Origin of the sequence: Pelomonas sp. KK5, assembly GCF_001984095.1 — a bacterium.
GTDB lineage: Bacteria > Pseudomonadota > Gammaproteobacteria > Burkholderiales > Burkholderiaceae_C > KK5.
Genome location: NZ_LYVQ01000021.1, coordinates 1 through 45,462, shown reverse-complemented (window position 1 = coordinate 45,462; position 45,462 = coordinate 1). Strand labels below are relative to the sequence as shown.

Below are 45,462 nucleotides of genomic sequence, written 5' to 3'. Positions count from 1 at the left end.
TCGCCGCGCTGCCCGCCGAAGGCCGTGACCTGGTGCTGCTGAACGTGGCCCGCCTGTCCGAGGTGGACGGCGAACTGCTGGGCGAGCTGGAAGAGCTGGTCGAACGCTGCCTGGCCGGTCTCGGCGCGCAGAGCGCCAGCGTCGAAGGCGTCAAGCAGGCGGCCGAGATCATCAACCGCCTGCCTCGCGACCGCGCGCAGATGGTGGAGCTGCTGCGCGCGCACGACGCCGAGGTGGTCAGCGAAATCGAGGTCAGCATGTACGACTTCTTCCTGCTGTCGCGCCAGCCGGAGTCCGCGCTGATCCGCATCATCGAGGAGGTGCCGCTGGAGACCTGGGCGATCGCGCTGAAGGGCGCCGAGCCCGCCGTGCGCGACGCCATCCTGGCCGCGATGCCGCGCCGCCAGGCGCAGAGCTTCGAGGACCTGATCCGCCGCAGCGGCCCGGTGCCGCTGAGCCGCGTCGAGCAGGCCCGCGCCGAGGTGATGGCCCGCGTCAAGACGCTGGCCGATGCCGGCGAGATCCAGGTGCAGCTGTTCGCCGAGGCGACGGTCGAGTGATGATGCGAGCCCATCGCTTCCCTCCGCTGGCGCAGGTCAGGCTGGCATCGGACGGCAATGCCGCCGCCGATGTGCAGGCCGCCGTCGCCGCCGGCTTCCAGCAGGGCCTGGACAAGGGCTATGCGGAAGGCCATGCCGAGGGCGTCGCCGCCGGCAGCGAAGCCGCTCGCATCACGGGTCATGCCGACGGCATGGCCGCCGGCCGCCGCGAGGTGCAGCAGCGCTTCGAGCACATCGGCCGGCCCATCGACGCGCTGTTCGCCGAGCTCCAGCAACTGAAGGCCGACTACCAGGCCGCCCAGCGCCGGGAAGTGGTGGACCTGGTCGCCCGCGTGGCCCGCCAGGTGATCCGCTGCGAGCTGACGCTGCAGCCGACGCAGCTGCTGGCCCTGGTCGACGAGACGCTGGCCGCGATGCCGCCGGCGCGTGACGGCCAGGTCGAGGTGCACCTGAATCCCGAAGACCTGCAACGCATCCAGGAGCTGGCGCCCGAGCGCGCGGCCCAGTGGACCCTGCTGGCCGACGCGCGACTGGACAGCGGCGAATGCCGCGTCAAGGCCGGCGAGCGCGAGGCCGATGCCGGCTGCCGCCAGCGCCTGGCTGCCTGCATGGAGCAGGTCGCCGAGCAACTGAACGCCACGCCCGCGGAGATCGCCCCGTGATTGCCGAAGCGCTGCGCCGCCTGTCGCTGGACGAGGTGCCGGTGGCCACGCCGACCGGCCGGCTCGTCGGCGTCTCCGGCCTGCTGCTGGAGAGCACCGGCTGCGCGCTGCGCACGGGGCAGCGCTGCATGGTCGAGATGGGCGAGGGCCAGCCCTGGATGGCGGCGCAGGTGGTGGGCTTCAGGAACGAGGTCTCCTACCTGATGCCCTTCAAGAAGCCCGAGGGCCTGCTGACCGGCGCCCGCGTGCTGCCGGCGCCCGAGCGCGCCGCGCCGATGATCGGCCCGCAGTGGCTGGGCCGCATCGTCAACGGCCTGGGCGAGCCGGTGGACGGCCTGGGCCGCCTGGTCGGCGACACGCCGCTGCCGAGCGCCCCGCCCAAGATCAACCCGCTGCGCAAGAAGCCGGTCACCGAGCCGCTGGACGTCGGCGTGCGCGCGATCAACAGCATGCTGACGATCGGCCGCGGCCAGCGTGTGGGCCTGATGGCCGGCTCCGGCGTGGGCAAGAGCGTGCTGCTGGGCCTGATCACGCGGCAGACGGTGGCCGATGTGGTCGTCGTCGGCCTGATCGGCGAGCGCGGCCGCGAGGTGCGCGAGTTCATCGACATGAGCCTGGGCCCGGCGGGCCTGGCGCGCTCGGTCGTCGTGCTGGCCCCGGCCGACGAATCGCCGCTGATGCGGCTGATGGCCACCGAGCTGTGCCACACGATCGCCGCCCACTACCGCGACCAGGGGCTGAACGTGTTGCTGCTGGTCGACTCGCTGACCCGCTATGCGATGGCGCGCCGCGAGGTGGCGCTGTCGCTGGGCGAGCCGCCGGCGACGCGCGGCTACCCGCCCAGCGTGTTCTCGCTGCTGCCGGAGCTGGTCGAATCGGCTGGCAACGGCGAGCACGAGCGGGGCTCGATGAGCGCCATCTACACGGTGCTGGCCGAGGGCGACGACCAGCAGGATCCGGTGGTCGACACCGCCCGCGCGATCCTCGACGGCCACATCGTGCTGAGCCGCGCGTTGGCCGAGCGCGGCCACTATCCGGCCATCGACGTGGCCCAGTCGATCAGCCGCTGCATGGCGCTGGTGGCGAGCAAGCCGCACCTCGCGGCGGCCAGCCAGGTCAAGCAGCTGATGTCCCGTTACGAGCAGGTGCGCGAGCTGCTGCCGCTGGGCGCCTACGTGCCCGGCGCCGATCCGCTGACCGACCGCGCGGTGGCGTTGATCCCGCGCATCGAGGCCTTCCTGCAGCAGGGCACGCGCGAGGCGGCGCCGCTGGCGGATGTGGTGCGGCAGCTGGAGGAGTTGCTGGCATGAGCCGCGCAGCGCCGGGCCGTCCCAAGCAAGCGGCTGCCCCCATGGGGGGCCGGCCACCGTACCCGGTGGACGGGGGGCTCACATGAGCGTCCTCATCGAGAAGAGCCTGGACACGCTGATCGAGCTGCGCGGGCGCGACCTCGAAGCGCGGCAGGCGGACCTGGCAGGCAAGCAGGTCGTGTGCGCCCGCATCGAGGCGAACATCGAGCGGCTGCATGCGCTGATGGACGGCGTCAGCACCGCTCAGGCGCCCTCGCTGGCCGAGAACACCGCGGCCTACAAGACCTCCCTGCTGGAGCTGGCCGAAGGCCAGCGCCGCGAGCTGGAACAGCGCCGCCAGCACGTCGAGCAGGCCCGCGAGGCGGTGCTCGACGCGGCGCGCCGCAAGCAGGTGCTGGAGCAGCTGCTGCAGCAGAGCCGGGCGCGTGCGCAGTTCGCCCGCCAGCGGCAGCAGCAGAAACAACAAGACGAGTTGGCCACCCAGATGTGGTCGCGGAGGCCCGCATGACGGCCCCGTTTAAGCACGGCCGTCCCGCGGTCGCCTTCCTCCCGGGTAGATCCGTCGCCCCAACCAGGAGGAACACGCCATGACCAGCAGCATCAGCGCCAGCTCGCTCGATCCCGCGACCACTGCCACGCAGCTCGCCACCGCCTACACGCAGCAGACTCAAGTGCTGCTGGACACGCAGACGCAGGCGGCCAAGGCCACCTCGACCGGCCTCTCGCAGCTCAGCTCGGCGCTGAGCACCTTCAGCAGCGCGCTGTCGGGCCTGTCGTCCAAGAGCTCGCTGAGCCAGATGTCGGCCAGCCTGTCCAACAGCGCCATCGGCAGCGCCACGGCCACGTCCAGCGCCCAGGCCGGCAGCTACCAGGTCTATGTGCAACAGCTGGCGACCAAGAACCAGGTCGCCTTCCAGGACCTGCCGGCGATTCCGGTCTCGTCCGGCGGCTCGCTGGGCGTCTCGCTGGCCAACGGCACCAGCTTCAACGTGAACCTGTCGACCGCCGACACCGACGGCGACGGCACCCTCTCGCAGACCGAGATCGCCCGCGCGATCAACCAGGCGCCGGGCAATGCCGGCTCGATGACGGCGATGATCGTCAGCGCCGGCGGCACCACGCAGCTGATGCTGTCCTCCGGCGTCAGCGGCGCCGGCGGCGCCATCACGCTGGACGCGTCCGCGCTGCCCGCCAGCGCGCTGAAGACCACGCTCTCCGGCACGCCCAATACCCTGGTGGCCGCGCAGGACGCCATCGTCTGGCTGGGCGCCAAGGGCACCGGCATCGAGATCCAGCAGGGCAGCAACACGCTGACCGCGATCGCCGGCGTCACCGTCAACCTGACCCAGGCGCAAGGCGCGAGCGATGCGCCGCTGACGCTGACCGTCGCCAAGGACGACAGCGGCACGACGTCCAATGTGCAGAAGTTCGTCGACGCCTACAACGCGCTGCAGAAGTCGCTGACTGGCCTCACCGCCAACGCGGACCCGAAGAACAACACGGCGGCCGCCGCTTTCGCCAGCGATTCCGGCGTGCAGTCGCTGGTCGACCGGCTGGGCAACCTGGTGCGCAACACCTATGGCGGCGTGTCGCTGCGCAACCTCGGCATCAGCATCGACCGCAACGGCCAGATGTCGCTGGACTCGACCAAGCTCTCCAGCTACCTCGCCACCAAGCCGGACGCGCTGGACAGCTTCTTCGGCACCGCCGGCAGCGTGGCCTCGGGCACCGGCACCGGCGCCCTGGGCGACCTGAACAAGCTGGCCGACCAGTGGACCAACAGCACCACCGGCCAGATCAAGCAGCGCCAGGACTCGGTGCAGACGCTGCAGAAGTCCATCTCCGACCGCCAGACGCGGCTCGATGCCCAGTACGACGCCGCCTACAAGCGCTACCTCGCCCAGTTCACCGCGCTGCAGACCCTGTCCGCGCAGCTGGACCAGACGAGCTCGATGCTGGCCGGTCTCAGCACCTCTTCCTAGAACCCATCGCCATGAGCTACGACGCCTATCAAAGCTACCAGACCGTGAACTTGAATGCACAGACCGCGCAGGCCTCGCCGGTGCAGCTGGTCATCGTGCTGATGGACGGGCTGCTCGACGAGCTGGCCCGCGCCCGCGGGCACGTCGAGGCGCGGCGTTATGAGCTCAAGGCGAAGAGCCTGGACAAGTGCGTGGCCATCCTCAACGGCCTGTCCAGCGCGCTGGAAGTGGACAGCGGCGGCGAGGTGGTGCAGAACCTCTCGCGCCTGTACGACTACTGCGCCGAGCGCCTGTACCGCGCCGGCGTGGACCTGAACACCGCGCTGATCGACGAGGTCAGCAAACTGGTCGCCACGCTGCGCGCCGGCTGGGTCTCGGTGCAGGAGCAGGGCCGTGGCTGATCTCCCGGTTCGCCTGAACCAGCTCGTGCTGCGCCTGCAGCAGGCGCTGGCGCGCCGCGAGTGGGCAGCCGTCAAACGGCTGGACGGCGAGGTCGCCGCGCTGCTGGCCGGTGTGCCCGTCGATGCGGCCTGGAGCGCCGAGGCGCTGCAGGCGCTGGTGCGGCTGAAGGCCGTGCACGCGACGGTCGTGCGCCAGTGCGACGCCGAGCTCGCCACGCTGGGCCACACCCTCGCCCGCATCAACAGCCAGCACGGCCGCTGGCAGGCCTATTCGCAGAGCAGTGGCTGGGGAGACAGCACACAATGATCACGACGACGAAGCTGCAACAGGCCGACGCGGCCCCGGTCGCCGCCGCCCAGCCAGGCGTGCAGGTGAGCGTGCAGCCGGGCGCGCAGGACGCCGCCGGCCAGCCGCGCTTTCCCGCGCAGCTGCTGGTGGCGCAGCCGCAGCCCGAGCTGCCGCTGCCGCAGGAGGCAGCCGAGCCGGCCCTGCCGACGACGGCCGCACCCGAGGCGCAGGACCTGCCGCAGGCCCTCGCGCTGGCCCTGCAGCAACTGCAGGCGCTGATGCCCGCCGCGGCGAAGCCCGACGAGGAGCGCGAGAAGACCGACGCGGCCGTGCTGCCGGCGACGCCTGCTCCGTTGCCGCAGCTGGCCGCCGTGCCGCAACTGCCCGAGGCCGCCGCCCAGCCGCTGCCGACTGCGGCGCCGGAGGTCGCCGCGCCAGCCGCCGTGCGCACCGCGCCGGCTGCTCAAGACCTGACCCCGGTCACGACCGTCAAGGCAGCCGAGGCCGACACCCCCGATCTCGCCGCTTTCGCACCGGGCCTTGCCGCTGCGCTGTCGTCTCCGCAGGATGTCAAGTCCGCGACGACGGTGCATCTCCCCCAGGGCGAGCCCCAGCAATGGCAGTCGCCGCTGCTGCAGGCGCTGGGCGACCGCATCCAGCTGCAGCTCGCCGCGCGCAGCGAGACCGCCACGATCCGCCTGGAACCGCCGCAGATGGGCCGGGTGGACATCGCCATCCGCCAGCTCGACGGCGGCGCGCTGCAGGTGCAGCTGAGCGCCACCCATGGCGAGGTGCGCCACCAGCTGCAGCAGATCAGCGAAGGCATGCGCTGGAACCTGGTGCAGCAGCGCCAGGGCGGCGAGGTCAGCGTGCAGGTCGCGTCGGAGGCTTCTTCGTCGGCGAGCGGCTCGCGTGGCGATGGCTCGCGCTCGTCCTCGCAGGGCCAGGCCGAGCAGCACCAGCAGCGCCGCCCGGGCCGCGCCTGGGACACCACCACCGACGCGGCCGACACCCCGTTCGCCCTGAGCTAAGAAGCCCATGAGCAAGACCAAGACCCTTCTTCTCGTCGCCATCGTCAGCCTGCTGCTGGCCGGTGCCACCGGCGCCGCCGTCTGGTGGGCGCTGAAGCCCAAGGCCAAGCCCGAGGAAGCGCAGCAGGTCGAGGCGCCGAAGCCCGGCCCCGACTACCGCTACGTCAGCCTGGACAAGGTGCTGATCATGCTGCGCAACCAGCGTGGCGAGGCGGTCACGCACTACATGGCGATCGACCTCGTGTTCAAGGCCCTGCCCGAGCACGAGAAGCGCACCAAGGACCACCTGCCGCTGCTGCGCACGGTGGCGGTGAAGGCGCTGTCGAACTACACGGTCGAGGCCGCCACGGCGATGACGGTGGAGCAGTTCGCCGACGAGCTGAACAAGGCCTACGGCGAGGCCTATGCGGCCGAGCACCGCGAGGCGCCGTTCGCCGAAGCGCTGATCGGCAAGCTGATCATCGAGTGAACATGGCCCACCCCCTACGCGCTTCGCGCGCCCCCTCAAGGGGGCACCGCCAGCCGACCGGCAGAGCCGGATCGGCGGCGGTCGCTCGGCTGGATCGCGCGGTCGCGTCGAATCTGCTGCACGGCGGGACTGGAGCCTGAGATGCTGATGCAGACCTCCTATGCTGTCGCCGCCCCCGCGGCCAGCGCGCACGACGAGAGCCAGGTGCTCGCCGCCTATGCGCCGCTGGTCAAGCGGGTCGTGCGCCAGCTGAAGAGCCAGGTCAGCGCGATCATGGACCGCGAGGACATGGAGCAGGTGGGCCTGATGGGCCTCTTGGAAGCGCTGCGCCGCTACGGCGCGCCGGACGAGGGCTTCGGCGCCTTCGCCGCGCTGCGGGTGCGCGGCGCCATCCTCGACGAGCTGCGCCGCCAGGACTGGCGCCCGCGCTCGGTGCGCCAGGAGAGCCACAAGCTGCGCGACGGCGTGCGCGAGCTGCGCCGCAAGCTGGGCCGCGAGCCGGCCGAGGCCGAGATCATCAAGGCGCTGGGCATCACCGCCGAGGCCTACCTCGCCTGGCAGCAGGACGAGGGCGCCGAGGAGCTGGCCAGCTTCGACGAGCTGGTGCAGGAGCTCAGCAACGTGGCGAGCGACATGCAGTCGCCCGAGCAGCAGCTGATGGTGCGCCGCAGCCTCGAGCAGGCGCTGACCGCGCTCGACGCGCGCGAACAGAAGGTGGTCCAGCTGTACTACGAGTACGAGCTGAACCTGAAGGAAATCGCGGCGGTGCTGGACCTCACCGAGGCCCGCGTCTCGCAGATCAACAAGGGCGCGCTGAGGAAGATGAAGGTCTTCCTCCAGCCGTCGAACTAACGGATTACTGCCATGCAACCGTTCATCGGCATCGTCATCGTCCTGGGCTGCGTCTTCGGCGGCTTCTTCTTCCATGGCGGCAGCTTCGCCGTGATCTGGCAGCCGGTGGAGCTGGTCATCATCGTCGGCGCTGGCCTGGGCGCCATCGTGCTGGGCAACCCCAAGCACGTGCTGGCCGAGATGGTGCTGCAGCTGCGCAAGGTGCTGACGCCGAAGAAGAAGAACGGCCAGGAGTTCCAGCGCCAGCTGCTGCTGCTGATGTACGAGCTGCTGCAGACCGCCGCCGGCGGCCTGAAGGCGCTGGACGCGCACGTCGAGGCGCCGCAGGAGTCGGTGCTGTTCAAGCGCTACCCCTTGATCCTGGCCGAGCCCAAGCTGCTGCACTTCATCGTCGACAACTTCCGCCTGATGGCCATGGGCAAGATCAACGCCCACGAACTCGAAGGCGTGCTGGAGCAGGAGCTGGAGGCCATCCACGACGAGATGGCGCAGCCGGCCAAGAGCCTGCACAAGATCGCCGAGGCGATGCCGGGCTTCGGCATCCTGGCCGCGGTGCTGGGCATCGTGATGGCGATGAGCTCGGTGGCCGACGGGGCAGGCAGCGGCGAGATCGCGCTGATGGTGGCCGCCGCCATGGTGGGCACCTTCATCGGCATCTTCTTCTGCTACGCGGTGCTGGACCCGCTGTCCAACATGATGAAGCAGCTGGTCAACGAGGAGCTGGCCGCGCTGGAGTCGGTCAAGGTCGTGCTGGTGACCCACGTGGCCGGCAAGCCGGCGCTGCTGGCCATCGACGCGGGCCGCCGCCTGGTGCAGCTGAACATCAAGCCGAGCTTCGCCCAGCTGGAGCAGTGGATCGACCGCATGCAGAACCCCGGCGATGCCGAGGCCACGCCGCGCCGCCGCGCCACCGACCGCGAGCCTGGAGAGCGCCGTGCAGCCTGAGCTGAAGCTGGCCGGCAAGGCCCACGAGGGCCACGCCACCATCGTCAAGCGCGGCGGCCGCCGCCACGAGGAAGAGGCCCATGGCGGCGCCTGGAAGGTCGCCTTCGCGGACTTCTGCCTGGCCCTGCTGTGCCTGTTCCTGGTGCTGTGGCTGCTGGCCTCGCGTCAGAGCGAGCGCATGCAGGAGGTGCTGCGCTCGGCCGGCGCCAACCTGGTGGAAGAGGGCAACGGCCTGACCAACTCGCTGGCCGCCGGCTCGCGCGGCAGCATGATCGAGCGCAATCCGGTGCCGGCCCACGGCGAGAAGCCGGTGCAGGGCAAGTCCCAGCAGAGCAGCGACACCGAGCACCCCGACGCCGACCCGCGCCTGAGCAAGTCGCGCTACGAAACGCCGGCCGACATGAAGGAGCTGTCGCGCCTGATCGAGCGCATGGCCGCCGCCGAGGGCCTGGCCAACAACGTGCAGGGCATCGTCACGCCGCAGGGCCTGCGCCTGATGCTGCACGACACCGACGAGGCCGGCATGTTCGAGCGCGGCAGCGCCATGCCCAGTCCGCGTTTCAAGGCCCTGCTGCGCAAGCTGGGCCCGGTGTTCGCGCAGATCGAGAACCAGCTGAGCATCATCGGCCACACCGACGCCACGCCCTATGTGGACGCCGGCGCCACCGGCTTCTCCAACGCCGCCCTGTCCAGTCACCGCGCGATGGCCGCGCGGCTGCACCTGCTGGAGGGCGGCATGCCCGCGGGTAGCGTGCTGCAGGTGGCCGGCATGGCCGAACGCGCGCCGCTGGATCCGGTGCATCCGAACGCGGCCCGCAACCGCCGCATCGAGCTGCTGGTGCTGACCTCCGCGCAGGCGAAGGCCTTTGCGTCGATGTTCGGCGCGCCGGCGCAATCGTGGCCGGTGGCCGAGGGCCTGGATGCGAGCGGCCCGGCCGGCGCGGCCCTGCTGAACCAGGGCAGGCAGCCATGAAGACAACGAACAACAAGGGTGAACGCAGCATGAAGATCAACGGCAACAGCATGGCGCCTGCGGTGGCCGCGGCCGCGCCGGTGGCGAGCGCCGCTCCCGTGAGCGCCGCCCCGGAAGTGGACCGCGCCAGCGCCGCCGAATCCGCGTTGCTGAAGCCCGCCCGCGAGGCGCTGGCCAGGCAGCCCGACGAGATCGACAGCGCCCGTGTCGCCGAGCTGCGCGATGCGCTGGCCCGCGGCGAGATCAGGTTCGATGCCGGCCGCCTCGCCGCGCTGATCCAGCGCTATCACGGAGGCCGTTCCTGATGAGCAGTGCCGAACTGCTGCGCCAGCTGCTGCTGGGCCTGCAGGCCGACCAGCGCAGCTACCTGCTGCTGCAGGAGCTGCTGGACGAGCAACTGGCCGCCATCGCGCAGCAGCGCTCGCAGGCCCTGGAGAAGCTGGCCGCGCGCATCACCGCGCTGACCGTGCAGCTGGACGAGCAGCGCCGCCTGCGCGTGGAGCTGGTGAGCCGGCTGCTGGGGCCAAAGACCGAGCCCTCGATGACGACGCTGTTCGAGCGCCTGCCGGCCACCGCTGCCCGCGTGATGCGCGAGGCCTGGGACGCGCTGGAGCTGCAGGTGCGCCAGTGCAAGGCGCTGAACAAGCGCAACGGCGAGCTGATCGTCGAGCAGCACGCGCTGATGCAGCAGTTGCTGGGCACCGAGGAGCATGTCTATGCTGAACGCTGATTTCGGCTTCCTGCCGCTGGCGGGTCGCAGCGAGCGGACGACGCCGACCGGCAACGGGAGCAGCGGCTTCTACCAGCAGCTGCACAACGAGGTGCTGGGCTTCATCGAGAACGGCTCGCCGGCCTCGGCGCCGCGTGCCATGCCCGCCGCCGAGTTGCCGACCCCGGAGCCCACGAACGCCGAGCAGCAGGCCTTTCTCGACCGCATCGCCCCGCTGGCCCGCGAGGCCGGCGCGAAGCTGGGTGTGGCGCCTGACGTGCTCTCGGCCCAGGCCGCGCTGGAGTCCGGCTGGGGCAAGGCCCGCAACGGCAACAACCTCTTCGGCATCAAGGCCGGTCCGTCCTGGAAGGGCGAGACCAAGGAGGCGATGACGACCGAGTTCGAGCAGGGCGAGCCCGTGCAGAAGAGCGAGGCCTTCCGCGCCTATCCGGATGCCGCGGCGTCGTTCCGCGACCTGACCCAGCTGCTGGCCGGCAACCCGCGCTACCAGGCGGCCCTGCAGTCCGGCAGCAACGCAGCGGCCTACGGTCAGGCGCTGCAGCGCGGCGGCTACGCCACCGACCCGGCCTATGCCGACAAGCTGGCCCGCGTGGCCGCGCGCATCCAGGCAGGTGGCAGCAAATGAGCCCGCTACTGACCGGCCAGGCTGGCCGGCGCGACCTCGCCCGGGCCGACGACGCGCGCGCTGATGATGCGTCCGGTATTGACGTTACGTACGCGGATCGTCGCGGCGCGGGCACCGGCGTCCAGCGCCTCGCCGGCGGCCTGCACCTCGATCTCGCCGTTGCGCGCGACGATGCGCACCGCCTCGCCGCGCTTGATGACGATGGCCTCGGCGAGCTGCCGGCGGCTGATCGGCTGGCCGGCGCGCAGCGGGCTGCGCAGTGCCTGACCGGTCACGGCGTCGGCATCGGACAGCATGTCAGGTCCCACGTCGCGGCGCTCGCGCAGCAGGTCGCTCTCGGCCAGCACGCGGCCGGAGGGCAGGGCGGTGGCCGCCACCAGCACCTCGGCGCTGAGCTCGGCCTTGACGACGAAATCCAGGGCCGGCGCATTGCTGCCCGGGCAACTCGCCAGCACACGCACGCGGCCGGCCGCGCGCAGGTCCTGCGCCTGCAAGGCCCAGGGCTTCGCGCACTGCGCCGCGGCACGGCGCTGCGCGGCGGCGCTGCCCAGCGCAGGCAGCACGCGCGCCTGCACCTGCGGCTCGACGAGGCCCTCGCGCTGCGCCTGCTCGACGAGGGCGGCACGCGCGGCCTCGGCCACCTGCTCCTCCAGCGTGGCGGCATGGGCGACACCGGCCAGGCCGGCCAGCAGAACAACTGAATAGAAACGGGAAGAGAAAGACACGATGAGCATCGATTTCAGCAAAGCGGTCGGCATCCACCCGGAGGCGCTGAAGCTGCGCGCCGAGCGGACGAAGATCCTGGCGTCCAACATCGCCAATGAGAGCACGCCCGGCTTCCAGGCGCGCGACATCGATTTTGCCTCTGCGCTGAACGAGCGCGTCAGCAGCAGCGACGGTTCGCTTTCGCTCGATACCGAAGGCGGCGACGACCTGAAGTACCGCGTGCCCTTCCACCCCGCGCAGGACGGCTCCACCGTGGAGCTGGGCGTCGAGCAGGCGGCCTTCTCGCAGAACGCGTCCGACTTCGGCACCAGCCTGCAGTTCCTCAACATCCAGCTGAAGGGCCTCGCCAAGGCCATCCAAGGACAGTAAGCCATGTCATTCAAAGCCATCAGCCAGATCGCGGGCTCGGCCATGTCGGCCCAGACCACGCGCCTGAACACGATCGCCAGCAACCTCGCCAACGCGCAGTCCGCCTCGGGCACCGAGGCCGATGCCTACCACGCGCGCAAGCCGGTCTTCGCCGCCGTCGGTGGAGACAACAACGGCGCCCGCGTGCAGGTGCTCGACGTGGTCGAGAGCAAGGAGCCGCTGCGCCAGGTCTACGAACCCGGCCACCCGCTGGCCAACGAGGAGGGCATGGTCTATTACCCGAACGTCAATCCGGTGGCCGAGATGACCGACATGCTGTCGGCCTCGCGCGCCTTCGAGAGCAATGTCGAGGTGCTGGGCCGCGTCAAGCAGATGCAGAACGCGCTGCTCAAGCTGGGAGACAACTGATCATGACGACGACCGCGGTCAACAACAACACGTCGGGCGGCTCCTCCGGCAGCAACGGCGCCATCGCCTCCAACGGCAGCGACATCCAGAACATGTTCACCACGCTGCTGGTGGCGCAGATCAAGAACCAGGATCCGCTCTCGCCCAGCGACCCGAGCGCCTTCGTCAACCAGCTCACGCAGCTGAGCCAGATGGAAGCGCTGCAGAAGCTGGCCGACCAGGGCGGCAGCAGCAACGGCATGATGGCCAGCCTGCAGATGCTGGCCCTGGGCGGCCAGGTGGGCTCGCAGGTGCAGGCGCAGGTGGATTCGCTGAACCTCGGCAGCACGCCGGTCGCCACGCACTTCACGCTGTCCGCCGGCGCCGCCGCCGGCGCGCTGGTGCTGACCGGCAGCGACGGCGTCGAGCAGCGCATCCCGCTGGCGAACCTGTCCGCGGGCGACAACGCCTTCACGCTCGATCCGTCGAAGTACGGCGTGACGGCCGGCCACTACGCGGTGCGCGTGGAGACCGACACCAAGGAAGTCGCCGGCATCGAGATCGGCGCCACGCTGAGCAGCGTGCGCCTGGGCGGCGACGGCAACGCGATCCTGACGCTGAACGGCGGGCTCGCCCAGGTCGCCCCCTCGGCCCTCACCCAATTCAACGGTCGTTCCAACTGAAAGGACCCACGCCATGAGCTTCGAAATCGCCATGTCCGGCATCAATGCCGTCAGCGCCAGCCTGGAAACCATCTCCAACAACATCGCCAACGCCAGCACCTCGGGCTTCAAGTCCAGCCGCACCAACTTCTCGGCCGTCTATGCCGGCACGCAGGCCAATGGCGCGGCGGCCACCTCGCAGACCCAGTCGATCGGCAAGGGCGGCGGCCTGATGAACACCGGCAGCGGCATGGACGCGCTGATCCAGGGCCGCGGCTTCTTCGCCGTCAAGGACAACGCCGGCCAGCAGCTGTACACGCGGGTGGGCAGCTTCTCCGTCGACAAGGACGGTTATGTCGTCGACACCCTGGGTCGCAAGCTGCAGGGCTACGGCATGCAGGTGGACAGCGCGGGCCGCCCGGTGGCGGGTCTCGGCGCCCTGGGCGACCTGAAGGTGCCCAACGGCCAGATCGCCGCGCAGGCCAGCAGCCAGCTGAAGTTCACCGGCAACCTGTCGGCCGACTGGACCGTGCCCAGCGCCGCCTTCGATCCGGACGTGCCCAACTCCTACAACAGCTCGATCACCTCGGTCGTCTACGACTCGCTGGGCGGCAAGCACAGCGTGACGCAGTATTTCGTCAAGAGCGGCGGCAGCCAGGTGGACGTGCACTACAGCTTCGACGGCGCCGCGCCGACCGCTGGGCCGACGCTCACCTTCGACACCCAGGGCCAGCTGACCAGCGCCACCACCGCCACGCTGAACGTGCCGGCCGCCAGCATGAACGGCGCCGACCCGCTGGCCGTGGCCATCGACTACACCGGCACGACCCAGTTCGCCGGCGACACCACCACGCTGGCCAACAGCCCCAACGGCTACCCCTCCGGCGCGCTGACCGGCACCAGCCTCAGCGCGGACGGCAGCGTCGTCGCCACCTACAGCAACGGCCAGACCCAGATCGTCGGCACGGTGGCGCTGGCCACCTTCGCCGACGAGGGCGCGCTGCGCCCGGTCGACGGCACCAGCTGGGCCGCCACCACCGCCACCGGCGCCGCGCTGATGGCCCAGCCGGGCTCGGCCGCCTCGTCCAAGCTGACCACCGGCGCGCTGGAGCAGTCCAACGTGGACATGACCGGCGAGCTGGTGAACCTGATGGGCGCGCAGCGCAGCTACCAGGCCAACACCAAGGTCCTCTCGGCCGAGAACGAAATGATGCAGAGCCTGATGCAGGCGATCTAAATGGATGCGCTGATCTACACCGTGATGTCCGGCGCGGAGCGCGCGATGCGCGCCCAGCAGGTGCATGCCAACAACCTGGCCAACCTCGAGACCGGCGGCTTCCGCGCCAATGTCGAGATGGCCGGCAGCCGGTCCGTCGAGGGTTACGGTTATGCCGCCCGCCACCTGAGCCAGATGCAGGCCGATGCGGTCAGCGCCAAGCCGGGCGTGCAGCAGGCCACCGGCCGCGACCTGGACGCCGCGATCGAAGGCGAGGGCCTGTTCGCCGTGCAGACGGCCGAAGGCTCCGAGGCCTACACCCGCAGCGGCAACTTCACCGCCGATGCCGACGGCCGCCTGCTGCTGGCCGGCCGCCCGGTGCTGGGCGAGGGCGGAGCAGTGCAGTTGCCGCCGGAGCACGGCGCGCTGGTGATCGGCCGCGACGGCACGATCTCGGTCCAGACGCCGGGCCAGACGGACCTGCAGGTGGTCGACAAGCTCAAGCTCGTCAAGCCACCGATGGCGGAAATGACCAAGAACCCCGCCGGCCTGCTGGTCCCGCGCGACGGCGGCACGCTGGCCGCCGACGACACGGTGCAGGTCCATGGCGGCCATCTGGAAGGCAGCAATGTCTCGGCCATCGAGGAGATGGTGGCGACGATGACGCTGAACCGCGACTTCGAGGTCCAGATGAAGTTGTTGAACAAGGCCGACAGCATGGCCGACGCAGGCAACCGCCTGATCCGTGAGTAACAAGGAGATCCGACGATGAATCCCGCCATGTGGATCAGCAAGACCGGCGTGCAGGCCCAGGACGCCAAGCTGCAGGCCATCGCCAACAACCTCGCCAACGTCAACACCGTCGGCTTCAAGCGCGACCGCGTGATGTTCGAGGACCTGTTCTACCAGGTCGAGCGCCAGCCGGGCGCTGTAGGAGAAGACGGCAGCGCCTCGCCGACCGGCGTGCAGCTGGGCAACGGCACGCGGCTCGTCGGCACGCAGAAGGTGTTCACCACCGGCAGCCTGCAGCAGACCGGCCAGAGCCTGGACGTGGCCATCGTCGGGCAGGGCTTCCTGCAGGTCGAGGGCCCCAACGGCAAGCCGGCCTACACCCGCGCCGGCCAGCTGCAGATCAACGCCGATGGCAAGCTGGTCAACGCCAAGGGCCAGAAGCTGCAGCCCGAGATCACCATCCCGGCCAACGCGACCGCGATCACGATCAGCGAGAACGGCACCGTCTCGGCCACCCTCGCCAGCGCCACCGCGCCGAGCGAGCTGGGCCAGCTGAAGCTCGCCAACTTCGCCAACCCGACCGGCCTGCTGGCCCTGGGCGACAACCTCTACCAGGAGACCGCCGCCAGCGGCGCCGCCACCGAGGGCGTGGCCGGCGTGGACGGCCTGGGCACCGTCAAGCAGGGCGCGCTGGAAGGCTCCAACGTGCAGGTGGTCGAGGAGATGGTGGACATGATCGCCGCGCAGCGGACCTACGAGATGAACACCAAGGTGCTCTCGGCAGCGGACAACATGCTGCAGTACCTGTCCCAGGCCGTGCGGTAATGGAGCCCCTCGTCCAGTCCCGCCCCGCTGAACGCGGGCGTGCCCGGCCGGTCCCCCGAGGGGACTCTGTCGCCTGGCGCATCGAGCGCCAGGCGACAGAAGTGGGCCGGCTTGGGGCGGCCCGGCGCTCGGCCCGAAATGCGACGGTCATCGCTCTTCTTGCAACGATGCTGCTGGCCGGCTGCCAGACGATCCAGCCGCCGGCCGTGCCGACGGCCGTCCCGGCCACGCCGCTCGATGCCCAGCCGCAGCCGATGGCGCTGCGCGGCACGGCCGGCGGGGTCTACGCGCCGCAGCGCGGCATCGCGCTGACCTCCGACAGCCGCGCCTTCCGCCCCGGCGACGTGCTGACGGTGGCGCTGGAAGAGACCACCCAGGCCAGCAAGAAGGCCGACACCAGCTTCGGCAAGGGCAGCAATGTGGCCCTGTCCGCGTCGAGCAAGGGCAAGACCCTGCTGGACCTGGGCGTGGGCGGCAACCGCGACTTCGCCGGCACCAGCGCCAGCACCCAGCAGAACGCGCTGACCGGCGCCATCACCGTCGTCGTCGTCGACGTGCTGCCCAACGGCCTGCTGCGCGTGCAGGGCGACAAGAGCCTCACGCTGAACCAGGGCGAGGAAATGGTGCGCCTGTCGGGCTATGTGCGCGGCGCGGACGTGGATTCGGAGAACCGCGTGTCCTCCCAGCGCATCGCCAACGCCCGTATCGTCTACGCCGGGCAGGGCACCTTGGCCGACGCCAATTCGCCGGGCTGGCTGACGCGCTTCTTCGCTTCGCCCTGGATGCCTTTCTGATCATGAAGAAACTGCTCTCCCTTGTCAGCCTGCTGCTGTGCCTGCAAGGCGCCCACGCCGCCCAGGCGCTGCGCCAGCTCGTCAGCGTCGAAGGCGTGCGCGAGAACCAGCTGCTGGGCTACGGCCTGGTCGTCGGCCTGAACGGCAGCGGCGACAGCACGCAGGTGAAGTTCGCCGGCCAGTCGGTGGCGAACATGCTCAAGCAGTTCGGCCTCAAGCTGCCCGAGAAGGTGGACGCGAAGTCCAAGAACGTCGCCACCGTGATGGTCAGCGCGGTGTTCCCGCCCGGCTACCGGCGCGGCCAGGCGATCGACATCACGGTCTCGTCCCTCGGCGACGCCAAGAGCCTGCGCGGCGGCGTGCTGCTGCTGACCGAGCTGCGCGCGGCGGACGGCGAGGTCTATGCGCTGGCCCAGGGCAACCTGGTGGTCGGTGGCCTCTCTGCGCAGGGTCAGTCTGGATCGAGCGTTACGGTCAACACGCCGACGGCCGGCCGCATCCCCAACGGCGCCACGGTCGAGCGCGAGATCGCCACCGATTTCGACAGCACGCCCAGCGTGCGCCTGAGCCTGCGCCACCCGAACTTCCAGACGGCGACCAATATCGTCAACACGATCAACAGCCGCTATGGCAGCACGATCGCCAGCACGCGGGACGCCACCAGCGTGGAGGTGGTCGCCCCGGCCAACCCGACCGAGCGGGTGGCCTTCGTCGCGCAGCTGGAAGGCCTGGCGGTGGACGTCGGCGCCGACAACCCGCGGGTGATCTTCAACTCGCGCACCGGCACCGTGGTGATCTCCGACGGCGTGCGCGTGCGGCCGGCGGCGGTCTCGCACGGCAGCCTGAAGGTGGTGATCAGCGAGAGCTCGCAGGTCAGCCAGCCGCAACCGTTCAGCCAGGGCAAGACGCAGGTGACGCCGCAGTCCCGCGTGCAGGTGGACCAGGGCTCGGGCCGGATGTTCAGGTGGCAGGCGGGCACCAGCCTGCAGGCCATCATCGACACGGTCAACAGCATCGGCGCCACGCCGGACGACATCATGTCCATCCTGCAGGCGCTGGACCAGGCGGGTGCGATCGAAGGCGAGCTGCAGGTGATCTGATGACGACCGTCGATACATCGCTAACGCCGAATCCCGACGGCGCAACACCCGACCCCAAGGTCCGCGCGCAAGCGAGGAAAGCCGCCGAGCAGTTCGAGTCCTTCTTCATCGGCCAGATGCTGCACAAGATGCGCAGCTCCACCCGCGAGCTGGCCGGCGAGGACAGCCCCTTCAAGGACAAGGTCAACGAGGACATGCAGGACTTCGCCGACGACCGCATGGCCGACGCGATCGCTGGCCAGCATGCCTTCGGCATCGCCGACGTGATCCTGAAGCAGTTACTTCCGAAGACCTGACATCCGCCGTTCGCCCTGAGCCTGTCGAAGGGCAGTTGCCGAGCACCAGGGCTTCGACAGGCTCAGCCCGAACGGCATGTGGCCAAGTCAACAGCACTGGATTTAAGTCCCCGCGTCCCCCGGTCGCCTGTTCCCACCATGAGCCTCCTCTTCAACGCCCTCTCCGGCGCGCAGGCCGCGCAAGCGGCGCTGGCCACGACCAGCCAGAACATCGCCAACGTGATGACCCCCGGCTACTCGCGCCAGGGCGTGGTGCTGGCCAGCGTGGGCGGCAACGCGAGCAATGTCTCGGCCTCCGGCGGCGGCGTGACCGTGGCCACGCTGCAGCGCTACTCGGACAGCTTCAAGAACCTGCAGATGTGGTCGGCGGCGTCCAACCTGGGCAAGGCCGACGCGTCCCAGCCCTACCTGGACCAGCTGGAACAGGTGATGTCGGACGACACCTCCAACGTCAACGCCGGCCTGGACCAGTTCTTCGCGGCGCTGAACGCGGCCAGCGTGGAGCCCGATTCCAGCCCGCTGCGCGCCCAGGTGATCACCGCCGCCGACGGCCTGGCCAAGCGCTTCGGCAGCCTGCAGCAGCTGCTGCAGAACCAGGCCTCGGCCGTGTCGGCCCAGCGCCAGGCCATCGTCACCCAGATCAACACGCTGAACAGCGATATCGCCGAGCTGAACAAGCAGATCAGCGCCAACCAGGCGATCGGCCTGAACCCCGCCGCGCTGCAGGACACCCGCGACCAGCGCATCGACGCGCTGGCCTCGCTGGTGGGCATCCAGGTGGTGGACCAGCCCGACGGCACCCGCAACGTCTCGCTGAAGAGCGGCCAGCCGCTGGTCGTCGGCGGCGATGCGGCGCAGCTGGCCGTCAACGCGCTGGTGGGCGGCAGCCACTCGCTGAGCCTGAAGTTCGCCAACACCTCGTTCACCGTGCAGGGCACCGATTTCGGCGGCCAGCTGGGCGGGCTGGAGAGCTTCGAGGGCGCGGTGCTGGCGCCGATGCAGCAGACGGTGCGCGAGATGGCCAGCGGCATCGCCAACGCCTTCAATGCCCAGCTCGCGCAAGGCGTGGACACCACGCAGACCCCGCTGGCCACCGGCACCGGCAAGCCGCTGTTCGTGGACCCGGCCACCAACGGCGGGCAGCTGCAGCTGACCGGCATCAGCGCTGACGAGCTGGCCTTCTCGCTGGACCCCGCCGCCGCCGGCGACAGCCAGAACCTCACGAAGCTGATCGCGCTGCAGGGCAAGCCGATCACGCTGACCAACTTCGACGCCAAGGGCCAGCCGCTGCCGACCAGCAGCCAGGTCGTGCTGGGCGACGCCTACACCCAGCTGATCGGCAAGCTGGGCGTGGCCAGCCAGCAGAACATCGCCTCGCAGAAGACCGCGCAGACGGTGCGCGACCAGGCCGAGGAAAGCTGGAAGTCCACCAGCGGCGTCAACGAGGACGAGGAGGCGGTCAACCTCGTTCAGTACCAGCAGATGTACCAGGCCAATATGAAGGTGCTGGCCGTGGCCAACGAGCTGTTCGATTCAACCCTGCAGATCCTCTGATCAATCATCATGCGCATCGCCAGCACCCAGTTCCACGCCACGATGAACAGCGCGCTGCAGGCCGCCAACACGGGCCTGTCGCAAGTGATGCAGCAGATGGCCTCGGGCCAGCGCGTGCAGCGCCCCTCGGACGACACGATCGCCAGCATGCGACTGTCGCGCCTGTCGCGCGAGGAGGCCTCGCTGACCCAGTACCAGGGCAATATCGACGCGCTGAAATCGCGCCTCACCAACAACGAGACCCTGCTGGACAGCGTCAAGGCGGACATGATGCAGGCCCGCGACCTGCTCGTCTGGGCCGCAGACGGCAGCAACACCCAGGGTGACCTGCAGGCCATGGCCGGCTCGCTGGAGTCGCTGCGCGACAGCCTGATCCACACCGCCAACAGCACCGACAGCGAAGGCCGCTCGGTCTTCTCCGGCACCGCCACCGACCAGCCCGCCATCGATGCCGCCTTCACCTACCAGGGCAATACCGCCACCCAGCAGGTCGCGGTGGGCCCAGGTGTCACCGTGCCGGCCAATGTCTCGCTGCCCGAGATGGCGGCCTTCGTGAAGCAGCTGGACAGCCTCGCCGCGCTGCTGAAGTCCGGCGTGACGGCCGATGCCGCCCATGCCCAGGTGGCCAGCACGCTGACCAATCTGGACACCACGCTGAACTCGGTCACCGGCAAGATCGGCAGCCTGGGCGGCCTGCAGAACGTGCTGTCCACGCTGCAGGACAACCAGGCCGCGGTGAGCCTCTCCAACAAGCAGGCGGCGCTGACCCTGGGCCAGCTCGACTACGGCGAGGCCGCGACCCGCCTGAACAGCTACACGCTGGCGGTGCAGGCGACGCAGAAGGCCTATGGCCGGGTCAGCAACCTGAGCCTGTTCGACGCGCTGTGACGACCACGATGGCGGCGGTGCAGGTCCAGACTTCGCGGGCGCTGCTGCCGGCCACGGCCGGCCGTGGCGGCGCGGCCTCGTCGACGCTGCCCGCGGCGGCGGTCGGGGCTGCGGCGCCCGCGGCGCTGGAACCGAAGGAGCAGCCGCAGCAACAGCAGGCACGACCCGCACCGACGCCGCGGCCCAACCCCTTCATGGAGCCCGGCCTGCAGCAGCAGGTGGCCGCCAGCCAGCAGGCCCAGGCCTGGGTCGGCGACATGGACCAGCAACTGCAGCGGCTGAAGACGAGCCTTGCCGCCTCGCTGGCCTCGGGCAGCACCGACGCGGATGGCGCTGCGGCTGCGGCCCTGCAGCAGGCGAGGACGGTCTGGGGCCAGCGCAGCGAGCGCGCCGCCGGTCGGATCGACGGGCAGCTGCGCCTGCCCGAACGGGGTAGCGGCGCCCGCCAGGACTTCACGCTGCGCGGCCTCGACCTGGCCGCCCTCGGCCAGGAAGGCCCCGAGACGCTGAGCTTCGCCGCGCCGGGTTCGCCGGCCGCGATCAACGTCGCCATCGACCCCGACCAGACGGCCGAGGCCAACGCCCAGCGGCTCGACCAGGCGCTGGCCCCCGCCGGCCTGCGCGTCAGCGTCGCCGCCGGCCGCCTGCAATGGAGCACCGAGGAATCCCGCTGGCCGGCCCTGCGCGACGGGCTCACCGTCAAGGGCGAGGGCAAGCGCTTCCCGAGCGGCCAGCGCGTGCGCGTGCGGCTCGATGCGCAGCCGGATGCGGTCGACCCCAAGGCCTGGCGACTGGACGGCGCGCAGGCGCGGCGCCAGACGCTGGCCCAGGTGATCGACGCGCAGCGGCAGCTGCGCGATGCCGGCCAGGCGCTGCAACGGAACTCGACGCCGGTGCCCGAGCCTACCGGCACGGCGGGCCAGGGTCAGGTCTTGCTCACGGCGGCCGAGGACTTCCGCGCCCTGGCCGCGCAGCCGGTCTATGAGACCTTTGCCGAGCTGGCGCCGGCGCTGCGCCGGATCGGGCGGGAGCAGGTGAGGGCGCTGCTGAGCCGGTGAACGGCGGACTCGCCCGCGCATCCACAACACTGCGGATGGGCGCTGGCGGATTTCGCTCGCGTCCCGATACCGAGGCGCAATATGGACCCTGACGATCGCCAGGGGACGGCGCTGAGGACAACATGGCGGATGATCTCGATTCGGACTCCATCCCTGCGGCGGAGCGAGCAAGAATCCGTGCCGAAGTGCGCTATGCGCTGATCGCCGCCAGGGAGGCGAGGCCGCCGGAGGCGAAGGGGGTGTTCAGCCGCCTGCTCGACGCCTTGAGCAATGGCTTCGTGCTGCTGGTCGTCGGCTCGATCATCTCCGCGCTGCTGGTGCCCGCGCTGCAGCGGGCCAGCGAGCAGCGCGCCAAGCGCACCGCCCAGATGCAGGAATGCCTGTCGCAGTTCCTGCTGTACACGAACTCCCTGTGGGAGGAGTACTACGCGGTCATGCCCCTGACCCAGGAGGCGGAGATCGACAAGGCCACCTACCTGGCCTATCTCGACAAGGTCGCCGGCATCAAGCTCAAGCGCTACGAGGCCTACGAGAAGATCCAGGCGCTCGCGGTGCTGGTGCCTGCGTCCGGGGGCGAGGGCGCAGCGGCGTCCCTGAGCGAGGACTTTCGCAGCTACCAGGTCCAGCTCAACGAAGCGTCGGCGAGCATCGACGCCTGGCTCACCGGCCTGTACTGCACGCCGCTGAAACGCGATGCGAGCCCCTGCGCGACTTTCGATCCTTCCTTCGATGCCTATGGCGAGCACCTGAAGATCAAGCAGCGGGTGGTCACGGTCGGCAACACGAGCAAGGAGCGCCTGGCGCAAGAGATCGCCCGGCGGATCAGCGACTACTAGAGGACATCGACATGATGCAACTTGTCCGGCACGCCCTGTTCGGCTCAGGCCTCCTGGTTTCGGTCGGACATGCCTGGGCCAATGGCATCAACCCGCCGGCGCCGACGACGCGCATCGTCGAGGTCAGTTGCAAGCAGGCTCACGGCAAGCCGGAGTTGCTGCTCAAACGGGCGACGCTGGTGCCCGAGCTGCTTCAGATCCAGGTCAGCGATGACGCACCGCTGAAGATGCGCCTGGTCGATCTCAGGCGCGTGACGCTTGCCGCCGCTGCTGCGCCCGATCACCAGGGTTGGGTCAGGGCCATCGTCGAGGCGCCCTCGCTGATCGGGACGACGCCGGCGCGAGTGGCCGTGCGGCGCAACGGCGTGCCGGTCAAGCTCAATGGCTTCAACGAGGACAAGGCCCGCGTCAGCGTGAACCTGATGTCCTGCATCGAGTTGAAGATCACCGGGCCGGCCGAGCTCGTGAACGATCCGAGGACGCCAGCCAAGGCCTGATCCGGGCTACAGCGCCTGCGGATGCTTGTTCACCGCCAGCCAGTAGTAGCCGGCCTCGTGCACCACGTCCACCATCGCATTGAAGGCCAGCGGCTTGACGACATAGCTGTTGGCGCCCAGGTCGTAGCTGCGGATCATGTCGCTCTCCTCTTCGGATGACGTCATGATCACGACCGGGATGCGCCGGGTGCGCTCGTCCTGCTTGATCTGGCGCAGCACCTGGGTGCCGTCCACGCGCGGCATCTTCAGGTCGAGGAACACGAGGCGGGGCGAGCCCTGCTCGCGGTCGGCGTACTGGCCCTGGCGGAACAGGTAGTCCAGCGCCTCCTCGCCGTCCTTGACCCACAGCAGCTTGTTGGCCAGGCCGCCCTTGCGCAGCGCGCGCATCGCGAGCTCGGCGTCGTTGGGGCTGTCCTCGACCAGCAGGATCTCCACTTGGTCATAAGGATTCATGGCGAGGCTCCTTGGGCAGGGTGAAGTAGAAGGTGGCGCCCTGGTCCGGCTGGCCCTCGGCCCAGACGCGGCCACCGTGGCGCACGACGATGCGCTGCACCAGCGCCAGGCCGACGCCGGTGCCGGCGTAGGACTCGCTGTCGTGCAGGCGCTGGAAGACGCCGAACAGCTTGTCCTGGTACTTGGGGTTGAAGCCGGCGCCGTTGTCGCGGACGAAGTAGACGTGCTCCTCGCCGTCGGTGATCGCGCTCACCGTGACCTGGGGCGCGTCGCGCTTGGCGCTGAACTTGACGGCGTTGGACAGCAGGTTGATCCACACCTGCGTCAGCAGCGCCGGGTCGCCCTGGGCCTGCGGCAGGCGGCCCAGGTCGAAGCGCAGCCGTGCGTCGGGCTCCGCGCCGGTGACGCTCTTCCAGCCGTTGCGGGCCAGCGATTCCATGTCCACCTTCGTGGTCTGCAGCGCCTTGCGGCCCAGGCGCGAGAAGGCCAGCAGGTCGTCGATCAGGCGGCCCATGCGCAGGCCCTCGCCATGGACGATGCGCAGCTTGCGCTGGGCTTCCTCGCTGAGCTCGGCGCCGTGGTCCTCCAGCAGCGCGTCCGAAAAACCCACCACGCCCCGCAGCGGCGTGCGCAGGTCATGGGAGACCGAGTAGCTGAAGCCCTCCAGCTCCTTGTTCGCGCTCTCCAGCTGCGCGGTGCGCTGGGCCACGTGCTGCTCCAGCTCGGCGTTGAGCTGGCGCAGGTCGTCGTCCACGCGGCGGCGCTCCTCGGCCTCCTGCTCAAGCCGGCGCTGCGAGGCGGCCAGTTCCTGCTCGCGCTGCCCCAGCTCGGCCAGCATGCCGTTGAAGGACTCGACCAGCAGGCCCACCTCGTCGCGCGTGGTCTGGGGCACGCGCAGCGAGAAGTCGCGTGCCGCCACCACCCGGCGCGCGGCCGCGCTGACGGCCAGGATCGGCCGCGTGAAGGCGCGCTGCAGCCACAGCGACAGCAGGCCGGTGACGAACAGGCTGGCCACCATGACGCCGAGCAGGATGCCGAGGAAGTCGCGCAGGCGCTCCCTCAGCTCGTAGCGGCCGTTGAGGTAGACGGTGCCGACGATCTCGCCGTTCTCCACCACGCGCTTGAACACGATCACCTGCTCGCCGGCGATCTGGATGCCGTCGGCCTCGGGCAGGTCCGGGATCGCGAGGCGGGCGGCTTCGGCGCTGCGGTATTCGGCCACGCGCTTGCCGCGGGCGCCGTAGATGGCCGCCGCCTGCAGCCCGGCATGGCTGCGCAGCAGCTGCAGGTTCTCCTTGACGGCCTGCGCGTCGTCGAAGGCCAGGGCCGAGGCGCTGGCGCGGCCGAGGATCTCGGCCTGCGTGCCGAGGTCGCGCATCGCCTGCTCGCGGTAGTCGCCCATCTCGTACAGCGACAGGGCGGCGCCGGCCACCAGCAGCGCGCAGCAGACGGCGGCCAGCATCAGCAGCGCCATCTTGTAGCGGATCGAGCCGTTCACCCGGGACCACAGCGAAGCCATCGTCAGCGTTCCTCCCCCTGGATGACATGCTGCGCCACGGCGAGCAGCCGCGAGCTCATGCGCAGGCCCGCCCTCTCCACGCTGGGCAGCGCGATCTCGAAGCGCACGCGGCGGTCGACGATCAGGAAATTGATCATGCTGCCGCGCGGCATGGCCCCTTCGGCCTCGGTCACGATCAGCACCGGCCGGGCGGCGGCGGCGTCGCCGTGCCAGGCCTGCGCGCGGCCGACGAAGAGCAGGTGCAGCGGCGCGGCGGCTTCACCGGCCACCACCTTGCGGACCACGATGGCGCGCTCGCGCACCTTGCGGCCGGCGGTCAGCTGCGAGAGCTCGCCCAGCAGCGGCGAGGTGCCCAGCACGCCGATGACGAAGGGCGCATCGGGCCCGTCGAAGGCCCGCTCCGGCCAGTCCACATAGCCGGTGAACTTGTAGACGAAGGCAGCCTTCACGTGCGATTCGTCGGCGCCCTCGTCCGCCTGCGCCAGCGCCACGGCCGGCGCCAGGGCCTGCAGCAGGGCCAGGCCCAGCAGGCGGCGCCGTGCCGGGCTCACGGGTTCCATCGCAGCATCAGGAAGACCGAGCGCGCGATCTCGCTGCGGCCCGGGGCGGTGCCGTTCTCCGGGTGCGCGGGGTCCAGCAGGTTCTGCCCGGTCAGCGACAGGTCCAGGCCGCGGTTCACCTGCCAGACCCAGCTCAGGTCCAGCGCGGTGTAGGCCGGCACGACCGGATTGGGCAGCGCCCCGACGCGCCGCACGGCCACCTCCAGCGCCTGCTGCCGCGGCAGCTGCACATTGGCCCTGAGCTGCCACTGGTGGCCGGCGTCGTTGCCCAGGGCCGAGGGGCCGGTGGGGTCGGTACTGCCGGCCTGCACCGCCAGGTCCTTGTGCAGCAGGTCCAGCCCGGCGCTCAGCTGCAGCCACTGCAGCGGCTGCCAGCGCGCCCAGGCCTCCAGGCCGCGGGTCGAGCCGTCGATGCGGTTCTGCACCTGGGCGTTGGGCGGCTTCTGGCCGCTGCGCAGGCGGCTCCAGCCGTAGTGGTAGACGGTGGCCGAGAGGTTGATGTCGTGGCTGGGCTGGGCGCGGTAGCCGAGCTCGAACACGTTCGCCACCTCGGAGACGAAGTCCGGCCCGCCGGCGATGATGTAGGGTGGCTTCGGCGGCAGGCGCAGGTCGCGGTCCAGCCGGGCCGGCGCGCGCACCGCCCGCGACCAGCCGGTCCACCAGGTCTGCTGGGCGGATGGGGCCCAGCTCAGGCGCAGGCTGGGCAGGGTCTCCCAGCCGGTGTAGTCGTTGTGCTCCAGCTTCGTGCCGGCGATCAGGCTCCACTGCTCGGACAGGCGCAGGTTGTCCTGCACGAACAGGTTGCGCCAGTTCTGCGTGCTGCTGGCCGGCACGAAGGCGAAGAGCAGGCCGGGGGCGATGTCGTCGCGCGCCTGGCGCAGGCCGCCGCCCCAGTCGATCTGGTGCGCGCCGAGCACCAGGCTGTGCTGGAACTCGAAGTCCAGCACCTTCTCGCTGGGGCTGTACATGAAGCGGTCTTCGCGCTTGTTGCGGTCGTAGTAGCCCTGCAGGCGCAGCTTGGAGCCGCCCGCCAGCGTGCCGGTCCAGCGCGCCAGGATGTTGGCGCCGCTGGTCCTGATGCCGCCCAGGGCGACCGCCCCGAAGGCGCGGTCCTGCGTGTCTGCGTGGTAGGCGTCGCCGATGATCGACAGGCCCTCGCCGCCCTGCAGCCAGTCCATGCGGGCGCCGAGCTGGGCGCGGTGCGAGCCGTCGGCCACGGCGGCGCCGGCCTCGCTGTCGGTGTGCTGGTGCCGCTGCAGCTTGGCGTAGACGCGGAAGCGCCCGGTGTCGCCGAGGCTGCCGCCATAGCGCAGCGCGGCCAGCGATTCGAGATTGCCGCCGCCGGCCTGGGCGAGCAGGCCCTGGGTCTCCTCGGCGCTCTTGGTGACGATGTTGATCACGCCGTTCACCGCGTTCGTGCCCCAGACGCTGGCGCCGGGCCCGCTGATCACCTCGATGCGCGCCACGTCGTCGAGCAGCACGTCCTGCATGTCCCACTGCACGCCGGAGAAGTAGGGCGCGTAGACGGTGCGGCCGTCGATCAGCACCAGCAGCTTGTTGCCGATGGCGTTGTTGAAGCCGCGCGCGGTGATGGCGTACTGGTTCGCGTCGACCCGGGCCACCTGCAGGTTCGGCGCCAGGCTCAGCGCCTCGGGCAGGCGGCGCGCGCCGGAGCGGCGGATCGCCTCGGCGGAGATCACGTAGAGCGAGGCCGCCACCTCGCCGAGCTTCTCGCTGCGCCGGGAGACGGAGCTGACCTCGATGTTGGAGAGCTCCTCCAGCGACAGGTCGGCCAGGTCGGCCGCGGCCCGCGCCAGCGGCGACAAGGTGGCCAGCAGGCCGAGCGCGAGCAGGGCGCACGCGCCTCTCATCGGATGCCAACCTCCGACTGCGAGGTCAGCAGCTCCACCATCCGGTCGAAAGGCAGGGGCGGGCTGAACCAGTAGCCCTGCATCTCGTCGCAGTTGAGCTTGCGCAGGCACTGCGCCTGCTTCTCGGTCTCGACGCCCTCGGCCACCACCTTGAGCTGCAGCGAGTGGGCCAGCGAGATCACCGTGGACACCAGCGTCATGGTGCTGGCGTCGTTGAGCATCATGTGAACGAAGGAGCGGTCGATCTTGAGCGTCTGCACCGGCAGCGCGGCCAGGTAGCGCAGCGAGGAATAGCCGGTGCCGAAGTCGTCCACCGCGATGCTGACGCCGAGGTCGCGCACGCGGGTCAAGCGCACGATATTGGCCTCGATGTCCTCCATCACCAGGCTCTCGGTGATCTCCAGGTCCATGCACGGATGGCCGCCGCCGAGCTCGATGGCGTTGCGCACGGTGGTTTCGAAGTCGGCGCGCCGCAGCTGGATGGCGGAGACGTTGACGGCCACGCGCGGCACCCGGGTGAGGTGCAGCGCGCGCCAGCGCTTGTGGTCGCGCACGGCCTGCTGCATGGCCCAGGCACCCACCTCGACGATCAGCCCGATCTCCTCCAGCAGCGGGATGAACTGCGCCGGCGGGATCAGGCCGTTCTCGGGGTCCTGCCAGCGGATCAGTGCCTCCACGCCGAGGATGCGGCCGGTGGCGCCGTCCACCTTGGGCTGGTAGTGCAGCACGAACTCGTCGTTGCGCACCGCGCGGCGCAGGCGGTTCTCCAGCGCCAGCGCGCCGGCGATCTTGCGCGACATGTCCTGCGAATAGAACAGGTAGCCCTCGCCGCGCGTCTTGGCCTTGGCCGCGGCCGAGAGGGCGTGCTGGTAGAGCTCGTCGGCGCCGTCGCCGTCGTTCGGGAACAGGGCGATGCCGGCGCGTGCCGAGATGCGCAGCTCGGCGCCGGCGATGTGGAAGGGCTCGCCGAAGTAGAGGTCGGTGTAGCGCTCGATCATGCGCGCCAGTTCCTCCTCCGAGCGCATGTCGGGCACGATGATGGCGAAGTGGTCGGCGTCGATGCGGGCGTAGCGGTCGCTGTCGCCGGCATGGGCGATCAGGCGCTGCGCGAGCTGCTTGAGGAGGTCGTCGCCGCCGGCATAGCCCAGCGATTCGACGACGGTCTTGAAGCGGTCGATATTGAGCGCCAGCACGGCCAGCTTGCGGTGCGCGCGCCTTGCCGCGTTCAGGTACTGGGTCAGCCGCTCCATGAAGAGGCTGCGGTTGGCCAGGCCGGTGAGGGCGTCGTAGAAGGCCAGGTAGCTCAGCTTCTCGGACTTGTGGATGTGGTCCAGCGCGAACGACAGGTCGTTGCTCATCTCGCCGAGCAGGCGCTGCTCCGCGGCATCGAAGAAGTCGGCCTCGCCGGTGTGCAGCACCAGCAGGCCGAGCACCTGGCCCTCGACGACGATGGGCAGCGCGGCGGCGGCATGCAGCCCGCGCAGCTCGGCCGATGGCGAGCCCAGGTCGTCCTTGAACGCCGCCTGGCCGCCCGCGACGACCTCCGGTGCCAGGGTCGCCAGCACCCAGTCGCGGGCGGCCTGCGCCACGCCCGGCGCCAGGCTGGTGGCGGCCCGTTCGGCCAGCGCCACCGGCGTGCTGAGCGCGCCGGCCGGCCCCTCGACCAGCGCCACCCAGGCGTGCATGAAGCCGCCGGCCTCGACGGCGACGCGGCAGGCCTCCGCGAACAGCTCGTCGCGGCTCTGGGCCCGCACGATCAGCGAGCCGATGCCGCTCAGCAGCGCGTAGACCCGGTTGAGCCGGTTCACCTTGATCTCGGCGATCTTGCGCTCGGTGATGTCGACGATGGAGCCGGCCATGTAGGTCGGCTGGCCGGCCGCGTCGCGCAGCGCCTTGCCCTTGGCCTGCGACCAGCGGTAGCCGCCGTCCCGGTCGCGGGTGCGGAATTCGACTTCGTATGGGGCAGAAGTCTGCAGATGAAAGTCGATTGCAGCCTGAACGGCCTCCCGGTCGTCCGGATGCAGGAGCTCGAACCAGGAACTCCAGCGGTTGGCGATCTGCTCGTCGGCGTAGCCGTGGCGCTGCTTCCACTGGTGGGGGATGTAGGACTCACCGGTGTCGATCACCCAGTCCCAGACATCGCCGGTGGACGCGGCCAGCAGGAAGCGCTGCTCGCTGTGGTGCAGGGCGGCGGCGGTGCTGCGCTGCTCGCGGGCGCGTCGCACGTCGTCGAGTGCGCGCTCGACGGCGGGCCCGAGGCGCGCCATATTGTTCTTGAGCACGTAGTCGGTGGCGCCGTTCTTCAGCGCATTGATCGCGTATTCCTCGCCGATGGTGCCCGAGACGAAGATGAAGGGGGTGTCCGGCACCAGCTGCCGCGCGATCGCCAGCGCCGACATGCCGTCGAACAGCGGCATGCTGAAGTCCGACAGGATGATGTCCGGGACAAAGTCGCGGAGCGCCGCCCGGAAGGCGTCCTCGGTATCCACCCGCAGGCTGGTGCAGTCCAGCCCCGCCTTGCGCAAGGTGCGCACCGCCAGTTCGGCATCGTGTGCTTCGTCCTCGACGAGCAGGACCCTCATCAAGGCACCCCTCCGACCGGGGCGCTCCCGCGCCCGTCGGGCTTGGCGCCGCATGCGGGCATCGCCGCCGGCCGGCCCGGCATAGGCAGACTTCTCCTCCGATTCACACCCTCTCCCCCAGGCCTCACGGGCCATCGATGCTGTTCTCGGCTCGATGCTGTTCCAAGTCCCTCCATTGTGCAAGAGCAGCCCGGAATGGTTGCGCGTCGGCCGTGCGACAGCAGCCCAATATCGCCCAAGTCGGCGCGACGCCAGCCGGGGCGTGCCGTCCAGACGTATCCAGATGTAGGGCGCGGGACGGCTTGCCGGATTCGCTCGGATCCTTGCCCGATCCTGCGAACCCGCCGACGCCGCTGCTGCCGCGGCCGGCCGCCGGCCTAAGCTCGCGGCCGATTTCGAGACGTTCCGCAGTTCAACGCCACACAGGAAGGACCCCAGATGACCACGAGGCTCAGTATCAACGGCAAGGACCATGCGGTCACCGTCGACCCCGGCACACCCATCCTGTGGACGCTGCGCGACACGCTGGACATGACCGGCACCAAGTTCGGCTGCGGCGCCGCGCTCTGCGGCGCCTGCACGGTGCACCTGGACGGGCAGGCGATCCGCTCCTGCATCACGCCGATCTCGGCGGCCACCGGCAAGAAGATCACGACGATCGAGGCGGTGACCGGCGGCGGCGACCGCGTCGGCGACGCGGTGCACGCGGCCTGGGTCCGGCACGACGTGGCCCAGTGCGGCTACTGCCAGAGCGGCCAGATCATGAGCGCCACGGCCTTCCTGAAGTCCCTGCCCAAGGGCAGGCAGCCCTCGGCCGAGGAGATCGACGGCGCCATGGCCGGCAACATCTGCCGCTGTGGCACCTATGCCCGCATCCGCGCCGCGGTGGCCGACGCCGCCCGCGCGCTGGCCTGAAGGAGTCGCCACGATGATCCACGACACGACCCCGCCGCACTCCTTCCCGACGGAATGGCCTAACGCGCTGGCTCAGCTGATTCCCGACGCGCCGGCCAGCATGGCCGCGCCGACGCGGCGCAGCTTCCTCAAGATCGCCGGCTTCGCCAGCCTGGGAGGCCTTGCACTTGGCGCCTTCCCGCTGTCGTCGCTGGCCGACGAGCCCGCGGCGGCCGCCGCCCTGAAGCCCACCCAGCAGCCCTCGGCCTTCGTCCGCATCGACACCGACGGCATCGTCACCGTGACGATCAACCGGCTCGACTTCGGCCAGGGCGTGCAGACCGGCCTGCCGATGATCCTGGCCGAGGAACTCGATGCCGACTGGAGCAAGGTCCGCAGCGAGCACGGCAGCAACGATCCCGCCTACGTCGACCCGGTCGCCGGCATGCACATCACCGGCGGCTCCAGCGCCATCCGCAACAGTTTCATGCAGTACCGCGAGCTCGGGGCGCGGGCCCGCGCGATGCTGGTCTCGGCGGCGGGCCGGCAATGGAAGCTCGATCCCGCCACGCTGCGCACCGAGGCCGGCCAGGTCATCGCGCCGGACGGCCGCCGCGCCGGCTATGGCGAGCTGGCCGAGGCCGCGATGCAGCTGCCGGTGCCGGCCACGGTGGCGCTCAAGTCGCCCAGCCAGTTCCGCCTGATCGGCCAGCCGACGACGCGGCTCGACGCCAAGGCCAAGAGCAGCGGGCGGCAGTCCTACGGCATCGACACCCGCCGGCCGGGGCAGGTGACGGCCGTGGTGGCCCGCCCGCCGGTTTTCGGCGCGAAGCTGGTGTCGGTGGACGACAAGGCCGCGCGTGCGGTACCCGGCGTCAAGGCCGTGCTGCGCGTGCCGGCCGGCAAGGGGCTGGAAGTGGTGGCGGTGATCGCCGAAGGCTACTGGCCGGCCCACCAGGGCAGGGCGGCGCTGAAGCTGCAGTGGGACAGCAGCGCCGTCGAGAAGGTGGACAGCACGCGGCAGCTGGCGCAGTACCAGGCGCTGGCGCGGCAGCCGGGCGCCGTCCACTTCGATGCGGACGTGTCGGCGCTCGCTAAGGCGCCGCGCAGCATCGAGGCCGAGTTCGTCTTCCCCTACCTGGCGCATGCGGCCATGGAGCCCTTGAACTGCACGGTGAAGATCGGTGCCGATGCGGCCGAGCTCTGGCTCGGCACGCAGTTCCCCGGCCAGGACGGCATCGCCGCGGCTGCCGCGCTGGGGCTGAAGCCGGAGCAGGTCCGCATCCAGGTGCAGATGGCCGGCGGCGGCTTCGGCCGCCGGGCCACGCCGGGCAGCGAGCTGGTCGTCGAGGCCTGCCAGGTGGCCCGGGCGGCGCGCGCCGCCGGCATCGACGCGCCGGTGCGCACGCTGTGGAGCCGCGAGGACGACATCCGCGGCGGCTTCTACCGCCCGATGCATGTCCACCGCGCGCGCATCGGCTTCGACGAGCAGGGCAGGGTGCTCGGCTGGGACCACGTCATCGTCGGGCAGTCCATCGTGATGGGCACGATGTTCGAGCCCTGGCTGGTGAAGAACGGCATCGACGGCTCGACCGTCGAGGGCATGCGCGAGCCCTACGCGCTGCCGATGCGGCTGAGCGTCCATCATCCGAAGGTCAACGTGCCGGTGCTCTGGTGGCGCAGCGTGGGCTCCACCCACACCGCCTTCGTGATGGAGACGCTGGTCGACGAGATCGCCCGCGCAACGGGCCAGGACCCGGTGGCCTACCGGCTGAAGCTGTTCGATGAAGGTGCCCGGCGCCATCGCGCGGCGCTGCAACTGGCGGTGGAGCGCAGCGGCTACGGCAAGCGCAAGCTCGCGGCGGGCCGGGCCTGGGGCGTGGCCGTCCACGAGTCCTTCAAGACCGTGGTGGCCTACGTGGTCGAGGCGTCCGTGCAGGACGGGCGGCCCGTGCTGCACCAGGTCACCGCCGGCGTGCACTGCAACCTGGCGGTGAACCCGCGCAGCATCGAGGCGCAGATCCAGGGCGCGGCGCTGATGGGGCTCTCGACCTGCCTGCCGGGCGCGGCGATCACGCTGAAGGAGGGCGTGGTCGAGCAGAGCAACTTCGGTGATTTCTCGGTGCCGCGCATGCCGGACATGCCCGAGGTGGCGGTGCACATCGTCCCCAGCGCGGATCCGCCGACCGGCCTGGGCGAGCCGGGCCTGCCGCCGCTGGCACCGGCCTTCGCGAACGCGATCGCATCGCTGACCGGCAAGCCGCTGCGGGCCTTGCCCTTCGCCATGGCGTGAGGCGGATCGCGGCACACTCCGTCGCATGGAAACATTCGAATGGATCATCCTGCTGTTGTTCTCCGCCGCGGCGCTGGCTGAACTGGCCCGTCGCATCGGGGCGCCGTATCCGACGCTGCTGGCCCTGGGCGGCGCGAGCCTGGCCTTCGTGCCGCATGGCCCGCGCTGGGTGCTCGATCCCGAGCTGGCCCTGACGCTGTTCGTGGCGCCGGTGCTGCTGGATGCCGCCTACGACACCTCGCTGCGCGACCTGCGCGCGAGCTGGCGGCCGGTCACGGGCCTGGTGCTGGCGGCGGTGGGCACGACCGTGGCGGGCGTTGCGCTGGCCTGCCACTGGCTGATGCCCGGCATGCCCTGGGCCGTCGCCATCGCGCTGGGGGCGATCGTCGCGCCGCCCGATGCCGCGGCGGCCACGGCCGTGATGCGCCAGGTCGGCCTGCCGCACCGGGTGATGAGCATCCTCGAGGGCGAGAGCCTGCTCAACGATGCGAGCGCGCTGCTGGTCTACCGCATCGCCCTGACGGCCGCCATCGTCGGGCCGCTGGGCTTCGGCGACTACCTGCCGGTGTTCCTGCTCACCGTCTTCGGCAGCCTGGCGGCAGGCGTCGTGCTGGGCTTCGTGCTGCGGCCGCTGAACAGCGTGCCGCAGCATGTGCCGACCTCGCTGATCATCCAGTTCGCCAGCACCTTCGGCGTGTGGATCCTGGCCGAACGGCTGGGCCTGTCGGGCATCCTGACCATGGTCGCCTTCGCCATGACGCTGGCCCGCGGCGGCGGCCCGGGCTTGCCGGCCCGCATGCGGGTGCCGATCCTGGCGGTCTGGGAGACGGTGGTCTTCGTGCTCAACGCGATGGCCTTCGTGCTGATCGGCCTTCAGCTGCGGCCGATCTGGGAGCGCCTGGGCGATGGCACCGCGCGGGCCGGTGCGCTCGCGATCGCCGGCGCGGTGCTCGCCGTCGTGATCGTCATGCGCTTCCTCTGGGTGATGGGCTACAGCACGGTCGCGCAGCGCTGGAGCACGGCGGGCGGCAAGGCGAACTGGCGCAGCGGCATCGTCGTGTCCTGGGCCGGCATGCGCGGGATCGTCACCCTGGCGGCAGCGTTTGCGATTCCCGAGACCTTGCCCGGCGGCGCGCCGTTTCCGTATCGGGACCAGGTGCTGCTTTGCGCCTTCGCGGTCGTGTTCGGCACGCTGGTGCTGCAGGGCCTGACCATCAAGCCGTTGATCCGGCTGCTGAAGGTGCGCGAATCGGACGACCCGGTGGCCGCCGAAGTGCGCAGCGGCCGCACCGCGGTCTACCGCGCGCTGATCGCCTCGATCGGCGACGAGGACTCGCTGCATGCCAGGCTGCTGAGGAAGGAATACCAGGCCGTCGTGGACCTGAACGCCGCGGACGGCGCCTCGGAGCCGCTCGGCGAGGTGCCTGGCGGGCCGCTGCGGCGCCGGGCCATCGCCGCGGCTCGGCAGAAGGCCGTCGAATTGCGCAGCCGGGAAGTGATCGGGGATCTGGCCTACCGCATCCTGGTGCAGGAGCTGGACTGGGCCGAGCTGGCGGCGGGCGGAGGGACGCCGGGGACGGCGGCGTGAGCCATGGTCCGCTGCACGCGAGTACTGGCCTGATTCAGCCGTCGATGTCCCGCAGCGCCTGCCGGGCCTCGAGGCGTCCCGGCTGAGCCTGCACCAGTGCGTCGAGCAGGGCGCGGGCGGCTCCAGGGTCGACCCGTCCGAGCGCGCGGGCCATGCGCAGCAGCGGGTCGTAGGCGGGGCGGAAGTCCGGGCTCGTGTGCAGCACCTCCAGCAGCGGCTGCCGCAACTGGGCCAGCATCCGGCGCACGTCGGCGCTCGGCGCGATGCCGCGGCCGATGTCCAGGTAGCGGTCGCGGGCAGCCCAGTAGGCGGCCAGCCGCGGCGAGCCGCCGTCGACCAGCTCGGCGGGCTCGACGTGCAGCTGGTGCAGCAGCGCGACCAGGCGGTCTGCCGGCGCGCCCTCCGGCGCATAGGTGATGCGCGGGGCGCGGTAGGCGACGACCGGGCGGTCGTCGGTGTTCAGCGGCGCGTCACCGGCGAAGCGGTGCAGCGCGGCCGGGCCGGCGACGAAGCTGCCCAGCAGTGCGTACTCGTCCTCGATGCCGAAGGCGGCCGGGCTCTCGGGCCAGGCCGCCTGCGCCAGCCGTTCATGCAGGCGCGCCGGATCGAAACGGCCTGCGTGGGCCACCAGGCCCAGCACCGGCGTGGCGAGGCTGTTGCTGGCCAGCAGGGCCGCGCCGTCCGGGTAGACGGCCATGAAGGAGCGCACGATGCTGCGCAGCGTGTCGAGGTCCAGCTGGTGCAGCGGCAGCCACTGGCAGAACAGCCCGCCTTCGGCCAGGCGCCCGCGCACCGCCGCGAAATGCTCGACCGTGTAGAGCGAGCCGGAGCCGCTGCGGGCCGGGTGGAAGTTGTCGGAGACGATGACGTCGTAGCGGCGGGCGGTGGCGCGCACATAACGCCGCGCATCGGCTGACAGCAGATGCAGCCGACGGGGCGCCAGCGCCTGCGTGAAATGCCCGGAGGCGGCGATCACCTCGGGCAGCAGCTCGACGGCATCCACCGAGAGGGTCGGGTCTTGCGCCGCCGAGGCGGCCGTCACGCCGGTGCCCAGGCCCAGGAACAGCGCCTGCCGGGGCTGCGGATGCAGCAGCAGCGGCAGCAGCGCCTGGCGTGCGTCGACCAGCCGGCTGCTGCTGGAGCCTTCCTGCTGGCGGTTGTCGATGCGCAGCCGCGAGACGCCCTGCTCGTCTTCCACCACGCTGACCGCCGCCAGCGCGCCCTCGCGGTAGCTGACGATGCGCCCGCCCTCCGGCAGCTCGACGAAGGCCAGCGGCGGCGCGGCGAGCGCCAGCACGGCGGCGGCCACCGCCGGCAGGGCGACCATGAGGCGTTTCTCGACCAGCGGCAGATAGCCGGCCGCGACGATCAGCAGAGCCGCCTTCGCGCCCAGTGCCGGCGCGGCCAGCACACCGAACAGCAGCGGCGCCAGCGCCGCGCCCAGCGTGTTGAAGCCCAGCGCGCGGCCGAAGCCGGCGCCGGCCTGCTGCGCCTCGTCGGCCAGCGCGCTGAACAGCGCGCCCATGGCCAGCGTCGGCAGGAAGAAGGCCGCCATGGCCAGCAGCACCTCGGCCGCCACGGCCCCGGCCATGCCAGCCGGCAGCAACGCCAGCACGCCGGTCTTCAGCGCCTCGGCGCCCCACAGCGCGCCCGCGCCGAGCAGGCAGGCCAGCGACTGCGCCACCAGCAAGGTGTCGCGCGAGACTCGTCCGCGGCCCCAGCGCGCCCAGGCGGCGGCGCCCAGCGCGCTGCCGACGAGGTAGACCGCCAGCAGCAGCGCGAAGGTGTAGACCGTGTCCTCGGCCACCTGGCTCAGCACCCGCACGACCAGCACCTCGTAGCCGATGCCCAGCAGACCGGTCAGCGCCAGGCGGGCCAGCGGTGCGGTGGCGGCATCGGCTGAAGGGAGCGGTGTCTCGTGCGCCGTGCGGAAGCTGCGCCAGGCCGCCACCGCGCAGAACAGGTTCAGCGCCACGCACAGCCCCGCCGTGCGCGCCAGGCCCCAGGCCGGCACCAGCCAGAAGGCGGTGGCCAGCACGCCCAGCACCGCGCCGAAGGTGTTGAAGGCGTAGAGCAGGGCGATCGAGCGCGAGGCCCGCAGGCCGGCCGTCATGCGCTCCATCGCCGGCAGCGTGGCGCCCATTGCCGCGGTGGCCGGCAGCAGCAGCAGGAAGCTGCCGCAGAAGGCGACCGCCCATTGCCACCCGGGCGCCGGCTGCTCGCCGACCCAGCGCGCGGCCCAGGCGCTGAACGGCGCCATGCCGAACACCAGCACCAGGCCCCACAGCGCGATCGCCAGCTCGCAGCCGGCATACCAGCGCCGCGGCCGGGTGCTGCGCTCGATGCGCGGGCCCAGCGCCAGCGCGCCCAGCGCCAGGCCGCCGAAGAAGGCGGCCACCACCGCCAGCACCGCTGCCGCCTCATGCCCCAGCCACAGCGCGCCCTGCTGGGTCCAGACGATCTGGTAGCCCAGGCCCGCGAAGCCCGAGGCCAGCATCAGCGCGGCCGGCAGCGCCCTGTGCCGGTTCGTCATCATCCGCTGAACCTGACCGTGTAGCCCCAGGACTCCAGGCGCACCGGGATCGCGTTGAAGGCCAGCGAGATGCGTCGAGATCCGGCGTTAGGCGGCACCGCATGCATCATGTAGCTGGGGAAGAGCACCAGGTCGCCGGGCGCCGGATCGGGGCTGACCCACTTCTCGGCGTTGTAGGGGCCGGTGACCATGCCCGGGTGGTCGTTCTTGAACGAGAAGTCGTGGCCGCCGGGCGACTTCATGAACACGGTGCGGGCAGACTCGTGCGTCGGCGTCAGGTAGATCACGCCGGAGGCGAAGCTGTTGGCGTGGTTGTGCATCGCCTGGTGGCCGCCGGTGTCCAGCACGTTGACCCACATCTCCTTGATCGACCAGCCCATGCGCTCGCCGAACAGCAGCGCGCCGAACTCGGCGATCTTCGGCGTCACGAGGCCGGCCACGTCGGCCAGCAGCGGGCTGTCGGCGGGCTTGAGCATGCGCGTGTGGGACAGCTTCGCGCTGGCGTTGTTGTCCTGCACCGCCTGGGCGCCGAAGTGCGCCGCTAGCGCGGCGGCCAGCGGCGGCGGCAGCACGCCGGGCGCGCGCATGAAGGGCGTGGGGAAGAGGGGGATGACTTCGTCCATGTGAGGCGAGACTTCAGGCGAGGATGGCCGCGATGCGCAGCCAGGACCAGTAGGCGGCGCAGGCGCCGATCAGGTAGAGCAGGGCGGTGCGCAGCCGCGCGGCCGCGGGCCAGCGCGCGGCCAGCTTCCACAGCGCCCAGCACAGGCCCAGCGTCATCAGCTGGCCGATCTCCACGCCGAGGTTGAAGCTCAGCAACGCCACCGTCAGGTGCTGCTCGGGCAGGCCGATCTCCTTGAGCGCGCCGGCGAAGCCCAGCCCGTGGACCAGGCCGAACAGGAAGGCGATCAGCGCCGGCCAGCGGCGGGCCAGCGTGTCGCGCCGGTGCAGCGCCTCGCCGGCCACCAGCACGATGGACAGCGCGATCGCCGCCTCCACCGGCGGCGGCCGCAGCACCAGCCAGCCGAGGGCGCTGCTCGCCAGCGTCAGGCTGTGCGCGGCGGTGAAGGCGGTGATGGTCCACAGCAGCCGGCGCCGGAAGCCCACCAGGAACAGCAGGCCGACCACAAACATCAGGTGGTCGACGCCGGTCAGGATGTGCTCGACGCCCAGCACCGTGTAGGCCGAGGCGACCTGGCCGGCGCCGCGCAGGTCGTCGGCCGCGCCGTAGAGCTGCACCGCGGGCTGCGCGGCGGTCAGCGTGTAGACGCGGGCCTGGCCGTCGAGCCAGAACACCTTGACCAGCGCGGCCGAGTAGCTGCGGCCCACGCCCTCGACGGCCAACTCGCCGGCCAGGCCCTCGGCGCCGCAGTGCAGCGCGTTGGGCTGCTCGGCATCGACGCGGCAGTGGCCGGGCCAGCGCGGCCGCAGTTGCGCGTCGACGGAGCCGCGCTCGCTGGCCGTCCATTGCCAGATGAACTCGCCGTGCGCGGTCTCGCGCAGCTGCATCTCGGCCATGCTCATCTCATGGGCGCGGGCGCCGGCGGCAAGCAGCAGCGCCAGCAGCAGGAAGGACAGCAGGCGGCTCATTTCGCCTCGGTCCTGATCGTGTACTTCTTGGCCAGCGCGGCGACGGCCGCGCTGCGCTGCTCGGACAGCACCGCATCGGTCCAGTCCTGCACGACGACGTTGCGCAGCAGCGCGAAATCGGCCGGGCGCGCCGGCGTGGCGGCGTCCAGGCGCACGGCGCGCCAGCCGTCCTGCGTCGCCAGCGCGCGCCATTCGCCGCCGGGCGGCGCGGCCTCCAGCGCCCGGGCGAACTCGTCACCGTAGCTCTGCACGAGGTTGGCATGCGGGCGGTTCTTGAAGACGCGCAGGCCGGCCCTGGCATCGCCCGGCGTGCCGCCGTTCAGCGCGGCGACGAAGGCGCGCACCTCGGCCTCGGAGGGCCGGCCTTCCAGCGCTGCCTCCTGGAAGTCGTAACGGGCAGGTTCATCGTACTTGGCGCGGTGGGCCTCGAACCAGGCGCGCAAGGTCTTGTCCTCGACCGGCGGCAGCTTGACGTTGGCGTCGACCACGCTCAGCGCCTTGAAGATCACCCGCTCGCGGATCGCGGGGTCGCCCTTGTCCACCTGCATCGCCAGGCCTTCGCGGTAGAGCACCTCGTTGTCGAGCCAGACGCGGCGCAGCGCCGCAAGCTCCGCGGCGTCGGGCGCGCGGCCGCGGGCGGCCGTGAAGACCGCGACGGCCTCCTTGTCGACCTCGGCGCCGACGACGATCGTCGACGGATCGTCGGCGCGCGAGAGCTGCAGGGCGTGGTCCACGCCGAACAGCAGGCCGCCGAGCAGGGCGAAGTGCAGCAGCGGCTCGCGCAGCCAGGCGTGCGGAGCGCGGCGCGGCGCGGCGGAAACATCATCATCGGAGGCGAAGCTGGTATCCATGGGCCTGAAAGTCAAAAGGCGCCGCACGGCGAACCGTGCGGCGCAGGGGAGGAACGAAAAACGATCAGCAAGTATCCGGGCGTTTACTTCAGGCCGGCGACGGCGGTGCCGCCCTGCACCTCGATGTAGATCGGGTTGCTGTAGAACCACAGGTCGGACCAGGCCGCCACGTCGTAGGCCACCATCTTCTGGCCGCTGACGACCGGCAGGTGCGTCGGGCAGCCGTCGATGGCGGTGCCGGTGTAGGTCGTGCCGGTGGCCGGCACGTTGGTGCCGACGGTGGTGCAGGGGATGCGCAGCTTGGTGGTGTCGTTGGCGTTGGTGTAGAGGTCGGCCATCGGGTTGCCGCTGGCGTCGGTCTCGTAGGGCACGGCGGCCGGCAGGTTGCTGCCGCGCAGGCGCACGTATTGCGAGGCGCTGACTGCCGGGATGCGGTAGGTCATCTTCACGAAGGCCGTGTTGTCCACGCCGGACTGCACCGTGGTCCAGGCCGCCGCGCCGTTGCCGGAGAAGGTCTTGATCACCGCGGCGCTGGTGTTCTTGGCGGCGGCGGGGACGACGCTCAGGTCGGCCGTCGTGCCGTCGGTGCGCAGCCAGGCGGTGTTGCGCGGCCATTCGCCCGAGTAGTCGGCAGCGCCAGGCGTCCTGTAGCCGGTGACCATGCCGCGGATCAGGTCGATGTGGTCCAGCACCGGCATGTTCAGCGGCTGGCTCACGCCGATCTGGGCGAGCGAGGGGTTCGGGAAGGTGTAGGGCGAGTAGTTGGTGCCGGCCGGGTCGCGGGCCACCACGGTGACGACGATCTCGGCGCCCGGGCGGACGGCGAGCTTCTCGCCCATCGTCGCGCAGCCGGCGGTGTCGATGTCGGTGTTGTTGGTGGCGGCGGCCACGGCGATCGCCTCGACGGCGGCATTCGTGCGCGCCGCGATGCCCGGGTAGGACACGCAGGCGACGAAGGCCAGGCGGTCGATCAGCTGGCCGCTGGCGACGAAGCTGTTGCCGGTGCGCAGGCCGTCGACGATGGTCTGCGGGCGCAGCTTGTTGCCGCCGTTGCGCACCATCACGTAGTCGCGTGCGTACTCGCCGGGGTAGAAGTCCTGCGTGGAGCGGCGGTCGTCAGGACCGAAACTGCCGCGGTTGTGCCAGTCGGAGCTGGCGAAGTACCAGAAGTTGCGGCCCTCGCCGAGCAGCGCGTCCCACACGCCGCCGACGATGCCCGCATAGACGCCGGTGCCGCCGAAGGTGGTGCCGCCGACCGAGTCGACCTTGGTGCTGCCGAAGGTGTTGCGGTTGACCTGGTACTCGCCGCGGTTGGCCGAGGCACCATGGCCCGGCTGCGACTCGAAGCCGAAGGCGACCATCGGCGCGGTGTTGTTGAAGTTGCGCAGGTGCTCGATGTTGAAGCCCTGGTTGCCGTCGGCGTAGAAGGGGCCGGCGCGCTCCAGGTGGGCCGGCACGTAGTAGCTGCCGGTGGCGTGGTTCTGGGCCATCCACTTCAGCGCCTCGAGCGTCTTCAGGTGGCCGCGATCGCCGGTGCCGGTGCCGCCGGCGGGCATCAGCTTCTGGGCGGTGGCGTCCCAGCTGATGTCGGCCGTGCTGTTGCTGCCGGCGACGGCGCAGTTCCAGTTGTTGCCGACGTTGGAACCGGTGGTGTTGCCGCGGCTCTTGTCGGTGTCGCCGCGGTCGAAGCAGTAGGACCACTGGGCCAGCGCGGTGGCGTTGCCCAGGGCGCTGTACGGGCCGCTGGCGGGCAGCGAGGCGGTCTCGGTGGCGAGCGGGATCTGGCCGGTGATCACCGACATCGAGGTGTGCTCATGGCCGGCCACGACCGACTCCATGCCGATGAAGACCGGCAGGTTCTTGCTGGCGTTCAGGTACTCGATCAGCGGGTACTGGTATTCCTGGATGGACTGCCAGCGCCACATATTGCCGTTGCCGCCGACACCGCCGCCGTCGCCCTTGATGGCAGCCGCGCCCACGCTGGCGGCCCAGGTCGTCGTCGGGCCCTGGCCGGCCGTGTAGGGGTAGGCAGGGGTGGCCAGCGTCGCGTCCTCGACCAGCGTGCAGTTGCGGTTGCCGTTGCCGCCGTGGCCGGCTTGCACGAACCAGTCCAGGCCCCAGGGGGTGTCGCCCTTGTCGGTGGACTTCTTCACCAGCTTCTGCATCGAGATGGAGCCATCGGAGCAGGTGGTGTGGTTGTGGAAGTCGCCGGCGACGTACTTGCCGGGCGTCTTCGTGCCTGCGGTGGCGGCGGTCGGCGCCACCGACGCGGTGGTCGTGGCAATGAGGGCGAGCGCGGCGAGGGCCACGTCGCGGTGGGCGAATCGGTTTTGCATGGGGGCTCGTCGGTTGTGAAGAACGTCACGCAGGCTAAGCAGCGCTTTTGACGACCCCGTGACAAATGTCTCGCGACGTGAAGAACGGTGGCTCGGTGTTAACACCATGTTGCTGCGTCATGGAGCTGTCTTGATCGGCTGCCTAGACTGCGCTCGCCTTGAATCACCGCTTCATTCCTTCAGTCATCCAACGCATCCAGGAGAGATCCATGACGAGCAGCAAGTTCGCCTCCCTCGCGCTCGGCGCCGCCCTGATGGCCGCCGCGCCGGCCTTCGCCGCCAACACGACGATCGACTTCGAGGGCGCCACGTCCTTCAGGTCGATCATGGACTTCTACAACGGCGGCAGCGACGACGCCGGCGTGGCGGGCCCGGCCAACTTCGGCGTGTCCTTCACCGGCGCCGCGATGGCCCTGGCCAACGACGAGCTGGGCCCGTATTTCTCCAACGCCCCGACGCCGGGCACCGTGATGTTCGCCACCGACGCCAGCGCCGTGATGAACGTGCCCGCCGGCTTCGTCGGCACGCTGTCGTTCTGGTATTCGTCCACCGCGGCCACGGCGGACGCCGTCACCATCTACAGCGGCACGGACGGCGGCGGCACGCTGCTGAAGTCCGTCAGCCTCGCCGAGAACGCCACACTGGGCGGCTGCAGCGACTCGCCGTACTGCAACTGGCAGCAGGTCACGCTGGCCTTCGACGGCACCGCGCACTCGGTGTCCTTCGGCGGCGGCGCAGGCACGGCGGCCTTCGACAACGTCACGGTCAGCGCCGTGCCCGAGCCGGCCACCTTCGGCATGCTGGCCCTGGGCCTGGGCGGCCTGCTGGTGGCGGCGCGCCGCCAGCGCCGCGGGTGATCGTCATCCGCAGCGCCATCGCCGCAGCGGTGCTGCTGCTCGGCGCGGCGGCGCCGGCGCAGGCGGCAGCGGCCGCACCGGGCCGTTGCGAGGCCCCGGACACGCCCGGTGACTACCGCGACGTCGTCTGCCCGCTGACGGCGCAGCCGCAGCGCCTGCGCTTCGTCGCCCGTTTCTCGGGCGGGCACGACGACACCCAGGCCTGGCTGACGGCCAGCCTGGACGGCGTGGAGCTGAGCTGCGCGCCGGGCAGCAAGCCGCGGCTGATCGGCGAGGACGGCGATGTCTTCATCGACTGCCTGCTGCCGCTGAATGCCAGCCCCGCGCCGCGGCGGCTGGAGATCGCGCTCAAGTGGAGCCATGCCCAGTACACGGGCATCGAGCTGCTGAGCGAGTAGGGCCCGCGCCCGGCACATAGCCCCGGGCCGGCAGGCTCCACCAGGCGGCGAGCGAACGCTCGTCGACCCTCAGCCCGCCCGCCAGCCGTGCCGAGACGAAGGCGGCCTGCGCCCAGCCTCGCTCGCCGAGGCAGGCCTTCCAGTCCAGGAAGGCCTGCATGGGGGCGGGCCGCAGCCAGACGTCCCAGCAGTCCTCGGCGGGATCGAGGCGCTTGAGTTCCTCATGCACGGCATCGGCCAGGCGGCGCAGGCGGCGGGTCGAGGCCTCATCAGGGCAGGCGGGGCGGAAGTCGCGCACCAGCGCGTTCTTGCCGGCCGGCCGCGCCGCTGCCAGCGTGAACAGGCGCTGGATCTGCTGGCACGCCAGGCGCACCGAATGCACGGGCAGCGGCGCGCACAGCGGCAGCACCGGCGCCATCGCATGGCGGGTCGCGAAGGCCGGCCCCAGCATCAGCGCGGCGAGCCGCTGCCATTGCGCCGGCGTGAGCTGGCCGTCGCCGGCATCGGCCTGGCGCGAGCGCAGCAGCACCTCGTCGAAGCTCAGCGCGCCCTTGGCGCGGTTGGCGCGCGTGCTCATCACCGCGAGATTGCCGGCCGCGTAGGCGCCGTCGTTGTTGAGGCGGTCGATCGACCAGTCCGTGTCCCGGCCGCTGCCGTGCGTCAGGCGCTCGCGGGTGACGGGGCAGTGCTCGATGTCGAGCTCGCGCAGCAGCTCGGCGCTGACGTCGGCTGCCACCGCGCGGCCGCGTTGCCAGGCCCCCAGGCGCAGCTGCAGCCATTTGCGCTGGAAGCGGTCCGGCACGCGCCTGGCATGGCCGGCCGCCGCGGCGGCCCTGAAGCCTTCGGTGATGCAGGGTGCCCAGTCGGGCTGCAGGGGCAGCCGCGTCAGGCAGTGGTAGTCGTGGCCGAGCTCGCGCCCGAGCTCCGCGATCGTGGTCTCGTCGGATAGATCCATGGCGATGGAAGCCTCCTCGTCCGGGCGCCGATGGCGCACCGGTTCTCAATGGCGCATGAATGGCGCCGCCGGGCAGCGGCGCGCCAACAAGGGCTCGGGGCCCTGCGAGGAAGTCAGGCGGCGGGAGGGCGCTCGGCCGGCCGCGGTATCGCGCTGTGCCAGGCGTGGCGGGCCGGCCTCGGCCAGGTCCCGCGGCGGCCGGGCGCAGGCGGGACGAGCAGGGCGGCCGGGAGCGCGAAGTGCAGCATCGCGCTGCCGAGGGCCGCGGCGCTGGCGAGGCCGTCAAGGGCGGCCTGGGCGGTGCCGCCTTCGAGCGCGATCACGCTGCCGTCGTCCGGATCATGGAAGTGCCGTTCCAGGGCCGCGTGTTCGTGGACATGCGCATGGGGCAGGCCCTGCGTGTGCTGGCGGGCGTGGCGAGGGTCGTCCAGCTGCTGCAGCGCCAGTTCCAGCGCGGCGGTGCGCATGCGCTGCTGCTGTTGTTGTTGCTGTCCCCGCGCCTGCTCATGCCAGTGGCGCAGGAGCGAAGAGGCGCTGGCGAGCAGCGAGGGGCCGGCCACCGCCATCAGGGCGGGCGTGGCGTGCCGGTGCGTCGGCCCGACCATCCGCAGCAGCGTGCTCGAACAGCCGTACACCAGCAGCGCCAGCACCAGCACGAGCAGGGTCGCGCTGCGCCCCGCACTGCGGTGCGCGGCAAGATCGCGGGCGATACGGTGCAGCGGCATGGATTCGACGGGAACGGTGTCGCGCAGCGTAAGGGGCGATTGCGACCGTTGTGTGAAGGATCGAGTGATAAAAGTGTGTAAACTGAATATACGGTTTATACGTAAAGGAAAAGCGAGATGAACAAGACGAGCGAAGCATCGGGCCAGACGACCGCCCCGGCACGCAAGGCAGCGAGCAGGGCCGGAACGGCCAAGCCGGTGAAGGCGGCACCGAAGCCGGTGGCTGCTGCGCCCGCCAAGGTGGCAAAGACGGCCGCAAAAACCGCAGCCAAGGCCGTTGCAAAGACCGCCGCAAAGGCTTCGCCCAAGCCCGCCAAGATCAAGCTCGTGCGCGACAGCTTCACCATGCCTTCGGACGAGTACGCGCTGCTGGGCGAGCTGAAGCAGCGGGCGCTGGCCGGCGCGCATCCGGTCAAGAAGAGCGAGCTGCTGCGGGCCGGCGTCAAGCTGCTGGCCGGTCTCGGCGATGCCGCGCTGCTGCGCGCGCTGAAGCAGGTGCCGACCCTCAAGACGGGCCGGCCCAAGGCGAAGTAGGGCGCCCCGTCAGGCGCCGTCCGCCGCGCTGCGGCGGCGCCCGCGAGCCAGGGCCGGGATGGCGCTGGCCAGGGCCAGCAGCCACAGGCCCGACATGGCGCCGCCGCCGCCCCCGCTCTCCGCGGGCGCCGGAGCTGGAGCCGGAGCTGGCGAG

General features: G+C 70.8%; 48 protein-coding genes. 35 read left to right on the top strand and 13 right to left on the bottom strand.

What is annotated here, in order from left to right:
- The 15 genes from B0W88_RS04985 to B0W88_RS04915 all read left to right on the top strand — a co-directional run.
- Nucleotides 1-560, top strand: a 560-nt coding sequence (locus B0W88_RS04985) for a FliG C-terminal domain-containing protein (RefSeq protein WP_144006614.1), incomplete at its 5' end; no start/stop codon positions are given.
- Nucleotides 560-1,222 (top strand): flagellar assembly protein FliH, encoded by a 663-nt coding sequence (fliH, locus tag B0W88_RS04980; protein WP_077033551.1) that lies wholly within the window; start codon nucleotides 560-562, stop codon nucleotides 1,220-1,222. The genes B0W88_RS04985 and fliH, both read left to right, overlap by 1 nt.
- The gene (gene fliI, locus B0W88_RS04975; protein ID WP_077033550.1) at nucleotides 1,219-2,532 is read left to right on the top strand and encodes a flagellar protein export ATPase FliI; all 1,314 of its coding nucleotides are present in this window, start codon (nucleotides 1,219-1,221) and stop codon (nucleotides 2,530-2,532) included. The genes fliH and fliI overlap by 4 nt, the downstream gene beginning before the upstream one ends.
- 82 nt (nucleotides 2,533-2,614) lie before the next feature.
- Complete coding sequence (locus B0W88_RS04970; RefSeq protein WP_077033549.1) at nucleotides 2,615-3,040, top strand: flagellar FliJ family protein; 426 nt, start codon at nucleotides 2,615-2,617, stop codon at nucleotides 3,038-3,040.
- 79 nt (nucleotides 3,041-3,119) lie between these two features.
- Nucleotides 3,120-4,514 carry a flagellar filament capping protein FliD gene (gene fliD, locus B0W88_RS04965; protein ID WP_077033548.1) on the top strand — a complete coding sequence of 465 codons (1,395 nt, stop codon included), beginning with the start codon at nucleotides 3,120-3,122 and terminating at the stop codon, nucleotides 4,512-4,514.
- 11 nt (nucleotides 4,515-4,525) lie between these two features.
- Nucleotides 4,526-4,915, top strand: coding sequence for a flagellar export chaperone FliS (gene fliS / locus B0W88_RS04960; protein ID WP_077033547.1), 390 nt, complete (start codon nucleotides 4,526-4,528; stop codon nucleotides 4,913-4,915).
- Nucleotides 4,908-5,222, top strand: coding sequence for a hypothetical protein (locus B0W88_RS04955; protein ID WP_077033546.1), 315 nt, complete (start codon nucleotides 4,908-4,910; stop codon nucleotides 5,220-5,222). Before fliS ends, B0W88_RS04955 begins: the two co-directional genes overlap by 8 nt.
- The gene (locus tag B0W88_RS04950; RefSeq protein ID WP_077033545.1) at nucleotides 5,219-6,235 is read left to right on the top strand and encodes a flagellar hook-length control protein FliK; all 1,017 of its coding nucleotides are present in this window, start codon (nucleotides 5,219-5,221) and stop codon (nucleotides 6,233-6,235) included. Before B0W88_RS04955 ends, B0W88_RS04950 begins: the two co-directional genes overlap by 4 nt.
- 7 nt (nucleotides 6,236-6,242) lie before the next feature.
- Nucleotides 6,243-6,704: a flagellar basal body-associated FliL family protein gene (locus B0W88_RS04945; protein ID WP_077033544.1), complete on the top strand. Its 462-nt coding sequence runs from the start codon at nucleotides 6,243-6,245 to the stop codon at nucleotides 6,702-6,704.
- Between the two features lie 141 nt (nucleotides 6,705-6,845).
- Nucleotides 6,846-7,556: a FliA/WhiG family RNA polymerase sigma factor gene (locus B0W88_RS04940; protein WP_077033543.1), complete on the top strand. Its 711-nt coding sequence runs from the start codon at nucleotides 6,846-6,848 to the stop codon at nucleotides 7,554-7,556.
- 12 nt (nucleotides 7,557-7,568) lie between these two features.
- Nucleotides 7,569-8,501 (top strand): flagellar motor stator protein MotA, encoded by a 933-nt coding sequence (gene motA / locus B0W88_RS04935; RefSeq protein ID WP_077033542.1) that lies wholly within the window; start codon nucleotides 7,569-7,571, stop codon nucleotides 8,499-8,501.
- Nucleotides 8,437-9,474, top strand: a complete 1,038-nt coding sequence (locus B0W88_RS04930) for a flagellar motor protein MotB (protein WP_083748586.1) — start codon at nucleotides 8,437-8,439, stop codon at nucleotides 9,472-9,474. Before motA ends, B0W88_RS04930 begins: the two co-directional genes overlap by 65 nt.
- A complete protein-coding gene (gene flgM, locus B0W88_RS04925; RefSeq protein ID WP_077033541.1) occupies nucleotides 9,471-9,779 on the top strand; it encodes a flagellar biosynthesis anti-sigma factor FlgM in 309 nt (102 codons plus the stop codon). Before B0W88_RS04930 ends, flgM begins: the two co-directional genes overlap by 4 nt.
- A complete protein-coding gene (gene flgN, locus B0W88_RS04920; protein WP_077033540.1) occupies nucleotides 9,779-10,204 on the top strand; it encodes a flagellar export chaperone FlgN in 426 nt (141 codons plus the stop codon). Before flgM ends, flgN begins: the two co-directional genes overlap by 1 nt.
- Nucleotides 10,191-10,829 carry a glycoside hydrolase family 73 protein gene (locus B0W88_RS04915; protein ID WP_233151625.1) on the top strand — a complete coding sequence of 213 codons (639 nt, stop codon included), beginning with the start codon at nucleotides 10,191-10,193 and terminating at the stop codon, nucleotides 10,827-10,829. Before flgN ends, B0W88_RS04915 begins: the two co-directional genes overlap by 14 nt.
- A gap of 5 nt (nucleotides 10,830-10,834) precedes the next feature.
- On the opposite strand, the gene flgA is transcribed toward B0W88_RS04915, so the two are convergent.
- Nucleotides 10,835-11,554, bottom strand: a complete 720-nt coding sequence (flgA, locus tag B0W88_RS04910; RefSeq protein ID WP_158080800.1) for a flagellar basal body P-ring formation chaperone FlgA — start codon at nucleotides 11,552-11,554, stop codon at nucleotides 10,835-10,837.
- Between the two features lies 1 nt (nucleotide 11,555).
- Between flgA and flgB the strand changes: the two genes are divergently transcribed.
- The 14 genes from flgB to B0W88_RS04840 all read left to right on the top strand — a co-directional run bounded on the left by flgB (nucleotide 11,556) and on the right by B0W88_RS04840 (nucleotide 22,769).
- On the top strand, nucleotides 11,556-11,924 hold the full coding sequence (gene flgB, locus B0W88_RS04905; protein WP_077033538.1) for a flagellar basal body rod protein FlgB: 369 nt from the start codon (nucleotides 11,556-11,558) through the stop codon (nucleotides 11,922-11,924).
- 3 nt (nucleotides 11,925-11,927) lie between these two features.
- Complete coding sequence (gene flgC / locus B0W88_RS04900; RefSeq protein WP_077033537.1) at nucleotides 11,928-12,332, top strand: flagellar basal body rod protein FlgC; 405 nt, start codon at nucleotides 11,928-11,930, stop codon at nucleotides 12,330-12,332.
- Nucleotides 12,333-12,334: 2 nt separating this feature from the next.
- Nucleotides 12,335-12,994: a flagellar hook capping FlgD N-terminal domain-containing protein gene (locus B0W88_RS04895; RefSeq protein ID WP_077033536.1), complete on the top strand. Its 660-nt coding sequence runs from the start codon at nucleotides 12,335-12,337 to the stop codon at nucleotides 12,992-12,994.
- A gap of 13 nt (nucleotides 12,995-13,007) precedes the next feature.
- Nucleotides 13,008-14,210: a flagellar hook protein FlgE gene (locus B0W88_RS04890; protein WP_077033535.1), complete on the top strand. Its 1,203-nt coding sequence runs from the start codon at nucleotides 13,008-13,010 to the stop codon at nucleotides 14,208-14,210.
- A complete protein-coding gene (locus B0W88_RS04885; protein ID WP_077033534.1) occupies nucleotides 14,211-14,942 on the top strand; it encodes a flagellar basal body rod protein FlgF in 732 nt (243 codons plus the stop codon).
- A 15-nt stretch (nucleotides 14,943-14,957) separates the two neighbouring features.
- Complete coding sequence (flgG, locus tag B0W88_RS04880) at nucleotides 14,958-15,746, top strand: flagellar basal-body rod protein FlgG (protein ID WP_198937773.1); 789 nt, start codon at nucleotides 14,958-14,960, stop codon at nucleotides 15,744-15,746.
- A gap of 167 nt (nucleotides 15,747-15,913) precedes the next feature.
- A complete protein-coding gene (gene flgH / locus B0W88_RS04875; protein WP_077033533.1) occupies nucleotides 15,914-16,540 on the top strand; it encodes a flagellar basal body L-ring protein FlgH in 627 nt (208 codons plus the stop codon).
- Nucleotides 16,541-16,542: 2 nt separating this feature from the next.
- Nucleotides 16,543-17,640 carry a flagellar basal body P-ring protein FlgI gene (locus B0W88_RS04870; protein WP_077033532.1) on the top strand — a complete coding sequence of 366 codons (1,098 nt, stop codon included), beginning with the start codon at nucleotides 16,543-16,545 and terminating at the stop codon, nucleotides 17,638-17,640.
- Nucleotides 17,640-17,936 carry a rod-binding protein gene (locus B0W88_RS04865; protein ID WP_077033531.1) on the top strand — a complete coding sequence of 99 codons (297 nt, stop codon included), beginning with the start codon at nucleotides 17,640-17,642 and terminating at the stop codon, nucleotides 17,934-17,936. The genes B0W88_RS04870 and B0W88_RS04865 overlap by 1 nt, the downstream gene beginning before the upstream one ends.
- A 138-nt stretch (nucleotides 17,937-18,074) precedes the next feature.
- A complete protein-coding gene (gene flgK, locus B0W88_RS04860) occupies nucleotides 18,075-19,490 on the top strand; it encodes a flagellar hook-associated protein FlgK (RefSeq protein WP_077033530.1) in 1,416 nt (471 codons plus the stop codon).
- 9 nt (nucleotides 19,491-19,499) lie between these two features.
- Nucleotides 19,500-20,378 carry a flagellar hook-associated protein FlgL gene (gene flgL / locus B0W88_RS04855; RefSeq protein ID WP_077033529.1) on the top strand — a complete coding sequence of 293 codons (879 nt, stop codon included), beginning with the start codon at nucleotides 19,500-19,502 and terminating at the stop codon, nucleotides 20,376-20,378.
- Complete coding sequence (locus B0W88_RS04850) at nucleotides 20,375-21,436, top strand: hypothetical protein (RefSeq protein ID WP_077033528.1); 1,062 nt, start codon at nucleotides 20,375-20,377, stop codon at nucleotides 21,434-21,436. Before flgL ends, B0W88_RS04850 begins: the two co-directional genes overlap by 4 nt.
- Before the next feature lie 122 nt (nucleotides 21,437-21,558).
- Nucleotides 21,559-22,272, top strand: coding sequence for a hypothetical protein (locus tag B0W88_RS04845; RefSeq protein ID WP_158080799.1), 714 nt, complete (start codon nucleotides 21,559-21,561; stop codon nucleotides 22,270-22,272).
- An 11-nt stretch (nucleotides 22,273-22,283) separates the two neighbouring features.
- On the top strand, nucleotides 22,284-22,769 hold the full coding sequence (locus B0W88_RS04840; protein WP_077033526.1) for a hypothetical protein: 486 nt from the start codon (nucleotides 22,284-22,286) through the stop codon (nucleotides 22,767-22,769).
- Between the two features lie 6 nt (nucleotides 22,770-22,775).
- Here the strand turns inward: B0W88_RS04840 and B0W88_RS04835 are convergent, their stop codons facing one another.
- The 5 genes from B0W88_RS04835 to B0W88_RS04815 are packed head-to-tail and all read right to left on the bottom strand — an operon-like array spanning nucleotide 22,776 to nucleotide 29,754.
- Nucleotides 22,776-23,222 (bottom strand): response regulator, encoded by a 447-nt coding sequence (locus B0W88_RS04835; RefSeq protein WP_077033525.1) that lies wholly within the window; start codon nucleotides 23,220-23,222, stop codon nucleotides 22,776-22,778.
- Nucleotides 23,209-24,741 carry a HAMP domain-containing histidine kinase gene (locus tag B0W88_RS04830; RefSeq protein ID WP_077033524.1) on the bottom strand — a complete coding sequence of 511 codons (1,533 nt, stop codon included), beginning with the start codon at nucleotides 24,739-24,741 and terminating at the stop codon, nucleotides 23,209-23,211. The genes B0W88_RS04835 and B0W88_RS04830 overlap by 14 nt, the downstream gene beginning before the upstream one ends.
- Before the next feature lie 2 nt (nucleotides 24,742-24,743).
- Nucleotides 24,744-25,301, bottom strand: a complete 558-nt coding sequence (locus B0W88_RS04825; RefSeq protein WP_077033523.1) for a YfiR family protein — start codon at nucleotides 25,299-25,301, stop codon at nucleotides 24,744-24,746.
- Nucleotides 25,289-27,172 carry a TonB-dependent siderophore receptor gene (locus B0W88_RS04820; RefSeq protein WP_083748583.1) on the bottom strand — a complete coding sequence of 628 codons (1,884 nt, stop codon included), beginning with the start codon at nucleotides 27,170-27,172 and terminating at the stop codon, nucleotides 25,289-25,291. Before B0W88_RS04820 ends, B0W88_RS04825 begins: the two co-directional genes overlap by 13 nt.
- Entirely contained in the window at nucleotides 27,169-29,754 is a 2,586-nt protein-coding gene (locus B0W88_RS04815) for an EAL domain-containing protein (RefSeq protein WP_077033522.1), read from the bottom strand. The genes B0W88_RS04820 and B0W88_RS04815 overlap by 4 nt, the downstream gene beginning before the upstream one ends.
- Before the next feature lie 438 nt (nucleotides 29,755-30,192).
- Between B0W88_RS04815 and B0W88_RS04810 the strand changes: the two genes are divergently transcribed.
- From B0W88_RS04810 to B0W88_RS04800, 3 genes are read left to right on the top strand one after another with little or no spacing between them, the layout of a single operon-like run.
- Nucleotides 30,193-30,669, top strand: a complete 477-nt coding sequence (locus tag B0W88_RS04810) for a (2Fe-2S)-binding protein (protein ID WP_077033521.1) — start codon at nucleotides 30,193-30,195, stop codon at nucleotides 30,667-30,669.
- 13 nt (nucleotides 30,670-30,682) lie between these two features.
- Nucleotides 30,683-32,941 carry a xanthine dehydrogenase family protein molybdopterin-binding subunit gene (locus tag B0W88_RS04805; protein ID WP_077033520.1) on the top strand — a complete coding sequence of 753 codons (2,259 nt, stop codon included), beginning with the start codon at nucleotides 30,683-30,685 and terminating at the stop codon, nucleotides 32,939-32,941.
- A gap of 25 nt (nucleotides 32,942-32,966) precedes the next feature.
- Nucleotides 32,967-34,529 (top strand): sodium:proton antiporter, encoded by a 1,563-nt coding sequence (locus B0W88_RS04800; protein ID WP_077033519.1) that lies wholly within the window; start codon nucleotides 32,967-32,969, stop codon nucleotides 34,527-34,529.
- A 34-nt stretch (nucleotides 34,530-34,563) separates the two neighbouring features.
- On the opposite strand, the gene B0W88_RS04795 is transcribed toward B0W88_RS04800, so the two are convergent.
- From B0W88_RS04795 to B0W88_RS04775, 5 genes are all read right to left on the bottom strand, one after another.
- Complete coding sequence (locus B0W88_RS04795) at nucleotides 34,564-37,062, bottom strand: fused MFS/spermidine synthase (protein ID WP_083748588.1); 2,499 nt, start codon at nucleotides 37,060-37,062, stop codon at nucleotides 34,564-34,566.
- Nucleotides 37,062-37,685: a putative 2OG-Fe(II) oxygenase gene (locus B0W88_RS04790; RefSeq protein ID WP_077033517.1), complete on the bottom strand. Its 624-nt coding sequence runs from the start codon at nucleotides 37,683-37,685 to the stop codon at nucleotides 37,062-37,064. The genes B0W88_RS04795 and B0W88_RS04790 overlap by 1 nt, the downstream gene beginning before the upstream one ends.
- Nucleotides 37,686-37,698: 13 nt before the next feature.
- Nucleotides 37,699-38,652 (bottom strand): HupE/UreJ family protein, encoded by a 954-nt coding sequence (locus B0W88_RS04785; RefSeq protein ID WP_077033516.1) that lies wholly within the window; start codon nucleotides 38,650-38,652, stop codon nucleotides 37,699-37,701.
- Nucleotides 38,649-39,503 (bottom strand): peptidyl-prolyl cis-trans isomerase, encoded by an 855-nt coding sequence (locus tag B0W88_RS04780; protein WP_083748581.1) that lies wholly within the window; start codon nucleotides 39,501-39,503, stop codon nucleotides 38,649-38,651. The genes B0W88_RS04785 and B0W88_RS04780 overlap by 4 nt, the downstream gene beginning before the upstream one ends.
- 83 nt (nucleotides 39,504-39,586) lie before the next feature.
- Nucleotides 39,587-41,839 (bottom strand): hypothetical protein, encoded by a 2,253-nt coding sequence (locus B0W88_RS04775; protein WP_077033515.1) that lies wholly within the window; start codon nucleotides 41,837-41,839, stop codon nucleotides 39,587-39,589.
- A gap of 209 nt (nucleotides 41,840-42,048) precedes the next feature.
- Between B0W88_RS04775 and B0W88_RS04770 the strand changes: the two genes are divergently transcribed.
- Both B0W88_RS04770 and B0W88_RS04765 read left to right on the top strand, forming a co-directional pair.
- Nucleotides 42,049-42,696, top strand: a complete 648-nt coding sequence (locus tag B0W88_RS04770; protein WP_077033514.1) for a PEP-CTERM sorting domain-containing protein — start codon at nucleotides 42,049-42,051, stop codon at nucleotides 42,694-42,696.
- Nucleotides 42,693-43,094, top strand: a complete 402-nt coding sequence (locus tag B0W88_RS04765; protein ID WP_083748580.1) for a hypothetical protein — start codon at nucleotides 42,693-42,695, stop codon at nucleotides 43,092-43,094. The genes B0W88_RS04770 and B0W88_RS04765 overlap by 4 nt, the downstream gene beginning before the upstream one ends.
- On the opposite strand, the gene B0W88_RS04760 is transcribed toward B0W88_RS04765, so the two are convergent.
- Complete coding sequence (locus B0W88_RS04760) at nucleotides 43,045-44,049, bottom strand: hypothetical protein (RefSeq protein WP_144006613.1); 1,005 nt, start codon at nucleotides 44,047-44,049, stop codon at nucleotides 43,045-43,047. The genes B0W88_RS04765 and B0W88_RS04760 overlap by 50 nt on opposite strands.
- Before the next feature lie 113 nt (nucleotides 44,050-44,162).
- Complete coding sequence (locus B0W88_RS04755) at nucleotides 44,163-44,774, bottom strand: hypothetical protein (protein ID WP_077033512.1); 612 nt, start codon at nucleotides 44,772-44,774, stop codon at nucleotides 44,163-44,165.
- Between the two features lie 117 nt (nucleotides 44,775-44,891).
- On the opposite strand from B0W88_RS04755, the gene B0W88_RS04750 reads away from it, so the two are divergent.
- Nucleotides 44,892-45,308: a hypothetical protein gene (locus tag B0W88_RS04750; RefSeq protein ID WP_077033511.1), complete on the top strand. Its 417-nt coding sequence runs from the start codon at nucleotides 44,892-44,894 to the stop codon at nucleotides 45,306-45,308.
- Nucleotides 45,309-45,462 lie beyond the last annotated feature (154 nt).

Excerpts from the sequence above, each read along its gene's own strand:
- fliH (WP_077033551.1), top strand. The coding sequence starts at position 560 with ATGATGCGAGCCCATCGCTTCCCTCCGCTGGCGCAGGTCAGGCTGGCA.
- B0W88_RS04970 (WP_077033549.1), top strand. The coding sequence starts at position 2,615 with ATGAGCGTCCTCATCGAGAAGAGCCTGGACACGCTGATCGAGCTGCGC.
- fliD (WP_077033548.1), top strand. The coding sequence starts at position 3,120 with ATGACCAGCAGCATCAGCGCCAGCTCGCTCGATCCCGCGACCACTGCC.
- fliS (WP_077033547.1), top strand. The coding sequence starts at position 4,526 with ATGAGCTACGACGCCTATCAAAGCTACCAGACCGTGAACTTGAATGCA.
- B0W88_RS04950 (WP_077033545.1), top strand. The coding sequence starts at position 5,219 with ATGATCACGACGACGAAGCTGCAACAGGCCGACGCGGCCCCGGTCGCC.
- B0W88_RS04945 (WP_077033544.1), top strand. The coding sequence starts at position 6,243 with ATGAGCAAGACCAAGACCCTTCTTCTCGTCGCCATCGTCAGCCTGCTG.
- B0W88_RS04940 (WP_077033543.1), top strand. The coding sequence starts at position 6,846 with ATGCTGATGCAGACCTCCTATGCTGTCGCCGCCCCCGCGGCCAGCGCG.
- motA (WP_077033542.1), top strand. The coding sequence starts at position 7,569 with ATGCAACCGTTCATCGGCATCGTCATCGTCCTGGGCTGCGTCTTCGGC.
- B0W88_RS04930 (WP_083748586.1), top strand. The coding sequence starts at position 8,437 with ATGCCGAGGCCACGCCGCGCCGCCGCGCCACCGACCGCGAGCCTGGAG.
- flgM (WP_077033541.1), top strand. The coding sequence starts at position 9,471 with ATGAAGACAACGAACAACAAGGGTGAACGCAGCATGAAGATCAACGGC.
- flgN (WP_077033540.1), top strand. The coding sequence starts at position 9,779 with ATGAGCAGTGCCGAACTGCTGCGCCAGCTGCTGCTGGGCCTGCAGGCC.
- B0W88_RS04915 (WP_233151625.1), top strand. The coding sequence starts at position 10,191 with ATGCTGAACGCTGATTTCGGCTTCCTGCCGCTGGCGGGTCGCAGCGAG.
- flgB (WP_077033538.1), top strand. The coding sequence starts at position 11,556 with ATGAGCATCGATTTCAGCAAAGCGGTCGGCATCCACCCGGAGGCGCTG.
- flgC (WP_077033537.1), top strand. The coding sequence starts at position 11,928 with ATGTCATTCAAAGCCATCAGCCAGATCGCGGGCTCGGCCATGTCGGCC.
- B0W88_RS04895 (WP_077033536.1), top strand. The coding sequence starts at position 12,335 with ATGACGACGACCGCGGTCAACAACAACACGTCGGGCGGCTCCTCCGGC.
- B0W88_RS04890 (WP_077033535.1), top strand. The coding sequence starts at position 13,008 with ATGAGCTTCGAAATCGCCATGTCCGGCATCAATGCCGTCAGCGCCAGC.
- B0W88_RS04885 (WP_077033534.1), top strand. The coding sequence starts at position 14,211 with ATGGATGCGCTGATCTACACCGTGATGTCCGGCGCGGAGCGCGCGATG.
- flgG (WP_198937773.1), top strand. The coding sequence starts at position 14,958 with ATGAATCCCGCCATGTGGATCAGCAAGACCGGCGTGCAGGCCCAGGAC.
- flgH (WP_077033533.1), top strand. The coding sequence starts at position 15,914 with ATGCTGCTGGCCGGCTGCCAGACGATCCAGCCGCCGGCCGTGCCGACG.
- B0W88_RS04870 (WP_077033532.1), top strand. The coding sequence starts at position 16,543 with ATGAAGAAACTGCTCTCCCTTGTCAGCCTGCTGCTGTGCCTGCAAGGC.
- B0W88_RS04865 (WP_077033531.1), top strand. The coding sequence starts at position 17,640 with ATGACGACCGTCGATACATCGCTAACGCCGAATCCCGACGGCGCAACA.
- flgK (WP_077033530.1), top strand. The coding sequence starts at position 18,075 with ATGAGCCTCCTCTTCAACGCCCTCTCCGGCGCGCAGGCCGCGCAAGCG.
- flgL (WP_077033529.1), top strand. The coding sequence starts at position 19,500 with ATGCGCATCGCCAGCACCCAGTTCCACGCCACGATGAACAGCGCGCTG.
- B0W88_RS04845 (WP_158080799.1), top strand. The coding sequence starts at position 21,559 with ATGGCGGATGATCTCGATTCGGACTCCATCCCTGCGGCGGAGCGAGCA.
- B0W88_RS04840 (WP_077033526.1), top strand. The coding sequence starts at position 22,284 with ATGATGCAACTTGTCCGGCACGCCCTGTTCGGCTCAGGCCTCCTGGTT.
- B0W88_RS04835 (WP_077033525.1), bottom strand. The coding sequence starts at position 23,222 with ATGAATCCTTATGACCAAGTGGAGATCCTGCTGGTCGAGGACAGCCCC.
- B0W88_RS04830 (WP_077033524.1), bottom strand. The coding sequence starts at position 24,741 with ATGGCTTCGCTGTGGTCCCGGGTGAACGGCTCGATCCGCTACAAGATG.
- B0W88_RS04825 (WP_077033523.1), bottom strand. The coding sequence starts at position 25,301 with ATGGAACCCGTGAGCCCGGCACGGCGCCGCCTGCTGGGCCTGGCCCTG.
- B0W88_RS04820 (WP_083748583.1), bottom strand. The coding sequence starts at position 27,172 with ATGAGAGGCGCGTGCGCCCTGCTCGCGCTCGGCCTGCTGGCCACCTTG.
- B0W88_RS04815 (WP_077033522.1), bottom strand. The coding sequence starts at position 29,754 with ATGAGGGTCCTGCTCGTCGAGGACGAAGCACACGATGCCGAACTGGCG.
- B0W88_RS04810 (WP_077033521.1), top strand. The coding sequence starts at position 30,193 with ATGACCACGAGGCTCAGTATCAACGGCAAGGACCATGCGGTCACCGTC.
- B0W88_RS04805 (WP_077033520.1), top strand. The coding sequence starts at position 30,683 with ATGATCCACGACACGACCCCGCCGCACTCCTTCCCGACGGAATGGCCT.
- B0W88_RS04800 (WP_077033519.1), top strand. The coding sequence starts at position 32,967 with ATGGAAACATTCGAATGGATCATCCTGCTGTTGTTCTCCGCCGCGGCG.
- B0W88_RS04795 (WP_083748588.1), bottom strand. The coding sequence starts at position 37,062 with ATGACGAACCGGCACAGGGCGCTGCCGGCCGCGCTGATGCTGGCCTCG.
- B0W88_RS04790 (WP_077033517.1), bottom strand. The coding sequence starts at position 37,685 with ATGGACGAAGTCATCCCCCTCTTCCCCACGCCCTTCATGCGCGCGCCC.
- B0W88_RS04785 (WP_077033516.1), bottom strand. The coding sequence starts at position 38,652 with ATGAGCCGCCTGCTGTCCTTCCTGCTGCTGGCGCTGCTGCTTGCCGCC.
- B0W88_RS04780 (WP_083748581.1), bottom strand. The coding sequence starts at position 39,503 with ATGGATACCAGCTTCGCCTCCGATGATGATGTTTCCGCCGCGCCGCGC.
- B0W88_RS04775 (WP_077033515.1), bottom strand. The coding sequence starts at position 41,839 with ATGCAAAACCGATTCGCCCACCGCGACGTGGCCCTCGCCGCGCTCGCC.
- B0W88_RS04770 (WP_077033514.1), top strand. The coding sequence starts at position 42,049 with ATGACGAGCAGCAAGTTCGCCTCCCTCGCGCTCGGCGCCGCCCTGATG.
- B0W88_RS04760 (WP_144006613.1), bottom strand. The coding sequence starts at position 44,049 with ATGGATCTATCCGACGAGACCACGATCGCGGAGCTCGGGCGCGAGCTC.
- B0W88_RS04755 (WP_077033512.1), bottom strand. The coding sequence starts at position 44,774 with ATGCCGCTGCACCGTATCGCCCGCGATCTTGCCGCGCACCGCAGTGCG.
- B0W88_RS04750 (WP_077033511.1), top strand. The coding sequence starts at position 44,892 with ATGAACAAGACGAGCGAAGCATCGGGCCAGACGACCGCCCCGGCACGC.